General features: G+C 44.4%; 40 protein-coding genes (2 of these 40 cut by a window edge). 14 read left to right on the top strand and 26 right to left on the bottom strand.

The features are described from left to right. Positions 1-1,576, bottom strand: partial view of a gliding motility-associated C-terminal domain-containing protein gene (locus C1N53_RS10930; protein ID WP_137759344.1) — the 5' end (the start) only. Its footprint begins 2,885 nt before the window's first position; only the first 1,576 of its 4,461 coding nucleotides appear in the window; its start codon is at positions 1,574-1,576; its stop codon lies beyond the left edge, outside the window. A gap of 1,012 nt (positions 1,577-2,588) precedes the next feature. Between C1N53_RS10930 and C1N53_RS10925 the strand changes: the two genes are divergently transcribed. The 8 genes from C1N53_RS10925 to C1N53_RS10890 all read left to right on the top strand — a co-directional run bounded on the left by C1N53_RS10925 (position 2,589) and on the right by C1N53_RS10890 (position 11,156). After that, positions 2,589-3,983 carry an undecaprenyl-phosphate glucose phosphotransferase gene (locus C1N53_RS10925; RefSeq protein WP_240773192.1) on the top strand — a complete coding sequence of 465 codons (1,395 nt, stop codon included), beginning with the start codon at positions 2,589-2,591 and terminating at the stop codon, positions 3,981-3,983. After that, positions 3,973-4,797, top strand: coding sequence for a WecB/TagA/CpsF family glycosyltransferase (locus C1N53_RS10920; RefSeq protein WP_137759343.1), 825 nt, complete (start codon positions 3,973-3,975; stop codon positions 4,795-4,797). The genes C1N53_RS10925 and C1N53_RS10920 overlap by 11 nt, the downstream gene beginning before the upstream one ends. Before the next feature lie 300 nt (positions 4,798-5,097). Continuing rightward, complete coding sequence (gene rfbF / locus C1N53_RS10915) at positions 5,098-5,901, top strand: glucose-1-phosphate cytidylyltransferase (protein WP_137759342.1); 804 nt, start codon at positions 5,098-5,100, stop codon at positions 5,899-5,901. A gap of 52 nt (positions 5,902-5,953) precedes the next feature. Beyond that, on the top strand, positions 5,954-7,051 hold the full coding sequence (locus tag C1N53_RS10910; protein WP_137759341.1) for an NAD(P)-dependent oxidoreductase: 1,098 nt from the start codon (positions 5,954-5,956) through the stop codon (positions 7,049-7,051). Between the two features lie 14 nt (positions 7,052-7,065). Beyond that, entirely contained in the window at positions 7,066-7,632 is a 567-nt protein-coding gene (rfbC, locus tag C1N53_RS10905; protein WP_137759340.1) for a dTDP-4-dehydrorhamnose 3,5-epimerase, read from the top strand. A gap of 49 nt (positions 7,633-7,681) precedes the next feature. Continuing rightward, positions 7,682-9,043, top strand: a complete 1,362-nt coding sequence (locus C1N53_RS10900; RefSeq protein WP_137759339.1) for an NAD(P)H-dependent oxidoreductase — start codon at positions 7,682-7,684, stop codon at positions 9,041-9,043. An 89-nt stretch (positions 9,044-9,132) separates the two neighbouring features. Continuing rightward, complete coding sequence (locus tag C1N53_RS10895; protein ID WP_137759338.1) at positions 9,133-9,918, top strand: sugar phosphate nucleotidyltransferase; 786 nt, start codon at positions 9,133-9,135, stop codon at positions 9,916-9,918. 20 nt (positions 9,919-9,938) lie between these two features. Beyond that, positions 9,939-11,156: a glycosyltransferase family 4 protein gene (locus C1N53_RS10890; protein WP_137759337.1), complete on the top strand. Its 1,218-nt coding sequence runs from the start codon at positions 9,939-9,941 to the stop codon at positions 11,154-11,156. Between the two features lie 15 nt (positions 11,157-11,171). On the opposite strand, the gene C1N53_RS10885 is transcribed toward C1N53_RS10890, so the two are convergent. From C1N53_RS10885 to C1N53_RS10875, 3 genes are read right to left on the bottom strand one after another with little or no spacing between them, the layout of a single operon-like run. Continuing rightward, on the bottom strand, positions 11,172-12,437 hold the full coding sequence (locus C1N53_RS10885; RefSeq protein ID WP_137759336.1) for a DUF563 domain-containing protein: 1,266 nt from the start codon (positions 12,435-12,437) through the stop codon (positions 11,172-11,174). A 60-nt stretch (positions 12,438-12,497) separates the two neighbouring features. Then, complete coding sequence (locus C1N53_RS10880; RefSeq protein WP_168194013.1) at positions 12,498-13,562, bottom strand: hypothetical protein; 1,065 nt, start codon at positions 13,560-13,562, stop codon at positions 12,498-12,500. 60 nt (positions 13,563-13,622) lie between these two features. Continuing rightward, a complete protein-coding gene (locus tag C1N53_RS10875) occupies positions 13,623-14,984 on the bottom strand; it encodes an MBOAT family protein (protein ID WP_240773191.1) in 1,362 nt (453 codons plus the stop codon). 691 nt (positions 14,985-15,675) lie between these two features. Between C1N53_RS10875 and C1N53_RS10870 the strand changes: the two genes are divergently transcribed. The 4 genes from C1N53_RS10870 to C1N53_RS10855 all read left to right on the top strand — a co-directional run bounded on the left by C1N53_RS10870 (position 15,676) and on the right by C1N53_RS10855 (position 24,709). After that, complete coding sequence (locus C1N53_RS10870) at positions 15,676-18,081, top strand: LamG-like jellyroll fold domain-containing protein (protein ID WP_137759333.1); 2,406 nt, start codon at positions 15,676-15,678, stop codon at positions 18,079-18,081. Between the two features lie 255 nt (positions 18,082-18,336). Further along, positions 18,337-21,909, top strand: a complete 3,573-nt coding sequence (locus tag C1N53_RS10865; RefSeq protein WP_137759332.1) for a PQQ-dependent sugar dehydrogenase — start codon at positions 18,337-18,339, stop codon at positions 21,907-21,909. A 179-nt stretch (positions 21,910-22,088) separates the two neighbouring features. Continuing rightward, a complete protein-coding gene (locus C1N53_RS10860; RefSeq protein WP_137759331.1) occupies positions 22,089-22,970 on the top strand; it encodes an aldo/keto reductase in 882 nt (293 codons plus the stop codon). Further along, positions 22,967-24,709, top strand: coding sequence for an FAD-dependent oxidoreductase (locus C1N53_RS10855; protein ID WP_137759330.1), 1,743 nt, complete (start codon positions 22,967-22,969; stop codon positions 24,707-24,709). Before C1N53_RS10860 ends, C1N53_RS10855 begins: the two co-directional genes overlap by 4 nt. Positions 24,710-24,790: 81 nt before the next feature. Here C1N53_RS10855 and C1N53_RS10850 read toward each other — a convergent pair whose 3' ends face one another. From C1N53_RS10850 to C1N53_RS10765, 18 genes are all read right to left on the bottom strand, one after another. Beyond that, positions 24,791-27,424, bottom strand: a complete 2,634-nt coding sequence (locus tag C1N53_RS10850) for a PA14 domain-containing protein (RefSeq protein WP_137759329.1) — start codon at positions 27,422-27,424, stop codon at positions 24,791-24,793. Between the two features lie 797 nt (positions 27,425-28,221). Then, a complete protein-coding gene (locus C1N53_RS10845; protein ID WP_240773190.1) occupies positions 28,222-29,448 on the bottom strand; it encodes a glycosyl hydrolase in 1,227 nt (408 codons plus the stop codon). A gap of 32 nt (positions 29,449-29,480) precedes the next feature. Next, a complete protein-coding gene (locus C1N53_RS10840; RefSeq protein ID WP_137759328.1) occupies positions 29,481-30,320 on the bottom strand; it encodes a glycosyltransferase family 2 protein in 840 nt (279 codons plus the stop codon). 11 nt (positions 30,321-30,331) lie between these two features. After that, positions 30,332-31,582, bottom strand: coding sequence for a glycosyltransferase family 4 protein (locus tag C1N53_RS10835; RefSeq protein WP_137759327.1), 1,251 nt, complete (start codon positions 31,580-31,582; stop codon positions 30,332-30,334). 9 nt (positions 31,583-31,591) lie between these two features. Beyond that, entirely contained in the window at positions 31,592-32,521 is a 930-nt protein-coding gene (locus C1N53_RS10830) for a nucleotide-diphospho-sugar transferase (protein ID WP_137759326.1), read from the bottom strand. A gap of 55 nt (positions 32,522-32,576) precedes the next feature. Next, positions 32,577-33,878 (bottom strand): O-antigen ligase, encoded by a 1,302-nt coding sequence (locus C1N53_RS10825; RefSeq protein ID WP_137759325.1) that lies wholly within the window; start codon positions 33,876-33,878, stop codon positions 32,577-32,579. Between the two features lie 15 nt (positions 33,879-33,893). Then, on the bottom strand, positions 33,894-35,111 hold the full coding sequence (locus C1N53_RS10820; RefSeq protein ID WP_137759324.1) for a glycosyltransferase family 4 protein: 1,218 nt from the start codon (positions 35,109-35,111) through the stop codon (positions 33,894-33,896). Between the two features lie 32 nt (positions 35,112-35,143). Further along, positions 35,144-36,670 carry a lipopolysaccharide biosynthesis protein gene (locus C1N53_RS10815; protein WP_137759323.1) on the bottom strand — a complete coding sequence of 509 codons (1,527 nt, stop codon included), beginning with the start codon at positions 36,668-36,670 and terminating at the stop codon, positions 35,144-35,146. Positions 36,671-36,779: 109 nt separating this feature from the next. Then, positions 36,780-39,152 carry a polysaccharide biosynthesis tyrosine autokinase gene (locus tag C1N53_RS10810; protein WP_137759322.1) on the bottom strand — a complete coding sequence of 791 codons (2,373 nt, stop codon included), beginning with the start codon at positions 39,150-39,152 and terminating at the stop codon, positions 36,780-36,782. A 4-nt stretch (positions 39,153-39,156) separates the two neighbouring features. Then, positions 39,157-39,870, bottom strand: a complete 714-nt coding sequence (locus C1N53_RS10805; RefSeq protein ID WP_240773189.1) for a polysaccharide biosynthesis/export family protein — start codon at positions 39,868-39,870, stop codon at positions 39,157-39,159. 744 nt (positions 39,871-40,614) lie between these two features. After that, the gene (locus tag C1N53_RS10800) at positions 40,615-40,827 is read right to left on the bottom strand and encodes a hypothetical protein (protein ID WP_137759320.1); all 213 of its coding nucleotides are present in this window, start codon (positions 40,825-40,827) and stop codon (positions 40,615-40,617) included. 205 nt (positions 40,828-41,032) lie between these two features. Further along, complete coding sequence (locus C1N53_RS10795) at positions 41,033-42,340, bottom strand: PAS domain-containing sensor histidine kinase (RefSeq protein WP_137759319.1); 1,308 nt, start codon at positions 42,338-42,340, stop codon at positions 41,033-41,035. Next, entirely contained in the window at positions 42,324-43,703 is a 1,380-nt protein-coding gene (locus C1N53_RS10790; RefSeq protein WP_137759318.1) for a sigma-54 dependent transcriptional regulator, read from the bottom strand. Before C1N53_RS10790 ends, C1N53_RS10795 begins: the two co-directional genes overlap by 17 nt. 76 nt (positions 43,704-43,779) lie before the next feature. Then, on the bottom strand, positions 43,780-44,958 hold the full coding sequence (locus tag C1N53_RS10785; protein ID WP_137759317.1) for an ABC transporter permease: 1,179 nt from the start codon (positions 44,956-44,958) through the stop codon (positions 43,780-43,782). Continuing rightward, positions 44,955-46,196 (bottom strand): ABC transporter permease, encoded by a 1,242-nt coding sequence (locus tag C1N53_RS10780; protein WP_137759316.1) that lies wholly within the window; start codon positions 46,194-46,196, stop codon positions 44,955-44,957. The genes C1N53_RS10785 and C1N53_RS10780 overlap by 4 nt, the downstream gene beginning before the upstream one ends. Before the next feature lie 4 nt (positions 46,197-46,200). Then, a complete protein-coding gene (locus C1N53_RS10775) occupies positions 46,201-46,899 on the bottom strand; it encodes an ABC transporter ATP-binding protein (RefSeq protein WP_137759315.1) in 699 nt (232 codons plus the stop codon). 36 nt (positions 46,900-46,935) lie between these two features. Continuing rightward, on the bottom strand, positions 46,936-48,414 hold the full coding sequence (locus tag C1N53_RS10770) for a TolC family protein (RefSeq protein WP_240773188.1): 1,479 nt from the start codon (positions 48,412-48,414) through the stop codon (positions 46,936-46,938). 153 nt (positions 48,415-48,567) lie between these two features. Beyond that, positions 48,568-49,815 (bottom strand): efflux RND transporter periplasmic adaptor subunit, encoded by a 1,248-nt coding sequence (locus tag C1N53_RS10765; protein WP_137759314.1) that lies wholly within the window; start codon positions 49,813-49,815, stop codon positions 48,568-48,570. A 345-nt stretch (positions 49,816-50,160) separates the two neighbouring features. Between C1N53_RS10765 and ppk1 the strand changes: the two genes are divergently transcribed. Further along, on the top strand, positions 50,161-52,269 hold the full coding sequence (gene ppk1 / locus C1N53_RS10760) for a polyphosphate kinase 1 (protein WP_137759313.1): 2,109 nt from the start codon (positions 50,161-50,163) through the stop codon (positions 52,267-52,269). Positions 52,270-52,319: 50 nt separating this feature from the next. On the opposite strand, the gene C1N53_RS10755 is transcribed toward ppk1, so the two are convergent. Both C1N53_RS10755 and C1N53_RS10750 read right to left on the bottom strand, forming a co-directional pair. Beyond that, positions 52,320-53,222 (bottom strand): Ppx/GppA phosphatase family protein, encoded by a 903-nt coding sequence (locus C1N53_RS10755; protein WP_137759312.1) that lies wholly within the window; start codon positions 53,220-53,222, stop codon positions 52,320-52,322. 232 nt (positions 53,223-53,454) lie between these two features. Beyond that, entirely contained in the window at positions 53,455-54,810 is a 1,356-nt protein-coding gene (locus C1N53_RS10750; protein WP_137759311.1) for a peptidoglycan DD-metalloendopeptidase family protein, read from the bottom strand. A 166-nt stretch (positions 54,811-54,976) separates the two neighbouring features. Between C1N53_RS10750 and C1N53_RS10745 the strand changes: the two genes are divergently transcribed. Further along, positions 54,977-55,870, top strand: coding sequence for a murein L,D-transpeptidase catalytic domain family protein (locus C1N53_RS10745; RefSeq protein ID WP_137759310.1), 894 nt, complete (start codon positions 54,977-54,979; stop codon positions 55,868-55,870). A gap of 63 nt (positions 55,871-55,933) precedes the next feature. On the opposite strand, the gene malQ is transcribed toward C1N53_RS10745, so the two are convergent. Next, positions 55,934-57,448 (bottom strand): 4-alpha-glucanotransferase, encoded by a 1,515-nt coding sequence (malQ, locus tag C1N53_RS10740; RefSeq protein ID WP_137759309.1) that lies wholly within the window; start codon positions 57,446-57,448, stop codon positions 55,934-55,936. Further along, positions 57,445-57,671: the 3' end of a malto-oligosyltrehalose synthase gene (gene treY / locus C1N53_RS10735; protein WP_137759308.1), read on the bottom strand. 2,503 nt of this gene lie beyond the right edge of the window; the window shows 227 of its 2,730 coding nt (coding positions 2,504-2,730); its start codon lies beyond the right edge, outside the window; it ends in the stop codon at positions 57,445-57,447. The genes malQ and treY overlap by 4 nt, the downstream gene beginning before the upstream one ends.

Below are 57,671 nucleotides of genomic sequence, written 5' to 3'. Positions count from 1 at the left end.
TAAAAAGTAAGGTAGATCTGTCTTCTGAGCTATACCAGTTAAAGGCATCTGCATTTCCTGTTGCTACCAGCGTAGCAGAATTGCCGACACCGCATAAGGTAACTGGCTCTACGGATGGTGCCGTAGTCTCTGGTAGCACTGTTACGGTAACAGCGGTTCTGGGGCTGGGGCAGCCGCCATCGATGCTGGTTTCCACATAATAGGTGGTGTTCTGCTTCAGGTCAGGTGTCTGGTACTCATTGCCGGTATGGAAAGCGAGGCCGCCGGTTTTCTGAGTATACCAGGAATGTACTCCCTGCGGAGCTTTTACAGAAATCGTGCGGCTGCTATTATAGCAAATAGTCTGGTTGTCGATTTTAGGGGCAGCTGGTAAAGGGTCAACTTCAACCGTAAATGTAGTAGTGGCGGCGCATCCGGAGCCGCTGCTGCCTGTTACCGTATAGGTAGTTGTTCTGGTAGGGTTTACAACAACTGTGCTTCCCGTTGTTGTCTGCAGGCCGTCTGCAGGCTTCCAGGTAAAGGTGTCGGTGCCTGTAGCCTCCAGTGTTGTGCTTTCGCCATAGCATATCCGGGCTTTAGGCGATGTTATACTAACTTCTGGTAACTCTCCAATGGTAATGGTTTGCTCCTTTGAGCTGCTTTGGCATTTGGAGGTAGGGTCGATTGGGCTGGCCTCAATGGTTATTTTGTATACGCCTGCCGTGTTAAACTTAACATCCACGGCTGCTGACTCCAGACCACCTGACACTATCTCCCAGCCGGTGGCAGGGCTGATGGTCCAGCTGCGATTATGTTTGTCAGATTTTGAAGTGGCATCGTATCCGCTTTTAGAAGCATCCTGGAGTTTAACCACCTGGCCAATACATCCGGAGGTGCTCGCTTTGATGTCTGCAACCGGTCCGGTGGAAACTCTTATACCTGTGAATGTAGCGAATGAGGTGTTGCAACGGTTCGAAGCTGTTCCTGAAAGCGTAAATCCGTTTGGTTTAGATTTGGAAGATTCGCTGAACGTATGGCTGATAACGGAATCTTTGGGAAAGTTTGCGTGTGTGAATTTGATAGGAGGGGTGCCGTCATCAAATTGAAAGGTATATTCTGTCTGAGGCGAATTACCCTTTACACCTGAGATTTTAAACTGGTAGGTAACAGGAGAACAATCAGTGTTATTGCCCAGGCTGGTTATGCCCAACCCTGGATTGCTGCCTATAAACAGGCGTTCCGTTTTGCTGCTTTTGCACCCGTTTGCACCCGTAACAGTAACTGTAATGTCGTAAGTACCTGCTTCTTTATAGATATGAGAGGCTGTTGTAAAGTTGCTTCCTATTGCTTCTTCCGGTGTTTTATCGCCCCAGTTTATGCTATAGCCTGTGTTAGTGGCTTTTGTCTTTGAGGTATTTTCAATTGTAAATTTAAAAGATGATGCGGAGCTTGTATTGGTACAGAAATTAAAGTTGGAATAGATCGGATCAGTAAAGCTTGCATCAGCTGTACACTGTTGTGCCAATACACTATTGGTCTTATAACAGCACAGGAACAGAAGCAGAACAACTACTGTAGCTCTTGTAAACGGTTGCATGTCTTTTGTAAAAGTTTGTTATGATAGTTGCTGTGGTCGTGTTGTAATATGTCGGTAGTCAGCGTGGCGGTATATAGCAGTCAGGTTAGTTCCTGGATGTGGTTAGCAGGTGTGTAATTATGTTTTCATATGGAGGCCTCTTGATTAATTTATATTTAATTATGTGGTTTATGTAAAATTTATCGCCTTACAAACAGGCTTTATACTATCGATTTATTTTGTGTTTTTATATTTTAAGTAGAAATGAATTGCAGCAGTAATTAGTTCATTGATTTCTTAAAAAAGAGAGTAAATAATATGTATGCTGATTATTAAGTGTTTTGGAAATGTTTTTAGATATACAATGCATTGGGATGAGAACAGTTTATCAGTCTGTTTGAGTTAATTAATTGTATTATATTTATTTTAATATGATAGATTTTATAGAGGGTGTTAAATTGTTTGCTTAAAGTTGCTTGTATATAAAGTTATATTATAATAGTTCGGAAGAATAGCGGAAAAGGCTCCTGCAACATGGAAAAGACATTGATGCATACAAGGAGCAGAGGCTTTGTGGAGCGAATTAGATTTATTGTAGAATTAGAAAAATAAAGCCTAAAAAAAGCAGAAACAAAATTATTTTATATATATCTTTAAATTTAGATGTTTATTATAAAATTCATATATATTCTTTTTTAAATCTTTTTGTGAGTTCAATAAGTAAATATACGGATACAGAAGAGCCGGAATATAGGGTTTTTAAATATTTTACATTAATATAAATAAATTAACAAACCTTACACATGGTAAGCCGTAATTAAGCCTGAAGTTTCAGTGAAGGAAGACAGCAGAATGAAGATAATATATTAATAGTCTGATTTTTATAGGAAAATATAGCCAAATTCTGTTAAAGCTCTGTTATGCGGCCTCACTAAAAACAGAAAGCAGTGAGTAAGTCTTTAGTTAAAATACACAAGCCGTGCTAAAGGAGCAGCAAAAAAAATAATGATGATTAAATAAGTACATAAATACTATGAATAGGTCCCTGCAACATAATAGTGTTAACAGAGTAATGCTGTTGATACTGGATATTACCCTTATTGCTTTTGCATTCAATGTTTCTAACTATATACGATACGGAAGTTTAGATCTGCAACATCAATACAATGTATTCTTTGTCCTCTTTACATTGGTATGGTGGATCGTGTCAGGTTTTAAAAACTTTATTATCAGAATCGACAGCGTTATAGCATGTGATAAGCGATTCGCAAATGTTGTTAATGCCTTTATCATGCATGCCTTTATTTTGGCAAGTTGCATTGTGATCTTTAACCTGGAGGCCCTGTCCCGTTTGCTGCTGCTGTATACGTATTTATCAACAGCTCTGCTTATCGGCTTTAGCCGTCTTATTCTGCAGCTCATTAACAAGTACTTCTCTAATTCGGAAAATGCTTCTACTAAATTTGTGATAGTTGGTACCGGGCCTGCTGCCATGTCGCTTCACCAGACCTTCAGTAACGATGAGAATCCTGGTGCAAGATTTATGGGCTTCTTTGATGATGCCCCGGACAGAAACAGCCCCTACGCCAGCCAAGTGAGAGGCGGAGTAGCTGATCTAAAAGAGTATTGCCTGGAAAATGGTATTGATGAGATTTATTATGCAATGCCTCTAACCAGCAAAGAGCAGATAGACGATTTGAGTGATTTTGCCGACAATAACTTCATGTACTTCAGAATAGTGCCTGATTTCAGTGCGATTGTGAAGCGAGATGTTAATATGTATCTCTATAACAATGTTCCGATGATCAGTATACGTAAAGAGCCGCTTGAGCTGATCTCGAACAGAATTATTAAACGAGCATTTGATATTGCTTTCTCACTGACTGTTATCATGTTCCTGTTCCCGATCATACTGCCTTTAATTGCACTGGCAATCAGGTTAGATTCTAAAGGGCCAATTTTCTTTAAGCAGTTGCGCCCGGGTAAGAAAAACAGGCTGTTTGTTTGCTATAAATTCAGAACGATGCATGTAAACAACCAGACAGAGGTACAAGCTACCAAACATGACCCACGTGTGACCCGAGTTGGCCGTTTCCTTCGAAAAACCAACCTGGATGAGATTCCGCAATTCTTCAATGTATTGTTAGGAGATATGTCGGTTGTAGGACCACGTCCGAACTTGGTGTCTCAGCTGGATCATTATTCTAAAGTGATCACAAAATATAAGATGCGTCATTTTGTTACCCCTGGTATAACTGGTTATGCGCAGGTAAGTGGTTACAGAGGTGAAACAAAAGAGCTACACCTGATGGAGAAGCGTGTGGAGTATGATGTGCAGTACATGGAGAACTGGAGCTTTATGATGGATATGAAGATAATTTTCCTGACTGTTTGGAATATGATTAAAGGAGAAAAAAATGCATACTGATTTTACCCCTGATACCCTGGCTGCTCCAGTGCAGCCGCCTTTAAAAGAGAAGCGCCAGCTGTTCTCTTCTAATATATCAGCAGGCTCATTCAATGATTTTGTAAACCATATTTTTTGGTTAACCGATAATAAAAAGTCTTCTTACGTATGCTTCGCTAATGTGCACATGCTGGTAGAGGCGTATAAAAATAAAGCCTTTAACCAGGTGTTGAATAATGCGGATGTGGCTACGCCGGACGGAGGACCGCTTTCCAAACTAATGTACATGCTTTATGGAAAGCAGCAGGACAGAGTAGCCGGAATGGATTTAGTGCCACGTTTATTACAGGAAGCCGCAGCTAAAGGAAAGTCTGTTTATTTTTACGGCTCAACAGATGAGGTGCTTGAGAAAGTGGTGGCAAGAGCAAAAAGCGAGTTGCCGGAGCTGAAAGTGGCGGGTTACTATTCGCCTCCATTCAGAAAGCTGACAGATATCGAAGATACAGCCATCACCAATATGATTAATGAGGCAAATCCGGATATGGTGTTTGTAGCACTGGGCTGTCCTAAGCAGGAGAACTGGATGGCCGATCATAAAGATAAAGTAAATGCTTGTATGTTGGGCGTGGGACAGGCTTTTATGACTTATGCCGGACTGGAGAAACGCCTGCCCAAATGGGCAAGAGATCTATCGCTGGAATGGACTTACCGGCTGTACCTGGAGCCGAAACGTCTCTGGAAGCGTTACCTGTTTACAAATACAACTTTTATGTTTTTAACACTTAAGTTACTGTTACAACGTAAGCTGCAAGGCAGTAAAGTGGCCGCTAATTAGTACCATTACTGCTGCACTGGCAACCCTTTTCAGGAATAAATTTAAGCTGTGAAATGCACCTGTTGCGTTTCACAGCTTTTTTATTTTAAGCTGATTGTGCCCGGCAGCATTCGTTATGGTGCCAAAAGAGCACATTTGGGCGCCGCATTAAAATTTAATTAAAAAAATATGACAAAAATTTTCTCTTAACAACATCTAAATATAGAGTTTACCGTATCAATCAACAATTGAATAAATCAACTAAGCCCGTGATTTCTATTCAAATATGATCCAATTTTTAAACTCTAACCCTTATAATAAATGAAAGCTGTTATACTTGCAGGTGGCTACGGAACAAGAATAAGTGAAGAAAGCGGCGTGAGGCCAAAGCCAATGGTAGAAATTGGTGGTAAGCCTATTCTGTGGCACATCATGAAGATATACTCTTCCCACAACATCAACGAATTTGTGATCTGCTGTGGCTACAAAGGCCATATGATTAAAGAATACTTCGCAAATTACTGCCTTTATAACTCAGATGTAACCTTCGATATGCGCAAAAACAGCATGGAGGTACATCAGAATAATACAGAATCCTGGAAAGTAACACTGGTTGATACCGGCGAAGGCACTTTAACAGGTGGCCGTTTAAAGCGCGTAAAAGACTATATAGGCGACGAAACGTTCTGCATGACCTACGGTGATGGTGTAAGCGACGTGAATATAACAGAGTCTATCCGTTTCCATAAAGAGCAGGGAACACAGGCTACTTTAACCGCTGTTCAGCAACCTGGCCGTTTCGGTGCTTTTAACTTAAGCGGAGATACAACACAAATCAACCAGTTTCAGGAGAAGCCGGAAGGTGGTGACATGCCTTGGATAAACGGAGGTTTCTTTGTGCTGGAGCCAAGCGTGCTGGATTATATAGAAGGAGACCAGACAATCTGGGAGCGTGGCCCGATGGAGCAGCTGGCTAAAGAAGGTGAGTTGTCGGCTTACCGCCATACAGGCTTCTGGCAGCCAATGGATACCCTGCGCGATAAGCACTTACTGGAGGAGTTATGGCAGAAAGGCAAAGCTCCCTGGAACGTATGGCAGAAAATGTTATCTGAAGCAATCAACTAATTAATACACAAATCTCTTAAGACCTCTCTTAAATCAAATAATACATTTCTCTATGAAAATCCTTATTACTGGAAATATGGGTTATGTTGGGCCGGGTGTTGTTAGCCGCCTGCGCAAAACATTCCCGCAAGCTACTATTGTAGGCTACGATATGGCCTATTTTGCACCATGTTTAACAAATGCTGCTGTGCTGCCGGAAAGTAAACTGGATGTGCAGCTATACGGCGATGTGCGTACTATGCCGGCAGAAGTGCTGGAAGGCGTAGATGCTGTTGTGCACCTGGCCGCCATTTCGAACGATCCTATGGGAAAGAAGTTCGAAGATATAACAATGGATGTAAACTACCAATCAAGTATCCGGATTGCTGAAATGGCGAAGGCAGCCGGAGTAAGTTCTTATGTTTTTGCTTCCAGCTGCAGCATGTATGGTGCTTCTGAAGGAGTAGCTAAAACAGAAGATTCGACACTTAACCCGCTTACAGCTTATGCGCGTTCTAAAGTGGCTACCGAAAAAGATTTGCAGCCACTGGCTGGAGACGGCTTTAAAGTTACGTGCCTTCGCTTTGCTACTGCCTGTGGTATGAGTGACAGACTTCGCCTTGACCTGGTACTGAATGATTTCGTGGCAGGCGCTATTGCAACAGGTAAGATCAATATCCTGAGCGATGGTACACCTTGGCGTCCGCTGATCCACGTGAGAGACATGGCCCGTGCTATCGAGTGGGCTATTATCAGAGACAAAGAGCAGGGAGGCGAGTTCCTGGCTGTGAATGCCGGCTGCAACGAGTGGAATTATCAGGTAAATGAACTGGCTGAGGCTGTAGCCGAAGTAATACCAGGTACTACCGTTACAGTTAATCCTGATGCAGTGCCTGATAAGCGCTCTTACAAAGTAAACTTCGACTTATTTAAATCGTTGGCTCCGGAACATCAGCCCCAGGTATCGCTCAAAGAGGCTATTGAGGAATTGCGCGACGGACTGAGTAACATGGAGTTTAAAGACGGAGATTTCAGAAACTCCTTGCTGATGCGCCTGATGGTGCTGAACAGCCTGCAGGAGAAAGGTTTGATAGATGAGCAGCTACAGTGGGAGCATACGAAATCTAAGTTGCCAAGAACTGAAACAAAAGCAGAATTAGAAACAGCCTAAGTTCATACAACAAGATGATATTTACAGAAACAAAATTAAAAGGCGCGTTTATTATTGATGTAAAGAGGCTTGAGGATGAGCGTGGCTTCTTTGGCCGTTCCTGGTGCCAGCGCGAGTTTGAAGAGCATGGCCTTACAGCTAACGTAGTGCAGGCGAACGTGTCCTACAATAAGAAGAAAGGCACGTTGCGTGGAATGCACTACCAGTTATCTCCTTACGAAGAAACAAAACTGGTTCGTTGTACCCGTGGTGCTATTTACGATGTTATTATAGACCTTCGCCCCGATTCACCAACCTACAAGCAGTGGATAGGAGTAGAGCTTACGGCTGATAGCTACCGCATGCTGTTTGTGCCGGAGCAGTTCGGCCATGGCTTTATCACGCTGGAAGACAATACAGATGTTACATACCAGGTAACACAATTCTACACTCCTGGAGCTGAAAGAGGAATCCGTTACAACGATCCTGCTTTCAACATCGAATGGCCTATTGAACCACAGATCATTTCTGAAAAAGACAAAGCGCACCCAGACTTTGTGAATGAATTTGTGAAATCGAACAACGGACAGCTACTGGTATAACCAGTAGCTGTTTTTACGTATCAAAAGCAAAAAACCTTAATAAGAGATCATGATTATAGTAGATACTGCCCTGGCTAAACGCCATGCAGAACAAAATCCGGTGAGAGTAGCCCTGGTGGGAGCAGGTTTTATGGGACGTGGTATTGCCCTTCAGATCTGCCAGTATGTGCAGGGAATGGAACTGGTAGCTATCTCGAACCGAGATACAACAAAAGCAAAGCGTGCCTATACAGAGGCAGGAGTACTGGAGGTAGAAGAGGTGTCTTCTGTTTCTAAACTGGAAGAAAACATCCGCCAGGGGAAATACAGCATTACGGACGATGCCATGCTGCTTTGCGAAGCAGGAGGTATCGATGCCATTATAGAAGTAACCGGTGCCATTGAATTCGGTACGAATGTGGCTCTGCGTGCCATCCAGAATGGCAAGCACATCATTATGATGAATGCTGAAGTTGACGGTACAGTTGGGCCAATCTTAAAAGTTTACGCCGACAAGGCAGGCGTAGTATTCACCAATGCCGATGGCGATCAGCCTGGCGTTCAGATGAACCTGTACCGTTTTGTGAAATCATTAGGCGTAAAGCCAGTAGTTTGTGGCAACATTAAAGGCTTGCACGACCCATACCGCAACCCAACTACGCAAAAAGGCTTTGCAGAGAAGTGGGGGCAAAACCCTGCCATGGTAACATCTTTTGCGGATGGTACTAAAATATCGTACGAGCAGGCGATAGTAGCTAACGGTACGGGAATGCGTGTGGCTAAGCGCGGGATGCACGGGCCTACAGTACCAACCGGAACACCATTAAAAGAGGTGGTGCAAACGCTTTATCCGCTGGAAGATGTGTTGGAAGGACCTGGCATTGTAGACTATGTGGTGGGTGCTGAGCCCGGACCAGGTGTGTTTGTGCTGGGTACGCACGATCATCCGACACAGCAGCATTACCTGAACCTGTACAAGCTGGGCGAAGGACCGCTGTACCTGTTCTATACACCATACCACCTGTGCCATTTCGAAGTGCCGTCTACTGTTGCGCGTGCTGTGCTGTTTAACGATGCAGCCTTAACACCAATTGCTGGTCCTGTAGTAGAGGTAGTGGCAGCTGCTAAAATAGACCTGAAAGCTGGCCAGGTAGTGGATGGTTTAGGACATTATATGACCTATGGCTTGTGCGAAAACGCAGATACGACGCAACTGGAAAACCTGTTGCCAATCGGTGTGGCAGAAGGTTGTGTGCTGAAGCACGATATTCCGAAAGACAAAGTGCTGACGTACGATGATGTTATTTTGCCTGAAGGCAGATTAGTAGATAAACTCAGAAAAGAGCAGGCTGCTTACTTTGCTTCAACAGAAGCTAACCGTGACCATTTGCTGTCTCAGCTTCAAAATAAAGCGGAAACGTCTGTAGCTTAAATTTTTCTAACCATATATGATAAATGCCAGGCGTCCGTTGCAGGAGCCTGGCATTTCTTATGATACCTGTTTAAGATGTTTAGTTCAGTATGCGTAAAGATGTAATAGGTTTGGTTCCGGCAGCCGGTATGGGTACACGGCTGTCTCCGTTGCCATTCAGCAAGGAGCTTTACCCGATTGGTTTTGAAAGAAGCCGGGAAGATAGTACAAAGGAATACCCCAAAGTGGTTTCTGCTTACCTGCTGGAACAAATGCGTGCGGCCGGAGCTGAGAATATTTATTTTATCATACGTAAAGGCAAATGGGACATACCTAATTACTTTGGCGACGGAAGCCGGCTGAACCTGAACCTGGCTTACCTGATTATGCAACAACCTTATGGTGCACCCTTCTCTCTTGATCAGGCTTATAATTTCGTGCGCGGCAAAACAGTAGTCTTTGGCTTTCCCGATATTCTGATAGAACCCCAGGACGCTTTTACGCAACTACTGGCGCATCAACATCAAACAAATGCAGATGTCGTGCTGGGTGTACACCAGGTAGAGCATCCGCATAAGTGGGATATGGTAGCCCTGACAGAGACAGGTGAGGTGACTACCATCCTGCCAAAGCCTGAAAAGTCGGATCTAAGCCATGCTTGGGCCTTTGCCTGCTGGGGAGAGCTGTTTACCGATTTTATGCACCAGTACCTGTACGAGTTACTGGCCAGGCAAAGAAACACCGAAGCTTCTTTTGAAGTAAGTGTAGGAGAAGTTATTCAGGCTGCTATCGACAACGGGTTGCGGGTGCAATCCGTATGCTTTCACGGATACAGCTGCCTGGATGTAGGCACACCCGAAGACCTTAAAAAAGCCATACAGGCACATACACATTAGTACATTCATACCCTTATATAATGCGCATTCTTTTAGTTCATAACCACTACAAAATATCAGCAGGAGAAGATACCGTTTTCTATGCCGAAGCAGCTTTAATGGAAGAGCACGGGCACCAGGTCGAAATGCTCACGCTCAGCAACAACGATGTGAATACGATATCGGAGAAACTGGGAGCAGCCCTGGGAGTGGTGTACAATACCAAAAGTGCCAAGCTGGTGGAAGAGAAGCTGCTGACTTATAAGCCGGATGTAGTGCATGTGCATAATTTTTTTCCGCTTATTTCTCCGGCGGTTTTTTATGTTGTCCAAAAGCATCAGGTGCCGGTTGTAATGACTTTGCACAACTTCCGGCTGATTTGCCCAAGCTCCTATCTGCACTACAACGGGCAGGTGCATATGGAGAATATTCATAAGGTTTTCCCCTGGAAAGCGATACGGGATAAAGCCTACCGGAATTCTTTTACAGAAACAGCTTCTGTTGTGCTTGCCACAGGGGTGCATAAACTGCTGGGCACCTGGCGGGAGAGGGTAGATCGTTTTATTGCGCTCACACCAGGGGCGTCTGAGCTGTTCCTGAACTCATCGCTGAAGCTAAGCCCGCAGCAGTTGGTTGTAAAGCCTAATTTTACTGCTGATTTAGGCTTAGGTGCAGGTAGCAGAGCGCCTTACTTTCTGTATGTTGGCCGTTTATCACCGGAAAAGGGCGTAGAAACACTGTTGAGAGCAGCTGCTGATTATCCATTTAAACTGAAGATTATCGGCGACGGATCCTTAAAGTATATGGTAGAAGAATATGCCGGGAGGTTTGCCAATATTGAGTATCTGGGGTATCAGAAGCGGGATAGGGTAGTGCAGGAATTAAAGCTTTCTACGGCTCTGATCTTTCCTTCGGAGTGGCCTGAAATGTTTGGAATGTCTGTGATAGAAGCTTTTTCTACCGGCACGCCTGTTATAGCTTCTAAAATAGGCGGAGGGGAGCAACTGGTGCAGGATGGTGTGAATGGCTTCCATTATAGCCCGGGAAAGGCAGAAGAATTGGTTGCCAAAGTTAAGCTGTTAGAGCAGGATAATACTTTATGGAACCAGTTTAGCAAGAATGCCCGGAACAGTTACGAAGATAACTACACAGCTGAAGTAAACTACCAGCTGTTACTGCGTATTTACGAAGATGTGATCAGAAACAGGAAAACACGTGTGCAGTCGCAGACAGCTGTAGGGGAACCTTTAAGCACTTGAAAATTGCTTCTCCGATTACATGGAGGAAGACAGCGTATTAGCTTTAGTAGATGCCTCCACTTCAGTTCTTTTGCCATTTAACATCTGAAGCAGATCCGTTACCTTTTCGATGTCTACGTGCAGGTGCTCATGCTGGCCCTGCGAAGCATTTTTTACCTTGTTATTGCCTCTGCATATAATATACTCATAGTCGAGATCTATTTTGGTAGCAATGTCAAAAAAAGGCTCGACTACAAATCCTTCATGAAAAATTTCGATCAGCTTGGTGCCCGGCTGGCAAAACAGCATGCTAATGAGCCCGGCTCCGGTTGGAGAAATTACAGCTTTGGCTTTGGAGAAGAGTTTTACCTTTTCTTTGATAGAGAATTTACTGGACACCAGGCATTGAAAACCATAAGGCTCCAGCTCCTGTAGTAGTTCCTGCTCGTTTAAAACTCTGCGTATAGCCGAATCACTCCGGCTGATGTAAATGCTATCGAAATCCAGCTTTTCTTCATTCTCCAGCTCCTCATTGGCAAAAGGTAAAAACGCACTTCGTATATACTCGCATAACCAGATTGGAACCAGCGTATAGTTGCCTCTTGGCGCTGTAGACGCTATAATACAATCAGCTGTGATATGTGTATAGGCGTCGCCTGTAATCAGTTTTTCTTTTGGTATATGAAGCATCTCCAGCGTTTCCGTCTGGTAGCTGTAGCGGAGGCTTGGTACCAAAAACCAGTCTACCTTATCGAACAAGCCGCTTTCTTTGAGCAGGTGCAGCCGGGGCAGTACATCCAGGAACCAATGACTTACGTTGTTGATGCCCGCACCTCCCGTTAACATAGAAAAGACCACACCTTCCAGATGAACCGGCTCAGAGAAGTACTGCTGTTCAAAAATATTATTTAAGTTATGATCGGTTACTTTGCCGTTCTTCAGGCTTAACGATACATTATCTACAATACGATTCTGCTTGGTGATAATAGCCACACTGCTTTCGTTGTCGGTGTATAGCCGCCCGTGCGGTACTTCCGCAACAATGTAATCTGTAGCCACCCGGCGTTGTGATCTCCAGTAGGGGGAGCTGGCCTCATAGAGGTCTTCGCTGATATCGAGCGTTGTAATGTATTGGGGGTAAATAGAATGTACCTTTATTTCACGCTTATCAAGAGAAGGAATAGCATCAGAGTTAATTTTACAAACTCCGGAAGGCCTGTAACTTGAATTGTGAGGAATAATACGTCCTAATACCTTAATAAGCCGTTTTGATCCTTTTGTAATATAAGTTTGTAGTTTCATAAGGTACAACTGAGGCCTTACAAGCAGGCCTTTGCAGTGCTATGTTCTATTTAAACGTTTCTAGTGATTTTGTTTTTTGGTATAATTAACAATATACTTCTCTTCTGATTTCGGGTTCTGCAGATGCCGCGCCACTATAGACGCTGCTGCCTCTACTGCTACATTGTTCCAGTGAGCATCATCTACCGGATATAAAGCAATTCGTTCTTTTTGATACATATCTTCGAAGGTGCTTTGGATATCGAGTACGTCTACTTCGCGTTTACGAAGTTCTGCAAGTAAGCGTGGTAAAAAATCGGGTTTCTTTTGAGAAGGTAATAACTGGTAGTAGATGTTCTCTTTATTAGGTATAGGCAGGAACAGGAACCGGATGCCTTTTTCCTGTAAAACGGTTTTATAATTTTCCAAAGTGGTGGCTATCTGGGAAATTTCTTCATCAGAAAAATCACGATTCGCTACTTCTCCTTCAATAAAGAATTCGTTGTTGTAGGATACGTATTCTTTTCTGCCGAAACTGCGCTCAATGCTGGCAAGGGTGCGGTTATAGAGCCCCAGCTTAGAAATACGATCAGCTGTAACAGCAAGCCAGGTAAGGGCAGAGGAGGAGTTGATAACATTGCCGGTGAAGTTTCTTATTTTAGAGCCCACTCCGGTAGCACCGATAGGTTGTAATTCAGGAATACGCCTTTCTATACTCGATACAATAACAACTTCGGGCGGTGTTTCATGAAACCTGTCTGTGGCCAGAAACCGGTTCATGGTTGCAGGTGCAAAGGAATATACATCTTTGTGCAGCTGTCTTTCCAGTACTTCAGCAATCGTTTCTTCCTGGGTTAGTTTAGCGCCGGTAATGTTAGAGTCGCCAATCAGCAGCACATCACACTTGGAATCACGGTTGCGGTAGCCGTATTCATCGGTATACCACTCCACCATTCTTTTTTCGGCAAAAGGAGTATGTGGTGCTAATTCTCCTTCTTCCACCATTTTCAGGTGCATGTTCGGGTAGAACGGGCCCGACATAACCCGCATTTTATTGACAGATATTGTTTCCCAGATCCTAAAGGTGAAAAGGTTCATCGGGAGAATGGTAGCCTCCAAAACAGGCCACAGGAGAAAGGGTAGCATGAGTAAGGTTAATTTTACCAGCAGCCTTTTTACGCCATTGTTTTGCATAACCTTAAAGTATTAAAATTGAAAATAGATAAATTCCTGGTTGCCATACTGCCCGAACAAGAGAACAGCTATGATGGCTACATAATAAAAGCTCCAGCGGACCCATACCGGCCTTTGCAGTATTACACGAGAAGCACTGCCATTTCGTTCTATCAGATGAACCGTTTCCATGATCAAAACAGAGACAACCGAAACAGAAAAAATTTTAAGGCCCTGGTCCATAAATAACAGGTGGTTCAGGTTAGTACCGGCTAAAAGTTCGCCAACATTGCCTATACCTGTTACACTGCTTCTGATAATGTAGAAGGCATCCCCGATATTGTTGGCCCGAAAGAAGATCCAGGCAAAGCAGACAAGGAAGAAAACGGTTAACACTTGTACCCATTTATATAGCACAGGGTATTGTGTAAGCCCGATTTTATCTACAAAGGCGTTGCGCTGGTTTTTGGTTATGATGCCGAAAACCTGGTAAATGCCATGCAAGGCTCCCCATACGAGAAAGGTCCAGTTGGCACCATGCCAGAGGCCGCTTACCATAAACACAATAAACAAATTGTAGTACCAGCGCCACTTTACCACCCGGTTACCTCCGAGCGGAATGTACAGGTAATCTCTAAACCAGGTAGATAAGGATATATGCCACCGGCTCCAGAATTCCGGTATCGATTTAGAGAAATAAGGGCGGCGGAAGTTTTCCATTAAATTAAAGCCCATTACCTGTGCCGCACCAATGGCGATGTCGGAGTAACCTGAAAAGTCGCAGTAGATCTGAAAGGCAAAGAATATAGTGGCAATCACAAAAGATATTCCTTCAAATTCTCCCGGGTTGTTATAAACCTGGTTTACCATCAGGGCCAGGTTATCTGCAATCATTAATTTCTTAAAAAAGCCCCAGCCCATTCTTCTAAGGCCGGTTACTACTCTGTTATAGTCAAAGCTGTGGTGCTCGTGAAGCTGCCCGATCAGGTTGCCGGCTCTTTCTATCGGCCCTGCTACCAGCTGCGGGAAGAACGATACGAATAAGGCAAAATATCCTAGATGTTTCTCAGGCTTAATTATACCGTTGTACACGTCAATCGAGTAGCTCATGGTCTGGAAGGTATAAAAGGATATGCCCATTGGAAGAAGCAACTCAAAGGCAGGCATTGCATAGGTCATGTTTAATGATTGGGCAATGTCCTGTGCACTCTCGTTGAAGAAATTGTAATACTTAAAGAGCAGGAGCACTCCCAGGTTCGAAAAAAGGCTGATGTACAGAAATGGCTTTCTCTTGTCCTTTTGTTCCTCATCGAACCTGCCCATGGCTTTGCTGCAGAAATAATCTACTATGGTAGAAGCAACCAGTATGATAGTATAAGCCGGTTTCCAGGACATGTAAAAGTAGTAACTCGCTAGCAGCAGAATTATCCATCTGCGGTTAAAAGGCGTTAAAAAATATAGTGTTACTACTACTGGAAAGAAAATAAAGAATTCAGTAGAGTTAAAGAGCATAGAACTGAAATTAAGGGTATTTTCTGTATAAGGGTATCACTCAAAAAATATGACCACCTTCTGAATTCTAACTGAAAATTAGTGCAAAAAAAGAGTAGTCTATATTTTCTATATTATATAGAAGTTTGAGGAAAAGGTTTGGGTAAAGCGGATTTATTTTTTTTATGAGAATAGAAGGGTAAAATAAAGTCATAAACGGTGCCTAAAACGTTACAAAAAAAAGCATACATTCTCTGTTAATGAAGCGGCTGATGGCTTAATAAATTTGGGAGTGAAAAGCGCCTGTTACTTTTAAAGACAATTAACATCTTCCTGATGCATCGGAGCAGTTTTCTGTTGCATTAAGCTTATATTCTGATAATGAGCTATTTCTCATCTATAGTTGTTTGCGGGATATAAAACAGCTTCTTCTTCTAAACTTAGTCATTGGATTGGCGTAATATAAAAAGTTTCTAATAGATGAACTTGCTAATAAACATTTAGAAGCTATCAGGTGCGTTTCATGCTTTTGCTGATACAGTAGAAATTCGCATATATAAGATCTGAATGTTTGCAGCGCATTACACCCGCTCAAATGATAAAAACAATGTACACTTGGTGCAGACTGGCAAAGAGCAGGAAAAGATTAGAGAAAAAAGAAGAAGTAACAGGTGCCATTTCCCCATATAGAAGTTCTCACATATTTCTTTCTCTGCTTTTAACACTTATTTGCTATAGTACCCCCAAAGCCAATGCAGCTAATGTTGGCTCAAGCTTTAACAAACTGGTTACAGAACCTGAGGTGTCTGTAGAAGAAGCCATGCTCCTGGCTGAAACTCCCTGCCCCGATAATTTAGTCCATCATTTTGGTTTAGACGAGAAGGAAAGTGGTGCTTATCTGGACTACAAAGGTGCAGCCAACCCCTCCTGTACCAACTGCCCTACACCTGTTGAAGGCCTTTTTGATGGGGCGCAGCAATTCAATGGAAAGGGCAACAGTATTACCATCAACGAAATCCAAAATTTTGAATGGGGACCTAACTCTAATTTTACGATTGAGTTCTGGGTTAAAACAACCGGAACCTCTTCCGAAGAGCAGGTGATTATTGGCCGTAGTGCCTCAGACTCCCAGTTCAGGTGGTGGGTGGGTATTGATGCTGCCGGTAATACTGTTTTCGAAATGTACGATGCCATGGGCATAGGTTTCAGGATGCTGGAGCGAGACGTAAAAATAAACGATGGCAGGTGGCACCATGTAGCCGTTGTGCGCGACGGTATAAACCTGATGAACAAGCTATACATCGATGGGTATAAAGTAGAAGAATCCAAATTTACCTATAAAGGCAACTTCGAGAGCAACTCACCTGTCTCGATTGGTAGTATGAGCCTGCTGAACCGGTACTTTTTTTCAGGTACTCTGGATGAGGTGATGGTATACAAAAGGGCTCTTGGAGAAAATGAGATGAGAGCGCGCTATAACAACGGAGCCGGTAGTTATTGTGGCCCTCAGAATGTAAAGCCGGTTATAATGTCGGCACCCATTTTGTTCGGAGTGGAGGGGCAACCTTATATATACGATGTACAGGCGGTGGGTACACCAGCTGTACAGCATGAACTCGTAGCAGCTCCTGCCGGAATGACCATAAACGCTGGAACAGGAGAAATAAACTGGACGCCAACCACAGCCGGCTCTTTTGATGTGGTGGTAAGGGTGCGCAATGCTGTTGGCCAGGCCGAACAGGCATTCAAAATAGAGGTAAAAGCGGGAATGGGAGAGAAGGCCGGGTTAACGCACCACTGGATGCTGCACGAAATCATGGGCACCCGTTATAAAGATTTTTATACTCCTTACGATGCCATCTGTGATGAGCCAGCCAAACCAACTCCCATTACAGGTGTTGTTTCTGGTGGCCAGCGATTTAATGGCACAGATCAGGGATTGGATGTTTCGAACAGCAGCAATTTCAACTGGCAATCGAACGATAGCTTTACTATTGAGCTCTGGATGCGTTCCAGCTCCGATGAAGGAGAGAACAGGGTAATAATAGGCAGAGATGCATCTGATTCAGAAATGCACTGGTGGTTAGGAATGGATGATAAAGGCTTTGCACGATTTGTTTTGTTAGATATTGGCTGGCAGGGTAATTATATAGGTGACACCGGGCCTCTTTTAACAGACGGGAGATGGCACCAGCTTGTAGCGGTAAGAGATGCCGGTGCCAGTGCTACCAGGCTTTATGTGGACGGTCAGAAAATCAAAGAAGGTAACTTTACCTACCCGAATAGCTTTGCTTCCATGTCTCCTGTAAATATCGGATATCTTAATTTGCCGGGAGGTTATCACTATGAAGGCGATCTGGATGAAGTAAAGCTTTTCGGGCGTGCATTATCCGATGCCGAGATTGCGGAACGCTTTGAAACCGTTTATAACAACATTGTTGAACTGATCCGTTTTGAAGGTTCATATGGCAATAAAGTAGTTACACTGGAGTGGGAAACGCAAACCGAGCTGGATATTGCCCACTTTGTGGTAGAGCGATCAGAAGATGGGGTAACGTTCACTGAAATTGGTACTGTTGAGTCGCTCGGACCAAGTAATAGTAACCTCAACTACAAATTCACAGATACAGAGCCTGTTCAGGGAGATGGCTTCTACAGGTTGAAGATTGTAAAGGAGAGCGGCTATGCTACTTACTCCAACATTATACTGGTAAGCTTTAAAGGACTTATTTCTTCTACTTTCTACCTGTACCCTAATCCTATTATGGCAGGAGGGGAGGTAAAGATAGAGGTCGATAACCTGGAGCCTGATGCAAAAGCAATATTGCTCGTTTCTGACCTCGCCGGTAAGAGGTTATTGCAAGAAGACATTACGATAGGAGCCGATGGAACGCTAAATCTGCTTTTACCGCTACCTACAACTATAAGGCCCGGTATTTACAACATATCGGTTATGACAGATGTTAAAACAATAAGCAGGCGGTTGATCGTAGCTCAGTAAAACAGAAAAGGGGGGTAGTTAACTACCCCCCTTTTCTGTTTTACTGAGCTATTAATAATGGCTTAAAAGATATAGATTATATAAAGTATAAAGTATAGGTAGATTTTAATTAAACCATTCAATTAAGTCTGCGTAATCAGACACGAAAGATGTGCTAATGGTGCATAACTAGTCCAGCCTCGTTGCCTTTTCTCAGGCAAGTATGGAACAACAGGTACATAAAATTCGAATTTCTTTATTTAATACTTTTTTGCTATGGTAAAACTTTACTTTAAGAATTTAAATTTCTCTCCGGTGCGGGTTTTCTCCTGGTGGGGTAATTTAAATGGCTTAACATCCTTCTTCAGTACCAGAACCTCATCCCTGAAATTATTGCTTTTCTTTATAGCGCTGTTTACCGGTTTTGTAGCAAATGCACAGGCCGTTACAAATTTGCCGGCGGGCTTTGTGGAAGAGAAAATTGCAGATGGCTGGGAAATGGCAGTCGGGCTAAAGTTCTCGAAAGACGGGGACAGGATGTATGTATGGGAAAAAGCTGGTAAAGTCTGGATTGTAGAAAATGGCGTGAAGCTACCTAACCCGCTTATCGATATTAGCGAAGAGGTTGGTGATTGGGGCGACCATGGTTTGCTTGGATTTGCCCTGGATCCGAATTTTAACAGCAATGGGTATATCTATCTGCTTTATGTAGTAGACAGGCATCACCTGCTCCACTATGGTACTGCCAACTATAATCCTCGTGCAGATACTTATAACCAGGCCACCATCGGCAGGTTAACCCGTTATACCGTTTCTCCAGGCAATAATCGCACAATAGTAGATATGAACAGCCGTAAGGTGCTGATTGGCGAGACCATCTCATCTGGCATTCCTGTACTTTATGTTTCGCATGGGGTAGGATCGTTGGTGTTTGGCGAAGACGGCTCTCTGTTAGTTTCCACAGGGGATGGTGCATCGGCTGGTGGTGCAGACTATGGTCATATTGAAGGAAATACTGATCCTAATATCGCTAAAGACACCTATGCTAAACAAGCTTTGGCCGATGGAATAATAAAGGACATAGAAAATGTGGGAGCTTACAAGTCTCAGTTGGTAGAATCTTTAAACGGTAAAATATTACGTATAGATCCGGCTACCGGCAATGGCTTGCCTTCCAACCCGTTTTACAACGCTGCAAATCCTTCTTCGCCTGGTTCTAAAGTATGGGCACTTGGTTTCAGAAATCCCTTTCGTTTTTCGATCAAGCCAGGTACCGGAAGTGCGACTTCACCCGGTGTGATTTATACTTCAGACACAGGCTGGAACGATCATGAAGAAATTAATGTGGTGACCGGGCCTGGAATGAATTTCGGCTGGCCCATGTATGAAGGCCTGAGTGGCGTGACCACTTATTTAAGTAGAAGCATAGCCAATAAAACGGCCCCAAATCCATTGTACGGGCAGGGCAACTGTGGCATAGAATTTTTTACTTTCCCCCAGTTGCTGCAGCAAGTAAGAAAAACAGAAAGCCCTGTATTCAGAAATCCCTGCAATGCCAACCAGACTATTCCTGCCAATGTACCAACGTTTGTCAACTCCCGTCCTTCGATAGATTGGGGCAACGGATTTGTGCAGACAAGAACAGGTGGCTTTGACGGAGAGCAGGCAGTGGCCGTCGAAATAAACAGTCCGGGCTCATCTGTCGTTGGAGTGCCGTTTTCCGGTGGTTCTCCTACAGGCGGGGTTTGGTATACCGGAACAGATTTCCCGGAAGAATACAGGAACACCTACTTCTTCGGCGACTATGTCGGTGCCTGGATCAGAACTTCTGTATTCGACGCATCAAATACTTTGAAGGAAATTAAAGAGTTTAAAGGCAGAAACTCTGTAGTGGTGTGCATTGATACAAACCCTGTAACCGGCGGTTTATATTATGTAGATTATGGCAGAGGCGTGTATAAAATCACCTACTATGGCGATAATTTGCCTCCTACAGCTGTAGCCACTGCCGATAAACTATACGGTATGGCGCCCCTGGCAGTACAATTTACCGGCAGCGCGTCTTCTGATCCGGAAAATGGTGAACTTACTTTTGAATGGAACTTCGGCGACGGCACCACTTCTAATGAAGTAAATCCTTTACATACGTTTAGAGCAACAGGCGTATCTTCTTTTAAAGTTACCCTGAAAGTTACCGATGCAAAGGGACTGGTTGCAACAACCAGCCTGACCGTTGCTGTAAACAATACTCCTCCGGTTGTTTCCATTACAAGCCCAGAGGATGGAACTTTATATCCGCTTGGAGAGCAATCTACTTACCAGCTAAGAGCCAATGTAACGGATGCAGAGCATGGCGCCGGACAACTTAGTTACAGGTGGCAGACTGTTTTGCACCATAACACACACACCCACCCGGAACCTGTAGATACAAAACCTGAAACGGAAGCAATTATAGAGCCGATGGGCTGTGACGGTGAAACTTATTTTTATAGAATACATCTTACTGTAACAGATGCAGGTGGCCTTTCAGCAGAAGATTATGTAGATGTTTACCCAAATTGTTCGGAGGGAGTCGTATTACCTGTTGTAATCGCTTCTCCTGAAAACAACGCTACCTATGCAGCCGGTGAGCAAATTAATTTTAATGTGCAGTTTACAACAACAAACCGTAGATGGGTTAAAGTTGAGTATCTGCGTGGAAATACACTGATAGGCGAATCTACCACTGAGCCTTTTAGTTTCACGTGGGCTGATGCTCCAAATGGCATCTATACCATAACGGCTAGGGCAACCGATGATGAAAACCATACCTCTACCTCTGCAGCCATACAGGTTGTGGTAGGCAACGGTGGCAAATTAGAGTTGCCGGACTGTATAAGCAGCATTACGCACTACTTTGGCTTCGATGAATCTGAAACTGGTATACATAGCGACTATGCCACAACCACCACGAAAGCTGTTTGCAACGAATGCCCGACTTTGGTGCCAGGTAAATTTGATGGAGCGCTTCGGTTCAATGGCTCTTCTACAAGAGTACAGTTAGATAATTCGGAGAGCTTCGACTGGAGCAATGACGCCAGTTTTACAATGGAACTATGGATCAGGACTACCGCAACTGCTTCAGCCTCTGCTGGTAACCAGGTAATCGTAGGCCGTAACTCTACTGATGCCAGATTGCATTGGTGGATTGGGCTAAATGAGGCAAAGCAGTTCACATCAGTCATTTATGATAGAACGCATGATGGTAAACAAATGGGAAAGGTTGGACCGGCGCTGAATGACGGCGAGTGGCACCATCTGGCTGTCGTACGAAACGGAGTTGATAAAATGAACAGGTTGTTCCTGGATGGCGAGATGGTACAGGAGATAGAGCATGATTACACCAGTGGCTTCTCTACTATTTCGCCTGTAACACTTGGCTACATGCCTCTGGATGGAAGGTATCATTATGATGGGGACCTGGATGAATTCAAATACTACAGCAGAGCTCTGACAGCAGAAGAAATTGCTTCTTCTTACAACCAGGGCGAAGGTTATTTCTGTGGCGGCACTACCTTGTCGGCCAAACCTAATAAAAGTTTTGCGGGTACTTTTGAGGTGTTCCCTAACCCGGCACCGGGTGCGAAAGCAAACATTGTGGTTGCTGGGCTTAAAGCAAAAGTAAATGCTACTTTATTAATGACGGATATAACAGGCAAGAAGATACTGCAACAGGATGTTGTTACGAGCCTGGATGGTTCTTTAAATTTAAAATTAGAACCAAACAAGCGGCTTCAGCCAGGTTTGTATAACCTCACCATTACTTCAGAAGGACTAAGCATCAGTCGGAAAGTAGCTGTGCTGGAGTAGAAGAATAGCCTCAAAAAAGCCAAACAGTATAGTCGAGGGCGGTACAGTTTTTTAATTTTAATGCTGTGCCGCCCTCGCATTTTACCTGATCATAACCCTTCCTTATTCATTTTCTGAGATAGCGCAGGAAGGCCATACTCAAAATAAATTCCAGGATATCAGCTAACAAAAGAATAGTGATGGCTTTAGCAAGCAATTTTTCGCCCATAGGACTCGGAACCAGTCTGATTGCATCGTTGGGAAATAGTATAACACAGAAAGAGGCCGGTCTTCTTTTTGCAAAAGCGCTGGAACGAGGAGTAAGCGTAGTCGATACTGCTGATACCTACGGATCTGGTGATGCCGAAAGAATGATAGGTCGCGCTATCAGCGGAAAACGGGATAATTATTTCCTGATAACCAAAGCAGGCTTCCCTTACATGTCCCTGCCCGGCAGTTTATCTCCTTTGAATCAGATAGGAAAGAAGCTTTACCAGAAAGTAGGCTTCAAGAAAAATTACTCTAAGCGCTATTTATTACAAGCAGCTCAGAAGAGCTTGCAGAGGTTACAGACTTCCACGCTGGATGCTTTTCTGTTGCATGAACCGGAAGGAACTGAACTTAATAGCTTTCCGGATTTCGGGGAAGGACTGGCTGAGATAAAGAAATCAGGCTTGGCTCGAAATATAGGTATTTCTACCAATGATTTAGGAACTTTAAAATTTGCTTTAAGTAAAACTTCTATTGATATTGTGCAAACATCTGTGCCCTATTCGCCCGAAGATAATACTGTATTCGATTATTGTAAGAAGAATAAGATACCTGTAATTGCTAACCAGGTATTGCGTGCAAGTAAGAAGTTCTCAGAAAGTATATCTCAAAACTCAAAATTAGATTCATTAGGAATAACAAAGAGCGACATACCACCTTTACTAATTTCTTACACGCTTCAATATAGAAATGCTGATTGTGTTTTAATTGGCACCAGAAGCCCGCAACACCTCCTGGAGAATACGTCCGGTATTCGTTTTAATGATAATCTTGATCTTATTTTCTCTGAAATTTCAAAAATTAGCTTATGATAATTTATGCTAATCAGTTAGATGAAAGTGCTTTCTTAGAAGCTGATGTATGTATTATTGGTGGCGGACCTGCCGGTATCAGCGTGGCATTGGAACTGCAGCCTACAAATAAAAAAATTATACTTCTTGCCGGAGGCACAGAGCGGGAGACAGTAGCGAACCAGGATCTGAACAAAGGGTATGTTACCCCAAAAGGTTCGCATGAGCCTTTAGAGGAAAACAGGAGAAGAGCTTTTGGTGGAGCCAGCACTGTTTGGGGTGGAAGGTGTATTCCTTTTGATCCCATAGATTTTGAGGCCAGGGATTGGATTCCCTATAGTGGCTGGCCTTTTTCTTACCACGAGCTTGAGCCTTATTATTCCAGGGCTATGGAATTATGTAAGGCTGGGGCCAACAATTTTAATGCGCTGGAACAGTTTCCTAACCATGCCAAAGAAATTTTCCAGGGTTTCGATACAGAAGCGATTGTTTCGCATAAACTGGAGCGCTGGAGCACGCCTGTAAATTTTGCCAGAGATTATGCGGAGGTGCTGGGCAATTCTGAAAACATCACCGTTCTTCTGGGTGCTCATGTCACCAAGATCAATACTGAAACAGACAAAGAGAATGTTTCTTCCGTTTCTGTTGTTACACGCGATAAGTCTTTCACAATCAAAGCCGGGCAATATGTTTTAGCCTGTGGCGGTATCGAAAACCCTAGAATTCTCCTGGCTTCGAAAAACCAATTTCATCCTCAGGGTATTGGCAACGACCATGATGTGGTTGGCAGGTACTACATGGCTCATTTAAACGGCACTTTTGCTGAAGTGGCTCCCAGTAACAGAAAACGTATATTATTTGATTTTGAAACCGATAACGAAGGGGTTTACTGCAGGCGTAGGTGGTGGATAACTGATAAAGCACAGGAAGCTAAAAAAATAGGGAACGGGATTTTCTTTCTGCAGCAGGCAAAGAATCAGGATGGGCACAGAGATCCGCTTTTCTCAACCGTTTTCGTTGCCAAGTTTGTGATTTCTGTTTTGAAAGAAAAATCATTCAGAAAAACGAAATCGAGGTGGCTCGAAGAAAAAGACAAAATAGTTGACCATACTAAAGTTATTCTGAAGCATGGTTGGAAGCAGGTGCCGGTTATATACGAAATAGCTAAAAAGAGATTTAGTGACAGGCGCTTACCTTTTGTTTTGCCTTCTGTTAAAAGTAAAACGCTTGGGCTTTATTTTCAGACGGAGCATTTCCCTAATCCTAAAAGCCGGATCACGATTTCAGATAATCAGACAGATGAGTTTGGGATGCCGCGCGCTGTTGCAAGCATAACCTTCTCTGATTTAGATGTAACAACCGTTGTGGAGGCGCACAAGATTTTTGCAGAAAGATACTCCGAAGCAAATATTGGCAAGATTAAGTTTAATGCCTCAGAATTGTTAAAGTTTGTAGAAAAGAATATAACCAGCTTTAATACATCGGCACACCACCTTGGGACTACAAGAATTTCAAACGATCCGAAATTGGGCGTTGTTGATGCCGATTGTAAAGTGCATGGCATGAATAATTTATATGTAGCAGGAAGCTCGGTTTTTCCAACTGGTGGCCATGCGAACCCGACGCTTACGTTAGTTGCGCTTTCGGTGCGGCTTGCAGAACATCTGAAAAAAGCGGCAGCTACAGTAAATGCAGAAAATACGAACTTGCACGTTCTCGATCAGGAAGAACTTCTGAACAAGGTAGCGGTGAGCCATTAGCTGTAATATTGTCATTTATTCCTAAAAGCGAAGAGGCTGCCCGGTTTACCGGGCAGCCTCTTCGCTTTTAGGAATATTAACTTATTGCTTCATGATCTTCTGGCTGCTGCTATGGCCTGCTGCGTCTGTATACTTTAAAATGTACAGGCCGGCAGGTAAGTTTGTATTAGCCAGGTTAAGCTCTACTTTGTTGTTTTCGAAGCTGAAGTTGTTGTCTTGTTTGTAAACAACTTTACCAGTCTGGTCCATGATAACAATTGATGTTAATTTAACCTCTGTTGCACCAAAGTCTACTGTCACAACATCTTTGAATGGATTTGGATAAGCTGTTACCTCAGAGAAATAAGGGTCAAATTCTTCAGATTCGATCACTGATTTAGAAGCTACAGTAGCAGTAAGAGAACCTACAGGAGACAATCTGTTACCAGCTATTGGTCTTTCCTGCGCTCCGTTTGGCAGCTGCCATCCCACGGCCAGGTTGTCACCGCCACCTCTCTCCAGGTGTACCGCCTCTATGTAGTAGCGCTTGCCGGCCTCGAGTCTGATCTTGGCAGACTGCTGTCCTGCGTGCTTTGTCCACTCGCGGGAGTTGGTCCAGTCGGAAGCGTGGGCGATTCTCTTTTTCTTGGCAGGGTCCTCAGAGCTGCTCAGGTAAAGCTCGGCCATGTCGTCGGCCGCTATCCAGAAGATGTAGTCGCCGGTGGTAGGGGCAGTTACGTAGCCTCTGATGCGCTGGCCGTAGTTGTCGCCTACGTTGGTCGGAGCCTCGAACAGGGTCAGCTCAGATGTGTTGCTAGGGTTGCTTGATGGCACTACGTTGATAGAGTTTCCGTGTACGTTTGACCAGTATTCACGGGTAACCTTGCCTGTTGCAGTTGCGCTGCTTCCTGTAGTTGTTGCAGGAGTTGCAGGTTGAGTAGCAGTAGCTGTTGAAGGGGCTGCTGTAGAACCCATTGGAGAAAGTCTGCTAGATGCTATTGGTCTTTCCTGCGCTCCGTTTGGCAGCTGCCATCCCACGGCCAGGTTGTCACCGCCACCTCTCTCCAGGTGTACCGCCTCTATGTAGTAGCGCTTGCCGGCCTCGAGTCTGATCTTGGCAGACTGCTGTCCTGCGTGCTTTGTCCACTCGCGGGAGTTGGTCCAGTCGGAAGCGTGGGCGATTCTCTTTTTCTTGGCAGGGTCCTCAGAGCTGCTCAGGTAAAGCTCGGCCATGTCGTCGGCCGCTATCCAGAAGATGTAGTCGCCGGTGGTAGGGGCAGTTACGTAGCCTCTGATGCGCTGGCCGTAGTTGTCGCCTACGTTGGTCGGAGCTTCGAACAGGGTCAGCTCAGAAGTGTTGCTAGGGTTGCTTGACGGCACTACGTTGATAGAGTTTCCGTGTACGTTTGACCAGTACTCACGGGTGATCTTACCTGTTGCAGTTGTGCTTCCAGTGGCAGCGGTTCCGCCAGAAGTTGGGTTTTTGACTTCAGCTACAGGAGCAGGAGTTGGTGTTGGCTGTGGAGCTGGTGTAGTAGCTACCGGAGCAGAACCGTTAGGACCAAGAACAACATTGTTACTTCTCAGTTTATTTGTCCAGCGAGAATACTCATCAGCTTCCATTTGGCGGGTAATTGTTCCGGTGATATATGTATTATCTACTAGTTTGGCATTACCTGTGTTGTAAATGGTGTTGTTGTTCCAGGTACCTGTCTGGCCTGTTACGCCAATTACGTTATAAGCCATGGTGTTATTGAACGTGGTGCCCTTCTTGTAATAGTCAGTACAAGCAAAAGAAGTGGTGTAGTTCATGTATCTGGTGCCATCAGCAAACATAGCTGCATTTATGGCTCTGTTGTGGTGGAAATTAATATTGTTGCCACCAGCAATTTGCATGTTGTAGTTACCCAGGCCTACCAGTATGTTTTCGTAGCCTTCGATATGGGCAGGTGCAGAATCTAAACCTCCGTCACCATCTGTGATAATACCACCGCCAGAGTATTTTACTGCGTTTGCAGGGAAAGGATAAGCACCCTGGATATAGTTGTTATGGATTTTAATTGGAGAACCGGCAACACCTTGTGTGTTATACATGTTGATATTGTCTTCTACAAGAGAGGAGTTTGGTTCGTTTATTACTTCATTCCATGAAATCTCAGCGTGTCTGATAGCATTTCTGAAGTTAAACTGCACAAACTGAGAATGTTCTCTGGCGCCATTAAAGACACGCCCGTCTATGTTTTTTACTTTGTTGAAGCGGATTTTGATGGTTTCAGAAGTGCTGCCGTTACCTTCGTAACGAGTACCGATATAGATACCTGAAGTTCCTTCTAAGTAGCAGTTTTCTACAACAACATTTTTAAAGTTGTTTACTGTTAAGAAACGTCTGGTTTTGATGTAACCTTTATAGGCTGTAGGAGTACCGCCGTAACCTTTTGTGTTGCGAACTGTAATATTTGCCGCATAACCCCAGCTTTTAATCAAATAGCCGGCACCACGGATATTTGAATTAGTAATGATAACTGGCTCGCTAGTACGAATCTCAACAGCTGGAACTTCAGTGTCTTTAGATTCCCAGTTTCCTGAATAGGTTCCTCCTTTAGTAATTACGAGTGGACCTGAATAAGATTGTGCATTAACAGTGAAAGGATTTACTACACAATTTAGTAGGGTAATCAAAAGAACAAGCATAGAAAGGCTTGTCCTCTTTTTTTGATAAGAGGTTACTAATTTCATCTTCTTTGGCTAAAAGTTGAAAGTTTAAAATAATTTAGTTTGCTTCTTTTTAAGTTTAGTTTCTACAAGTAGTAACTAGTGTTAAGGTGTAAGCTTTTAAAAATTACATTGATCTTTTGCTGTGAAGTATCTGCTAGATCATGTATTAATTGTTACAAATGTAGAGAGAAAATTTTCAAAAAAAATAACATATCTGATAAATTTCTTTGTTAATTTATATAGACTGCAAAAAGTGCTATGCTTTTTTAGTTAAAAAAACATTGTTTAAAGCATTATAAGCGTTATTTTTGTTATTTTCATATCTTTAAAAAAGTTTTATTTATAAAATTAGTTATATTTTTTTAATGTAATTAATTGCTAAATTAAATTGTACTTTTTATGGCAAAAAATTATTGTTTCTGAATATTAAATAGTTTATATGTATAGAAAACGCACAATTTTATTATTAATATTTATATATATTAATAATCTAATATTTAATATATTTAAGATTGTGCTTTAACGGGAACAAAAGCATTTAAAATAACCTTAAGTATTTGTATAATGGAATATTTCTATAAATAGAAGAAGTGTGGAAGAGACTTAATATAGCTGAATTTTCAGGCTTAAGTTTTAACTGTTCAGCGCCAGGTTTGAAGGTAATCCAGAATAAAGGGAGCTTGTACGCGGCTGATTTTAAATAAGACTAATAGGATTAATGCGCTTGAGCAGCTGTTTATGTAGTGAATAACTTAGGAAGTGGAGGCAGGCTATAGTAAGATGCACTGTATAAGAAGCGTAGGCGATCAAGCAGCAGGCTAATTTGGAGCAGCCAGGGTCTCAGGACCTAAGGTAATATGTTGGCTGTTGACTTTGTCTTGCCACAGCTCAAATTCTTTTCGTTCAAGATCTTTGGTGACTTCTGATTGAAGTATGTTATTATCGTATACCTGTGCTACAGCGGAAGTGCTATCAGCTATTTCGTTGCGCCAGGTTCTTTTTTGACCTGCAACGGCTAATATGTTTTTGTAGAACTTATTTTTAAAGGTAGCCTTTCTCTTATAATAATCTTTAGCCCATATACCGCTTGTCCAGGAACTATAGGCTGTACCATCATCAAACATAGCTGATACAATGGCTCTGTTGTTATACACCGAAATGTTGTTGCCACCTGCAATGCCAATGCAATAATTACTAAGCGCTACAAGCTGGTTGTCGTGTATGTGTACAAAGGCCGTTGAAGAAGTGGAGTCTGCGTCGGGAGAGTCGGTAATAATACCGCCGCCAGAATACTCTTTACTAGTAGCAGGCAAAGGATATGCTCCTTCTATATAATTATTATGGATCTGTATCGGAGACGAAGGCAGGCCACGGGTATTATAAATGTTAATGTTATCTTCAACACGAGACCTGTCAGGCTCATTGGTAATTTCATTCCAGGAAATTTCGGCGTGAGGCAAGGCATTTCGGAAATTAAACTGCACAAACTGCACTCTGTACCATCCGCCGTGAATGCGCCCATCAATATTCTTAACCTTATTGAACCTGATTTTGACTGTTTGCTCTTCTGTGCCGTTTCCTTTGTAGCTGTCTCCTACATAAATGCCTGCCGTGTTTTCCATATAACAGTTTTCCACAACTACATTTTTAAAGTCATTCACAATCAGGAAGCGGCGGGGCTTTTCATATTCTTTCCAGGGGGTAGGGGGTAGGCCATAGCCTCTCGTCTGCCGTACGGTTACGTCGGCATCATAGCCCCAGCACTTTATCAGGTAACCAGCGCCTTTTATAGTAGCATTCTCTATAATTACTTTTTCAAAGGTGCGGATTTCCACCGCCGGTATTTCAGAATCTGTGGATTCCCAGTTACCCGAGTAAGTGCCTCCTTTTGAAATAACGATAGAGCCAGGCTGTGTCGATTTGCCAATAGGTGGAGCGGAAGCTGTGTCTGGCTTGTTGTTCTTTTGTACAATTACCCAGAAAGCAAGTACTGTTAATACTATAAAAGAGATAAAGATGCTTGCTTTCCAGGTAGTTTTTTTCAATGGAATTAGCGGTATTTGAATTTGTTGGTACACTACTTCATCAGGTAGCCGAATATTCTGCGGGCGTAGCCGTTAGCCAGGTAATAAGGTATATAAGGCTTCGGGCAGTTCTTTAACGTAAACCTGGTAAAGTCGCGTAAGTTACCGCCTCCCTTAATATCGAACAGGTGGTTGTAGAAGTTTTTCAGGTTTTTGCTTTTCCTGTTTTTGCGCTCACCGCTTTCTTCCGGATAAGTATAAAGCTTAGCATCGTAGTTGCAGTATAGCTCAAAGCCATGGCGGGCCGCAGTATGCGTATAGTCGTAGTCGGCCACGTAATGCGGAAACTGCTCCTGGTCAAATACCCCGATTTTATCGATTACGGTGCGAGGAATTAACAAACCACGGCCAGGCAGTTGTGATACCAGGTGTATACCAACCTGCTTTTCTTTCGGCAGTTCCTGTATCAGGTGGCGTACACTGTTTAATTTAAAATCGATTATTTCTCCACCAAAAATAGGCTCACGGGTTTCAGCATCCATTTCAAGTGCTCCGATGACAGCATTAGGCTTAACTTTAGCCCACTTATATGTGTTTTCTATAAAGTCAGGAGCAACTTCCACATCATTGTTCATGGTCATGACATAATCTGCACCCTGCTCCAGGGCATGATGAATGCCCATGTTCACACTGGCCGTCCAGAACAAATTGCCATCGCCAAATAAGACGGTTACCTCCGGAAACTCTTCTTTTAGCATGTCTGCTGTTCCATCGGTAGAGCCATCGTCTACAACTATTACTTTATAGTTAGGGTCTGTTTGTTTACGAAGCGACAATAAGCAGTCGCGGGTAAAATCTTTTCTGTTAAAAACGGGGATAACTATATAAATCATGATCTTAAAGGCTACTGTTCTAGCGATATAGGTTGTTCTATTGCCGATTTGGTATATTTACTATATAAGCTGGCAATGTGTTTTGTTTTTAATGTCCAAGTTTGTGTTTTCGAAAAAGCATAGCCGTTGCGGCCCATTTCTTCACGCAAATCCGGGTTGTAGTATAAGTGTTCTACGGCTTTGGCAAGTGCTTTAGCGGTAGTGTCAGGGGTAGTTACTTTTACTTTAATGCCTGCATGATCAGGTACCAGGTTTTTAGCGCCGTGCAGATCTAGTGTGATAACAGGTAAACCATAAGCCATCGACTCCAGGAACTGAGCTGCTGAAGAATCACGTAGGCTGCAGAACATGAACACATCACTTTCTGTATACGCCCTTTTTACTTCCTCCCAGGGCACCTGGCCTTTCCAGTCTACTTTGCCTTGCAGTTTATACGCTTCTATCCATTGCGGTACAAGATCGTGCATATGTCCGTCTCCCAGGATAGTGAGTTTAAACGGCACAGCTGCGTTCACATGGCTTAATGCCTCCAGTACGAGCGGTAGCCCCTTGCGGGCAAATAACCGACCTACCCATAAAATCTTCAGCTCTTTCGATGGTGCCCTTTCCGGGTAAGCTGCCGGATAGAAATCCTCTGGTAAGCTGGTATCTAAAAACATCTGAGGGTTTAAAGTCCCGCAGTTTTTAGCCATTTGGTAGGTGTCTTCGTTTGTTGTAAGTACCAGCGAGGCATGGCGCATGGCTTTACGTACATCAGGATTCGTTTTTAAAAGTATTTTGCTGATCCAGGAGCGCACCACTTCCATTTTCCACCAGCGGTAAAAGTACTTTTTAAAAGCCTTTGGAGCTTCTTGTCCACCTCCTGCCGGCCCGAAGATAAGGGGCTTGTTTAAGCGCCAGAGCGCTGTGCCTAGCTGCAGGCTGCCGATTGTGGCATGGTGTACCAGGTCAAAGTTTATCTCCTTATCCAGTTCTTTCGCTTTCTTATACGCCTGCTGTTGCCAGGCGATATAATGAAAGTAGAATCCTAAATGGTATTCAAAGGCTTTGTCTATCCAGGCGGGAAGTTCTACAAATACAATGTGCAGATTCGGCAAGGCCAGTTTTTCAACTTCTTTTATAATATTCTCTTTTCCTTCCACCGTGGTGAGACACCAGACCTCATAACCCATTTTAGCGGTATTCAAAGCCCAGTTCCAGCCGTTGCCCAGCTCTGTGCCACGATTCGGTTCACAGGCATATGCAGATAAAAGTAATTTCATAGTTCACTGTTAAAGGCTGAAAATGCTCTTGAGCTTCGCACTTACTTTGTTCTTGATAAGGTAATTGAAGTTGCGCCTGTCGGATTCAACGGAGCGTATAACAAATTTCGGATGCCGTAAAGGGAATTGTATTTCCTGCTCCGAAATATAGGCATTCTTGTCGTGCAGGTTAAACGTATGGGTAGCATCTTCGCCAAAACCTATATTTTTAACCAGGTTCACTTCCGGAATGATACACAAGCCTGAATTACTGTATACGGTAAATTCCCACTGGTAATCCCATACATCGCCTTTTTTAAGGTTAGCATAGGTTTTGTCGAGCTGGTTCAGGCGGTAGGTCGCTTCAATCTTGTTTAAGAAGATGTCATTCAAGTATCCTTTTTCCTTTAGCTCAGGATAAGTAGGAATGTTGAAGTCGAACAGCTGCCATGCGCGGCGCCAGGTTGCCCAGCCCCAGGCGTTTACTTTGTCAGAAAAATAATAAGAGTAATCACAGTCGTGGCGCCAGCCGTTCAGATAGTTGTTACCGCTTACGTGCATAATGCGCGTATCGTACTTGTATTTCTCCAGTACTTCCTGGCAAAACCAGAAAAAGCTTTTAGAAGGAACACAGTCGTCTTCTAATATAATACCTGTTTCTTCGTTTTCGAACAGCCACGAAATAGCCCTGGCCGGAGCCACACCGCATCGCAGGTTCTGCTCCTGGAAAAGGGTCTTCACTTCACAGTCCCAGTCTACCTGCTCAATAATCCGGCGCGTTTCGGCACAGCGTTCCGGATCTGTGTCTACATGCGGGCGAGGCCCATCGGCGGCTACATACAACTTAGTTGGCTTCACTTGCCTGATGCGATCAAAAACTTTTTGGGTAGTATGTGGTCTGTTAAATATAATAAGGAGCACAGGAGTGTGCAGAATATCAGTAGTGTTAGGAGTACTCATATAAGGGTAAATTGTACAGTTGATATATAGTACTGTAAATCTTGTTCAGGGGTTACTACGATGAAATTAACTTTTCTTTTAAAGCGATTAAATTTGCTTTCCGGCGTTGGGCAAAGGCTTTCAGATAAGTAACATGCTCTATACGTTCTTCTTCGACAGTGGCAATTGCCCAGCCTAGGAAGGCATAGTAAAAGGCCGGTAAAACATAAGAGATGCCGAAAACAAAGCCTGTACTCACAAACGAAACAAGTATAATTTCTTTGTCGGTAATTGATCTCTTTGTCAGGCTCTTCCAGATAACGTAAAGGGCAGCCAGGCAGAACAGGAGCAGGCCTGCAAAACCAATGTAGAACAAAATATCCACATAAAAACTATGGAAGTGGTGTCCGTTTCCATCTTCAAAAACAGGCTGGTCTATATCGTCCCGGTAGAACTGAATAGGTAATTCAAAGCCTTCGTTACGCATCCCGAACATAAAGTTCTCTTCAATAAATGGCAGGTATGAAAGCCACTGTTGGTAACGCCAGCCGCCTGTGCCCTGAGAATCCATGTTCTCGATATCGGAAATGCTTTCCTGTACTTTGTCTATAATTTCGGGATGTTCCGAGAATAAAAAGGCACTGCTGGCAATACCTAGTATAACCATTACAGTAGCCACGGGCATTAGCCTGCCTACAAAGTTGATCGGTTCGTTGCCTTTAAACCTGATAAGCAGGTAATACACCACCAGTACCATAGCTGTTGATACCCAAACGGTACGATGCTGGAAAAAGAAGATGTTCAGGAGCACAAAAAGCGACATGAACAGATCAAAGAAGCCTCCTTTGTAAAGGTAGCGGCTCAGGAAATACAAGAAAGGGACCACCAGCATGTATACGGAGGTGGAGTGTACGCCCCTGTTATGATTCGTAAAGGAAGATATACTTAGCGTATGCGGATTCACAATGATGACGTTGAGCCAGAACGCAGCCAGGATGAACCATACCACATGCGAGAACTTCAGATGATAATTTCCTTTATAAAAGGTATAAACAAAATAAATGTAGTACAGGAAAAGTATCCGCTGAAACACGTGCGGGTAAATCATGATGGAGTTGTAGTAATAATACGACTCAAACATCATAGCCAGTAAATACAGGGTGGTAAGGCCAAAGGCAAAGCGCATGAATGGCGACATCCGCTTAAAGTAAAATGTACTGTAAAGAAATGCTAATGCCGACGATCCTTTAATGATCAGGTTTAAGAGCGAGGCTTGCGTGTTCAGGTTTTTAGGTGCAGCCAGCTCTGTAAACATATTATCAGAGGCACAAATAAGGGCCAGCGGAATAATAAATAAGAAGGAGTAATTCAGTTTCATAAATGTCTTCTGTTATCAGGTCTGTAGCGAATTGCTGATCAGGTTCCTGCGTTCTGAAGAAGAAGCGCTTTTGGTAAGGGGCACTATTGGTTTTCCCATCACCTCACTTAAGTAAGCCAGGTGTTTGTTAATGATCACATCTTCAGAAAAATTTCCCTCGGCAAATTTATAGCCTTCCCGAACCAGCTCTTTATACAGTGTTTCATTCGATAGCACCTTGCTTACTTCAGCTGCAATAGATTCAGGAGACTCTACATCACAGAGAAGGCCAGCCTTGCCATAGTCGAGCAGGTGAGGGATATACCCGCTCTTTTTGCCGCCCACAACCGGTGTCTGAGCAACCATGGCTTCTAAAAGCACCATGCCGAAAGATTCCTCACGTGAAGGATGTAAAAGTAACTGCGCTTTCTGTATCAGCTCAAAAACTTCGCCGTACGGCAAGGGACCGATAAACCGAATTCCGTCGGTCAGGTTATGGGCTTGGGCATACTGTTCCGCCAAACCACCTTTTTCTGAGTCTACACCTACCAGGTAATATTCCAGTTCGGGATACTGTTTACGCAGAATCGAAAAAGCATGTATGGCTGTTTCAATGTTTTTACGTTTGGTAAAGCCTTGCGCTACTGTAATAATATAGTTTCCTTTTATAGCAGAAGCAGATAAGCGCTGCTTCAGGTTGTAAGGGTAAAAGTTGTCGATAACTCTTGTCTTTTTCCTGGTTCTTCGGCCAAGCTGGTTAAATGTATAAACAGAATTGGCTACCAGGTGAGTAGCTTTATGAACAACAATGTAGTTAATCATCCACCTGACCAGGCGAAACATATCCGGGATTTTTAGAAGGATCTGGAAAGCTACATCGTGCAGATGCACAATAGTTGGTATCTTGGTTTTAAGTGGTGCCCAGGCATACTCATAAGACCATAAAGCACAAATAACATCAGCAGGATTGGCTTCTATGGTTTTACGCAAATCTTCCACTTCAAACTTAAAGAACCTTCTGCCGGGTTGAGGTTTATGTCTGCTTATACAAATAGTCAGGTTACCGCTACTGATAACCCTCGGTTCGTCTATTTCTCCTGAACTTGTATAGCCTATAACTTTGAAGCCACGTCTGAGTAATCCATTTATAAAATGAGATGTAAGCGGGAAAGCATTCGTAGTGGGCAGGTCGTTGCTATTCACGTCCCACTCAAGTAACTTTAAATCAATCGGTCCGCTAACTCCTATCGTCATATTCTGTTTGTTTTAACCTGAGGCAATAAAATTTATGCTCCCTTTAAAATATAGTTTCTGTACTTGTGTATTATCTTGCTGTAATACGTGTCTGTTTTGTCTGCGATGCCAAATCTGGTAAGAATGGCCTGAATCTCAGAGCGGAGTAGCTTATGCGGGAACAGCAAGGTAAGTGTTCCGAGAAGTATACCTCCGATTGCAATCTGAGCTCCTAAGATTAACCATAAAGGCAGGTCAGCTCCACGCATCATAGTACTTACCAGGTACATGGCTACTGCTATCACAATGCCATTTATCAATCCCGGCATATAAATTGAAATCTGTTGCCTGTACGAAATCTCGAGCACGCGGTTCATCAAGCGTTGATATAATATTATACGTACGAGTTCACCTAAAAATATAGCCGCTGCAAATCCTACCAAACCATACCCTCTGAGCAGATAAAAAAAGAAGCAGATCATTACTATAAAAATTACGGTTAAAACGATCTTTGGATTTAATACTGCTTTGGCATCGCATACAATACCTGCAAACATGGTAATAAAGCTTAAGGGTATAGCCAGACTCAGTACCTGCATCACGGGCACAGCTTCCATCCACTGGTCGCCGAGCATAATGGCAATGATTTCCGGAGAAGCTACCAAGATGCCTAAACACATTGGGATTATAATAGCGGCCAATAAGGTAATACTGGATAAATATACTTTGGCAAGCTTTTTTGTATCAGCCTGTAACTTGCTGAAAGACGGAAAGGTTACCTTCATTAGTATACGGGTAAGCTGGTACATTGGCAGGTTTACCAGCATATACGAGCGATTGTAAATACCTAGCCTGTGTGTGCCTAGTGTCCGGCCTATTAATATGGTGCCAATTTCCTGGTTCAGGAACTCTAAAAAACTGATGACAGACATCCTGCTGCCATAGCCAAACAGAGCCTTGTAATGCTCCCACACAAAAAGCAGCACTACATTGTGCCTGATAACAGCGTAAGCACCTATGGCTACAATACCAACCTGTAAAAGCGAGGCACAGACAAGGCTCCAGACGCCAAAGCCCAGGTAGCCCATTGTAAGGCCTACGCCTAAATAAGATATAATATAAGATACTGTTTCCAGTATGCTCAGCGTTTTAAAATGCATGTCCCGCTCAAGCAGGCTGACAGCAGTTGTTGAAACACCGCTGATCAGGAAAGAAAGCGCCATTACCTTTACTAACGGGATCACGTCAGGATTGTCAACTATAAGCGTAGCAAAGGGTGCTAAAAGATAGCTTATAACGGTAAACACTAATCCCAGCAGGAAAGAGGAAGTAAATGCCGCCCTTACGTTTTCTTCCGTAAGGTGCTCTTTCTGTATAATTGCCTTGGTTAAGCCGAAATTTGCAAAGTAGCTTCCAAACCGAAGTACAACCTGTGCACCGGCAATCAGACCAAATGCACCCGGATCGAGCAGCCTGGCCATGACAGCATTGCACCCAATCTGCATAACGGCATTAGCTACGGTTGATGCCGTTCCCCACTTAAGTCCATTTACAGCCTTGGAGGCCAGATTTTTACTCATTGTTACTGCCCAGCATTAAGGGTATAATACAGGAGTGAAAGATGTTGTCATCTATCACTCCTGCCAGATTATTTGTATAGGTTAAATAGCTTTAAGCGGTAGGTTCCTGCTAAACATAGTAGTAAGTGGCTTTTTTCTTATAGCCATACTCGTATGTGTTGCTGTAATCCAGGTCGTTGATAACTGTGTAAATGTTCTTTACGCGCTTAGAAGCATAAAGCTCATTTATCTGCTCCAGCATGTCTTTGTTGGTATACTTATGCTTGACCACATAAAGGTTAGTATCCATGTGCTTCATCAGGATAAAGTACTCAGAAACAAACCCTATAGGAGGCGTATCAATAACAATATAATCGTAATTCATTCTCAGCTTTTCAATCAGTTCGCGCATTCTTGGAAGTTCGAGTAGCTGGATAGCATTATCCGGTATAGGGCCTGCTGATATGATATCCAGGTTTTCAACTTCGGTTTTTTGCAGTACCTCCTCCAAGGGTAAGCCTTTGGTGAGGTAAGAAGAAAGCCCGGCTTCGTTGCTTGTATTAAAGTATTTGCTGAAAGTTGGCTTTCGCATATCAGATTCAATCAGCACGGTTCTTTTGCCCGACATAGCCATCTCGCAGCTAAGGTTAACCGAAGTAAAGGTTTTGCCTTCACCGGATACAGAAGAGGTAATGCCCACTACTTTAAAATCAGTTTCAGCTAATACATACTGCAGGTTTATGCGGAGCGACCTGAATGATTCTGCAATAGCTGAGCGTGGCGTATTTTTTACAGCCAGTTTATCAGTTTTGGAACCGTGCGCAATAACTCCTAAGAAAGGAATGTTGGTAACTTTAAGCAAGTCATTCTTTCCCTGTATAGTGTTATCCACATTGTCGATCAGTACAATCATGGCTGCAGGTATAATCAGGCCGATAACGAGAGCCAGCATATAAATCATTTTTGGCTTCACGTTTATAGGGCCTGCGCTGCTTAAGGTAGCCTGATCCACAATCTTTTTATCAGTGGTGTTGGTAGCAAGGGAAATAGCAGCCTCAGCACGTTTCTCTAGCAAGAATTCATACTTCTTGCTTATAAAATCAGCCTGTCCCTGCAAGTCCATTAACTTACGCTCATTTTCAGGTACTCTTGCCAATCTTGTTTCCAGATCGCCTATCCTGCGGTTAATATCCTTGATGGAAAGATCAGCCGTACTGATCAGGTTTTTAAGGTTGGCAATAATTGTATTGCGTGTGCTTCTGATCTCACCGTTGATCTTCTGTAGTCTTGGGTTATCTTCTGTAGCACTTACGCTGAAACCTGCTTTCTGCTGGTTCAGGTCTGCCAACCGCTGAAAAAGGTTCACAAGGTGCGAGTTGGTAATACCGGCAACGTTAGGCGAAACAGCCTCATAAGCATCATCGTTTCGCTGAATATCTTTGAGTATAGCAACATAAAGTTCTTTGTCGGTGCTTACTCTCGATTTTTCTACTTCCAGCTGCGATAGCTTTTCATAGCTGATGTTCGATTGTGTGCTGATGTTGGTAATTCTTTCAGAAGACCGGAAAGAAGATAAAGCCTGCTTGCTTTGTCTCAGAGAATCTTCTAAATGTGTAAGCTGGCTCTCGATAAAGGCGAGTGTTTTTTTACCGTTCTGGTTCTTCTCGTACAAATCGTTCGCTACATATTCTTCCATCAATGTATTCAGGAAAAGAATTTCTTTTTCAGGTATACTGCCTTTGCTGCTAAGTTCCAGCACGCGAGACTCGCGCTCTATGGGCTTTACAACCAGGTTTGCCTGAAACTGACCAACCAGGCTCTCAAGGCTGTTTACCACAAAAAGATACTTCTTAGCAGGCGTGTTATCTGCCAGGTCGGCTTTGTTCAGGGTAAAGCTCATGTACTGGTCTTTGTAAGGTTTCCCAAACTCCAATACCCTTGTAAATTCAACTTCCGGAATAAATTCTACGGCAGCATGCTTTCTGAAGCTGTATTTCGATACATTCTTCGCTTTCATGGTAAGCTCGTATTCTTTGTCGGAAAGAATCTTAACTTCAAACGGCGCATCTACTAACTGGTAAGAGGATGTATCCAGTTGTACTTCGTATGGAGCAGATTCATACTGTTCGCTTTTAATTAAGTCAAAAGCTGAGTTAAGCCAGTGATCTGCCACCTGGAAATAAGATACATTATAATCAAGCTTTTTTACAGCTTTCTTTACCATGTCGGCTGACGTGATTAAGCCGATCTCGTCTTCCACTTTAATACCTTTATCCTGTACTGCCAGTATTTCCAGCAGTTCCTGGGCCTTTTTAGAGCCGGTATGCTGATCCCCTAACAGGAGTGTAGCCTTAAACTCGTATAAACGGTTAGAGCTTTGCACAAATACATAAGCGGCTGCCAGCGATACCAGAGCAAATGCAACAAATAAATACCACTTGGTCTTGAATTTGAAAAACCAGCTTTTTAGATCTATCTCATGCTCTTTCTTATTCTTTTTCATTGGTTTATTTAAAGTAATTAAGTAATAAAACTGCTGCCGATATAGCTGTAAATACAACGTTTAGCACGATAATGTTGTCGCGATCAACCTGAGTTTTGCTTGGCTCTATATATAATGCATCGTTGGGCATTAAATGATAGTAAGGTGATTTTGTTAGATTAGGATCTGTTAAGTCCAGCAAAATAGTCTCGGAGCCATTCGGCGTTTGGCGGATGAGTTTTATATTACGTCGATTTGCTACTTGTGTTAGGTCTCCGGCTTTAGCCAGGCCTTCCAAAATACTTGCGCGATCGTTGTAGATGTAGTAGTAGCCTGGCTGACGAACCTCGCCAAGCACGCTTACCTTAAAGCTTATAAGTTTAACTATTACCGTAGCATCCAGAATATAACGGACAACATTCTTCTGTATAAGATCCTGGGCCTCTTTGGTGGTAAGCCCAGCAACCGGCAGTTTGCCAACACTTGGCAACGTAATATTCCCATCCTGATCAATAGAATAACCTGTAATGTACATACTGCCAGGTTCACCGAAACCGAATGAACTGGAAGGGTCTACGATGTTAAAGATGCTGGAAAGCTCTGGCTGGTCGCTCTGAACTTTCACAGAGAGTACATCGTGTGGTTGAAGTTTATAAGGGGTATAAGGGTTTGGTGTATTCACAGGCACCTGCTCTTTCAGATTGTCATTCTGCATATACACAAGTTGGCGTTTTGTCATGCATGAAGTAAAGCAAATCAAAAGAGCAATGAAGTATCCAAATCTTCTCATGGTTGTTTTTTAGTGCTATAAAGGGTGTAAGTGTTGAAAACAGCGGTAAATGGTATTATTCTAATTATAATCTTTAATATTTATTATATTATAGGAATACTGCTTTATTTTGTCAGCCTTATATACTTGCAAAGCCAGAAAAAGATGCTGTTTTAATAGATATTCTGTTTAATTTCTGAAAATCAGTCTTGGTGGCCATGTGTAAGTGTATGGCTAACAATTATTTGTAGGGTTATATTCGCGCCTCAAAGCTGAGACTGAGTGAGCCTTTAATGCATGCACATGTTGCCCAACAAGCAAGGCTTAGCTGTAGAAAAGGAGGAGAAGAAAATAGGCCTTCTGGAAGGGTGCAAGTTTAAACTTTAAAAGCAAAGCTTTTATAATTGTCTATTACCTAGACAGGCGTGTTTTAATTACTGCTGGTGTAAGCAGCTTATATTCAGAAAAGTGGTGGTTGTTCTATGCAGTTTTAAACAGCTGTTTGAGGTAGTGTAAATGTTGTTTTTGTTTCTTAGAATGAGCTTTGGAAATGCTTAGAAACAAGAAGAACTAACAGAGAGGCAATTGCATTAAGTGGCTCTTAAACGCGCTCAGGCTGCTATGGCAATACTCATTTAAAAAGAAACACACCCAAAACTTACTGCAGGCAGTAGTTATGGGTGTGAATCACCTTTGGCTAAAAAATAAAGTCTTTTACTCAATCCATTTCATGCGGCGATGCTGCTTCGGAGCGGCCTCCTTTCGGGCAGGCCTTATTCTGTCAGAGGGGTTTCGCACAAGCTGCTGTGCGTATCCTTTGTTGTGCTCTAAAATTCCTCCTTTTAATTTCCATCCCTGCGGAAGGAATGCAGCAACTTCGGTTGCTAACAATTCTAAACTGGGTGCTGTAACTATATTGTACTCCATATCCATCTAAACTATAAGTCCAATATAGAAAATAATTTTATAAGTTGTACAGGTGCGGCTACGAAAAAAATGAAAAAATGTTTGAGGTAGTCTTATTTATTGCCTTTTTGATAAAATTATGCTATTTCTTCTTCTGAAAAGGAAAATTAAAAAAATGCGTTGTTTAGGATAGTTTTCAAGGTAAAATAATATTGTGCATCATGCATTAGTAGCTGCTCAGGTTAATTATAAACGCAGTAATACCAGCTTCATCAGAGGTCAGGCTGAAGGTAAAACCATGATTTAAAAGTATTTCCCGTATCATCGTGAGTCCAATGCCCTGACCTGTTTCCTTGGTGCTGAAAAAGGGTGTGAAAAGCAAAGGCCGGATATGCTCAGGTATACCTCCACCATTATCGGTAATGGTAATGCGTGGTGGCGAGGTTTCAGTCCTGATATGTATTTCTCCTTCATTTCCAATGGCTTCTGCCGCATTTTTAAGAATATTAATCAGTGCCTGTTCTATCTGCTGCTCATCCAGCGAAACCAGCAGAGGAGAACCTGCGGGTGTAAATGTATAGCAGATATGGCGCCTGTTGAACTCCTGTTGCATGAGGCGGGACAGGCGGTATACTATTGCGTGTACATCGGTTGTTATCTTAGTCGGCTGCGGAAGGCGTACCACATCGGCAAAATTACTCATAAACCTGCTCAGGTTCTTGTTCCGGTCTATGGCAACCTGCAGCGCATTTTCAAAATCCGGCTGGTCTTCCGGGGCAAGCTGCGGCGCATAATACTTTATAGAGTCCAGAATAGAGTTAATAGCGCCTGTTGAGTTATTTATTTCGTGCGACATCATCCGGATAATCTTTTCATAAGCCTGCCTTTCGTTCTTAACCATAGCCTCCGTAAGTTCTTCCATCAAAACAAAAGCATGCTGAAAGCCCCTGTCAATAAAATGGCCTCTGTGGCAACGGAAAATGCGTATTCCGTCTATCCTGAATGTTTTAGCTTCTCCATCTTTAATAGAAGCCAGCTCTGTTGCCCACGCTTTAGGCAACTCATGCAGGTGCTTTTGCAGAAGTTCCTGCTTCTGCACCTGTAAAAAGCGTTCTGCAGCCGGATTAACAGCTTCTACATAATTATCAAACCCAAGCAGAATAATACCTGCCGGCGATGCCTGTGTCAGTTTTTCCAGTAGAAAATGTTTCTCAGCCTGTGTTATACGCTCCTGTCGTAGCTGGTCAATCATTCTGTTATACACACTTACCAAGTCGTCCAGCTCCCGTTGGCCAACAGGTGCAAATTTAGTCGAGAAGTCTTTGTCACGGATGGACTCGATGCCGGATCGCAGGATGCGGAGGGGTTTGAAAAAAGCCTGGTAGAGTTGCGCTGTAATAACGACAGATACAAGCACCAGAACTTCCATACCTATAAAAAGATAAGGACTTTCCTGCAACAAAAGATAAGCTGAGGCTGCCAGAAGGCTATGCACCACAACCGCGAATAAAATGAACTTAATCTGTAATGTCATACGGGATGCCAAATTTTTCGAGGCGACGGTATAAAGCAGCACGGCTTAACCCCAGTGCTCTGGCTACTTTGCTAATGTTGTTGTGGTAAAACAGCATAGATTTCCGGATCATGGAAGCCTCCATTTCATCTAAGGTCATAGTGCCCACTGCTGGCAATGCTTTATCGCCTGCTTTGGCAGGCCCTTGCTGTGCCTGGGCCTGAAAGTCTTCGGCCTCTAAAATTTCGCTTTCCGATACCAGCACGGTCCGCTCTACCAGGTTTTTAAGCTCGCGGATGTTGCCGGGCAAGGGTAGCTCCTTTAGCCAGTAAAGGGCTCTCTGACTTATCTCCAGCTCCGGACGGTTGTATGTCCTTTTCAGGTTGCTTATAAAGAACTGCACCAGCAGGGGAATATCATCCGGCCGTTCCCGCAGCGAGGGCAGCTTTACTTTTATGAGGTTGATACGATAAAACAGGTCTTCTCTGAACTTCCCTTCCTCTACCAGTTGCTCCAGGTTGCGGTTGGTTGCGCATACCACACGAATATCCAGCTTGCGGGAGCGGCTGTCACCAAGTACTTCATAGGTCCTGTCCTGCAACACCCGCAGCAGCTTTACCTGGCTGTTCAGGTCCAGCTCACCGATTTCATCCAGGAAAATAGTGCCTTTGTTAGCCATTTCGAAACGGCCCGTACGGTCGGCTTTGGCATCGGTAAAGGCTCCGCGCTTATGCCCGAACATCTCGCTTTCGAACAGGCTGGAGGATATACCTCCCAGGTTCACTTTTACAAATGGCTGATTTTTGCGGAGGCTGTTCCGGTGCACCGCTTCCGCAATCAGCTCTTTGCCCGTGCCGCTTTCGCCTTCAATCAGCACAGAGGCATCAGTAGGAGCTATCTGCCCGATTTTTTTTAGGATCTGCAGCAGGCGAGGGTCCTGGCCTACAATGTTGCGCAAATCGTATTGCTGGTCGAGCTTTTTTCTGGTAAGGCTTTCGTCATTACCTGCTTTATGGCTGGATAAGCTCAGGGCCGTTTGCACCGACTGCAGCAGGTACTCGTTGCTCCAGGGTTTGGTAATAAAGTCGGCTGCGCCTGCACGCATGCCTTCTACTGCCAACCCAATAGATCCCCAGCCTGTTATAAGGATTACAGGTATCTGTGGCAGGAGCTTTTTAAACTGGCCAAGCAGCTGAAGCCCATCGTGGCCGGTAGTCTCTATGGAGAAGTTCATATCCATGAGAATAAGCTCAAACGGATACTGCTCCGCCAGCTGGAGGGCTTCATTCGCTGAGGCAGCCTCTTTACTCCTGAACCCTTTTTGTTTAAGCAGCAGGCTCAGCGAGACACGTACAGCAACATCGTCGTCTATAATCAGGATCATGTGTGGCTAAAATTGGGGTATAAAGATAAGACTTAAAGGTAAAAGCAGCAGGCTTAATACCTGCTGCTTTTAAAGGCTATTCTTCGTGCAAGGCAATAGCCGGGTGTATGGCTGCGGCTTGCTTGCTGGGGTAAAAGGCGCAGCTGATAGCCAACAGGTATATAATTCCAACAGAGATAAGCAGCGCATCCATATAAACCTCTGTCTCTACCTGGAACACCTGTAGTAGCGGTATCTGAACGGCAAAAGCTATTCCTAGCAGTAGCCCAAACGTTGCCAGTACCAGCACCTCCCCAATAAACTGATGATATACCTGTCTGGCGGAAGCACCCAATGCCCTGCGTAGGCCAATCTCGCTGTTACGGCTGTTAATGTTATACCAGAGCACGCCAAACAAGCCCAATGCCACGTTAAAAATCAGAAAACCACAGATTACTCCTAAAGCGATCAGGGGAACCATTGCCAGTTTCGCTTTATTCTGCCGCATTTTCTCCAGGGTAGTTACTTCCAAGGTCCAGTTTTTGGTTATGCCTGAGAACTCTTTCACCATGGTTTCTTCAAAGGTTACTCCTGTGCCGGCCTTTACCCGTATCAGAAGCTCTCCGTGAAAAGCATCTTTATTTTTAGGCAAGTTGATTCGTGTGAGCATACCGGGCTCCTCGGCTGTATACTCGCTGCCAGGTCTGAAATGCTCGACCACGCCTACCACCTGGTAATTAACAGAATCGTTTTTAGGAATAAGCTTTCCTAAAGGGTCTTCTTCTAAAAACAGCCGTTGCTGCAGTTCTTTGTTTATAACAACGGGTTCGTGATGAGAGGCATCGTCTGGGGCTCCAAACCAGCGGCCCCGGCTTACCTGCAGTTGCATTACCTTGTCAAAATCGTCCTGCACCTCATAAAAATTTGGCGTTACCTCTTTATCCTTATACTTCACTACATTCATCATCTGGCTGAATGAGAAAGGGGAGTTGCTGGAGGAAAGGGAAATGTTTTCTACTTCCTGAAAGGCCTTTGCCCGCTGTAGTAACTGCTCCAGTTGCTGTCGGTTTAAAGCGGTGGAGTCTGTGGCGGGCCGCATGCTCAGCAGCCAGACATTCTCATGAGAAAAGCCAAGCGGTTTGTTATAGTTGCGCACGTTGTACACCACCAGGCTGAGCACAGCAAAGAGTACCAAAAAGCAAAAGAAGATTTCGGTCATCAGCAAGAAGTTGCTCTTTTTCCGGTTCCAGATCAGTTTAAATAGATGGCGTATCATTTTATACCTCCTTTCAGTGCCTCAACGGCATGTAATCGTGACATTTTATAAGCCGGGTACACTCCCGAAAGTAGCCCGAACAGCAGGCAGAGCAGCAGCCCTATAGCGAACACACGCAGGTTCAGAGCCAGATGGGCGTATGCAATCAGGTTGCTGTCGTTAATAAGCCATAAAGCCACTGCCGACAACGCAAAGCCGACCAGCCCTCCCAACAGCGTCAGGAAGATGTTTTCGATAATAAACTGACTGATAACGTTAGAGGAGGTGGCGCCGAAAGCCTTGCGCACGCCTATCTCCGAAGAACGCTCCATAATACGGCTGATGTTAATATTTACCAGATTGATGGCTGGCAGCAGCATGAACAGCAATGCTACCCCTGCCAGCAGCGCATATAACTTCAGGAGGCCGGACTCGCGGCCATTGCCCAGAAAAGTGCGAGCAAAGCTTTCTACCACTGAGTCGGGGGAGGAGTGAACTTCAGTTCCTTTTTCCGGTTGCTGTCGCTCCACTTCGGCCAGCATGGTAGCATATTCTGCCTTTATGCTGGAAACATCGGCAGGTTTATGTGCTTTAATTGTGGCAAAATACACCCCGTGCAGTCCGGGCTTATTAAAATCCTGGCTCCGGAGACTGATAGGAACCCAAACATCAGCATAGGAGTGGAGGCGCAGCACGGGGACATCTTCCACCACACCCACCACACGGTATTTTACCTGGTCAGCCTCAATGGTTTTTCCTACTGCCTCCATATCACCAAAGTATTGCTCACGGGTTGTCTTGTTTATCACAGCTACCCGGTTGGCACTCTGCACATCCTGTTGGCTAAAAGGACCACCTTCCACAAAGTTAAAGTCCAGCAACTGCCAGAATTCGCTGTCGGTGTGCTTCAGGTCCAGAGCCAGCTTACGGTTGTTGATGTAGCTGTTAACAGTATGGAATACAGAATTGATGGAAACCTGCTCTGGAGTGTGCATTGTGCGCACGTGGCGGTTCAGGAAATGGTAGCTGGGCGGGCTGCTGTTCATATAGCCGCCATCCCTGCTAACACGTATCATGTTCACAAAAAGCAGGCGGTCCATGTCGTGTTCTGGCATCTGAGGGCCAAAGGCATGGTCGTATAAGGCGGTGGCCACCATCAGCACCATTAACGTAAAGCTGATACCGAAGAGGCTGATGAAGGTAAAGAACTTGCGCCGCAAGAGCACCTTCCAGGCTATTTTAAGGTAGTTTTTCAGCATGGCTTTATACTTTCTGGAATTCGAAAACTTTAGAATCAGACACCTGCTGCCCGTCGAAGAAGCGGATAAGGCGCTCTGTTTTATGCGCCATATTCTCGTCGTGTGTTACCATTACAATGGTCGTGTTGTCCTGGCGGTTCAGGTCAAGCAGAATATTCATCACCTCTTCTCCCATTACCGAGTCCAGATTACCTGTCGGTTCGTCGGCCAGTATAATTTCCGGCTGCCCCACCAGTGCCCTGGCAATAGCCACCCGCTGGCGCTGGCCGCCGGAAAGCTGGCTTGGGTAATGCTTGGTGCGGGCGCTCAGGCCAACTTTCTCTAAAGCTGCTTTGGCACGCCTGGTTCGTTCTGCAGCTGAAATGCTGCTGCGGTAGAGTAGCGGCAGTTCCACATTATCCATCACGCTCAGGTCATTTATCAGGTGGAAACTCTGAAAAATGAACCCGATCTTTTCGTTTCTGATGTGTGCCAGTTGTTTGTCTTTGTAAGAGGCTATGGTCTGGCCATCTATGGCAATGGTGCCGTTTGTAGGTGCATCTAGCAGGCCGATAATATTAAGCAACGTACTTTTGCCGCAGCCGGAAGGCCCCATAATGGAAGCGAACTCACCTTTGGGTATGGTAAGGTTCACGTTCTGCAGGGCCACCGTTTCAATAGATTTGGTCTGGTAAACCTTTTCGATGTTTGATAGGGAAATCATAGTTTTAGAATATGTTTTTAAGTTAATGATTTTATGTCAGTTTTTGTTGGTCGCCTCCGCCCTTAGCGCTTCATTGCGTTCGAAATCGAACAGCGTGAGCTGACGCAGGTTATAGTAGGCTTTCCAGAACTCGCTAAGCGAAATAATGTAGGCACGCCTGGCCTGGTCTTTTTCTGATAAGGCGATGTTTAAATCTGTAATGCTGATGCGGCCTATCACAAAGGTGCTTTTGGTGATATCATACCGCTCCTGGGCAATGGCATCTGCTTCGGCAGTAGTGGCAATCCTGGATTTCAGCGTGTTGTATTGGTTTACCTGTGTAAGTACCTCTTGTTCGAAAGTGGCCTCTTCCTGTTCTACTGTATACTGCACCAACTGCCGGTTCAGCTCTGTTACCTTAATGTCGGAGCGTTGCCTGCCCCAATCTAATATGGGCATACTGAAGCCTATGCGTGCGCTTTGTTGGTTGCCGGGCCGAGTATAAATATCTGTAAAATTGCCGCCGCTGTTGGTTAGGCCGAATGTTGCAAAAAGGCTGGCATTTAGCCCGTTATCTCCTTTCGCCTTGGCTACTTTACTTTCAGCTTCCAGCAGCCTCCTTCGGAAATTAGTGCTCTCTTTCCTGTTCTTCCTTGCTTCTGCCAATGCAAATCCTGCTTTAACAGTGGTAGCGGGCACCTGTTCCGGAGTCAGCAATTGTAAGAGTAAACTGTCTTTTAATCCTACAAAAGTTTTCAGGGCCAGCGTGGCTGTTTGCTCATCCAGGGTAGCCTGAGCCTGGGCCAGGTCTGCATTCAGTACGGCCAGGCGCAACTGCAGGAGGTCGTTTTTGGATAAGCGGCCCAGTTTGTATTTCTCGCTTGCTATATGGTAAAGAGTATCGTTATTCGCCAGGTTTTTAGTGGCAATTGTTCTGTTTGTCTGCGCCAGGAGCAGGTCGAAGTATAGTTCTGTAGCCTTAACGGCAATTTTTTCCTTTTCTTCAAGAAATTGTCGTTGCGACTCCTGGTAGCGTAAGGGCTCAATCCGTTTGTCCCAGGCTAATTTATTAAAAGCAAACAACGGCTGTTCAATTCCTATAATGGCCGGATTGCCATTGTAGCGCTTCTGATCACGATCAAAATCATCGAAGCGCTGCATCAGAGAAGTTACAAACACACGCCCTCCGGTAGCTCCGATAACCTGTTCAAGGTTTAGCGAAAGCTCAGAGTAGTTATTTGCAACAGGTCTGAAATCAATGGTGCCATCCGGTTGTGTAACAGGTGTTATGGTACGGCTGAAATCAGGCAGGTTAGCACTCATGCTCAGTTGTGGCAGGTACTGCGATTTGTAGTTACGCCACAGCCAATAGCTGTTTTCCCGGCTGGTTTGTGCTTGCCTGGCTGCCGCCGACTGCTCTTGCGCCAGTTCTACCACCTCCTGCAGGCTCATGGTGCGCTGGGCAGGTTGTGCAAAACAATTGGTGCAGAGCAGCTGCAGTACAAACAGCATAAAAAGGATGATGAGGTTTTTCATAGTTTTTTTGGGGATGCACAAGTCACAGGACATAAGACGAATGACTTTCTTCTTGTTATTTCGAGTGGTAGCGAAAAACCTGTTATAGTTGCAGTCATCTAAAGTCAATATAGCAGAGGAGAATAATGAGTCTTGTGTCTTACATCTTGTGTCTTATTTTTTCAATCTTATCTTGTTCATATGCTGGTAGTCCTGCATGTCTGTGATGATCACTTCGTCGCCGGGTTGCACGCCGCCTTCCAGTTCTACAAAATCTGCATTGCTAACCCCGATTCTGGTCGCTTGCCTGATTGCTTCATCATCCCGGATGATGAAAACCTGCTGAGCAGATGCACGCTGGAAGTAAGGGCCATTCTTTACCCTGAGCACATTGTCTTTCGAGGCAGTGGTTACATAAACATCCACGCGGAGGTTGGGGCGTAGCAACTGGTGCGACTTTTCATCCAGCGCAATAAAGAAAGTGACGATGCCATTTTCTACAGATGGTTTTACAGATGCGATAGTACCCCTTAAGTCGGTATCGTTTACCCGCACCGTTACGCTGCCACCTGTTTTCAGCTGCCCGGCATATGTATCGGAGATGGTGGCCTGTACTTTAAAACTGCTGAGGTCGGCGAGGCGGGCAACTATATCACCGGCATTTACGGTACTGCCTATTTCGTTTTTTACCCAGGTAATAACGCCCGGCTTGGCAGTGCGAACCTCCGCCTGCTCCATTTTGCGTTGTAGCTCTTCTATAGATCTGCCCTGCATAGCCAGTGTAAACCCAAGCTCCTGCTCATCGGCTATCAGCAATTCCCGCTCGCTGGCTATTTCATGGTTGAGCTGGTTGAGCTCCTGTTGAGCAATTTTTAGGTTTAACTCGGCCTGCTTTACTTTTTCCTGGGTGCCGCCGCCAATCTGCAGCAGGTATTTTTCATCTTCCAGCTCTGCCTCCAGGCTTTTTACCCGCATCTGTTTAATGCTTAACTGCGACTGCAACGTGTTTAGCGTCTTTTGTAAGTTGAGGCGCATCTGCACTTTCTTATGCTGGTTTAGTTGCTGCTCGTCTTTTAGTTTATCATAGGCAAGTTGCGTATAGGCTTTGTCCAGCAGCAGGATCTGATCGCCTGGTAACACCTGTTCGCCGATATTGTGCACCACCTGTTCTATGCGGGCTTGTATGGGACTGGTGATAACCTGCTCGTGCTCTGGCACCACCACGCCACTGGCCGAAAGTGTTGCCACTACAGCGCCACGTTCGACCACAGCTGTTCTTACTTTTTCACGGCTAAGGCTGGGGCTTATCAGAGTCCTGAATCCAAGAACAGCTACCACTACCAGGGCAGCAGCTAATCCTATTTGCCAGATGCGCTTCCGCGTACGGGCTTGCTTGGCAGAGGCTGAAAGTTCACGATCCATAGTTTTATATACACATTGTCAGAGCTATATAGCCAATAGATGTGCCAAATGTATAACTATCTTGCTTTCAGCATTTTAAATGTAAAAATACCAAATTTTGCTATTGTGCAGGTGTTCGGAATTGAACAGAATGTGCGGTTTTAAGGAAGCTCCAGAAACCGAAACAGGGGCCTAAAATTAAATGCTATTGGCAGGCAGCATTTCCGGTATATTACGCCTTTCTAAAATTTATCAGATGAAATACAACAAATAAATATCTTTCTCCCTATCTTAAAGCACCAGATATAAATATTTGCTGGCTTTTATCGTTTAAGTACATCGCCAGTTTGTAATACCCAGGAAAACATGCTTGTTAATAAGGTTTCTGACCAGATAAAGAAAAGTAAATTTATTAGCCGCGATCTAAGTTGGCTGCGTTTTAACTACCGTGTGTTAGATCAGGCAAGAGATACCAACAAAACTTTTTTTGATAGGTTAAAGTTTTTAGCGATCACGGCTTCTAACCTCGATGAGTTTTTTATGATTCGGGTAGGCAGCTTGTATAACTACATAGACTATGGCAAAGAGAGGCTCGATTATTCGGGACTACGGGAGCTGCCATTCCGCAAAAAGCTGCTCGATTATGCCCACCGCTTTGTAAACGACCAGTACTTAACCTATAATAACGAGCTGAAGCCTCTTTTTGAGAAGCAGGGATTTGATATTTTAAAAGTAGGAGAGCTGACGGAAGTCGAACAGAAGAAAGTAGACAGCTACTTTAAAAACACGATCTATCCCATGCTTACGCCCATGGTATACGATACCTACCACGGTTTCCCGCTGCTCATGAACCAACTGCTTACGTTTGGGGTGGTTACCCGAACCATAGACGACCAGAAAGCGCAGGATAGGGTAACTTTTGTGCAGATACCACAGAACCTGGCCCGTTTCTATGAGATTAACCGAAAGGATAAAATTGTTTTTGTTCCTATTGAGGAAATTATCCGCTGGAAAATAAAGAAGCTTTTCAGGAACATAGAAATAGTTTCGGTTAACCTGTTCAGGATTACCCGTAACGGCGATTTTACGCTGGAGGAATCCGATGACCTGGAAGCAGACTTTGTGCAGGAAATTAAGGTAAAACTACGGACCCGGAAGAAAGGCCGTGTAGTGCGCTTAGAAATTGAGCGGAACCCTTCGCAGTTCATGCTCAAGATTCTGAAAGAACGCTGGACAATCGACAACGCAAACATATTTACCATCAATAGCCTGATCGATTTAAAGGCGCTTTGGCAAGTTGTGAAACACCGGCAATTTCAGTCTAAGTGTTTTAAACAGCCTGCCTCTGTTACTCCCCTCAGTGTGCCTTCTGATGGAATTGATCTGTTTGAGTACCTGAAGGACCACGATGTGCTGCTGCATCACCCATACAACAGCATGGAGCCGGTGGTAAACCTGCTTGAGCGTGCTGCCGAAGATCCCTCTGTACTGGGTATCAAACAAACGATTTACCGTATTGCCGATCAATCGAGGGTAACAGCGGCTTTATTAAAGGCGGCTGAGAACGGAAAGCACGTTTCGGTGCTTTTTGAAGTTAAAGCCCGGTTCGATGAAGAACGCAACATTAAAGAGGGAGAGCGATTGGAAAAAGCCGGTTGCTTTGTGATTTATGGTATAGGCAAGTATAAAACCCATACCAAAATGATGATGATCATCCGGAAGGAAGGGGAGAAGGTAACGCGCTATGTGCACATAGGCAGTGGTAATTACAACGAGCAAACAGCCAGGCAATATACCGATGTGAGCATGCTCACCACCAACGAAGTATATGCACACGATGTGTCGGAGTTCTTTAATGTAATTACAGGGCATTCGCGGCCAAACGAATACAAATACCTGCTTACTTCGCCCAAGAGCCTGCGGGCACAGCTTATTGAGCTGATTCGCAATGAAGCCCGAAATGCCAAAAAAGGGTTGAAAAGCGGCATCGTAATCAAGATCAATTCGCTCGAAGACAAAGAAGTAATTGAGGAGTTTTACAAAGCATCTAAAGCTGGTGTGCCAATAAAGTTAATTGTGCGGGGTATCTGCTGTCTTCGTCCAGGCCGCGAAGATTTAAGCGAGAACATTTTTGTGAAGTCGATTGTAGGGGAGTACCTGGAGCATAGCCGTATTTACTATTTCCATAACAATGGCGCCCCTAAGGTATACGGTGGAAGTGCCGATATTATGGTGCGAAGCTTCGACAGGCGTATAGAAGCTCTTTTCCTGATTGTGAACGAAGAGCTGAAGCGGGAGGCTGTGAATATACTGTATTATAACCTGCTCGATAACCAGAATTCTTACATCATGCGCGAAGATGGTACGTATGTGAAAAAGCGTACCTCGGCAAACGAAGAGGTTGTAGATATTCACAAGCTGTTCTATGCCAAATCGTATTGCGAAGTGCAGCAGGAAGAAGTAGAGCTGATCTAAAGCATAGCAGATAAACAGCAAAGGCGGCCTGAGAGGGCCGCCTTTGCTGTTTATCTGCTGATCTTGTCAATAATGAATTTTTCCGGGTGATGCTGTTCATAAAGGGCATGAATCATACCGTCTTTCAGGCCTACTGCCGGCACAAGCATACATTCCAGCTTGGCCCACTTCATGGCCGAAAGATAAATTTCTGCGGCAGGCAGAATAACATCTGCACGATCCGGGTTCAGTAAAAGCTCGGTCAGGCGTTCCTGCATACTCATTCCGGCAATTCTGCCGGCAATCTCTTCTATTTGTTTCCGGTAGATCGGTTTTCCCTGTAGCTTACCGGAAAGGTCGTAGATTTTATTGATGTTACCGCCTGTGCCAATGGCACGGCTCAGGTTATACTTGCGTGCATTCTCCTCTATCCATACCCGCATTTTGTTCCACAACTCCTGAGAGTCTACTCCATGCATGTGTCGGATAGAGCCCTGCTCGAACGATTGGGAAGCCATTTTTTCGCGGTTTACATAGATGTTGAACTCGGTACTGCCGCCGCCAACATCTATGTGCAGGTAATTGCGGTCGTCTAAGAAATTACGGATTACTTTATTAATAAGATCGGCTTCAGACTCTCCGCCTATTACCTGTATATCCATGCCAACTGCTTCGCGAATGCGCTGTATAATTTCAGGGGCATTGGAAGCAGAGCGCATAGCTGAGGTTGCACAAATCATGAAATGATCTACATCGTGCACATCAATAAGAAGTTTAAAAGCCTGCATCAGCTTGATGAACTTCTGTATTTTTTCTTCGCTGATAAAGCCGGTGTTAAATACATCTTCGCCGAAACGAATGGCATACCGGATGTACTCTACCCGTTTAAAGATTACTTTTCCGTTCTGGTTCAGAACATTGGATATCTGGCACCTGGCAGCATTAGAACCAATGTCGATAGCAGCTAATTTCAAACTGTATTCTCCGTTGTTTTAAATAAATAGATTAGGTTTATATATGTAAATATAATAGAAATGCCGACCATCGCCTCAGTTTTTCTGCTATAATGGCCCCACGTACACCTGATTAAACGCATGCAGATGGATTACCTAGCTTAGGTGCTTTGCCAAAAGGTTGAAAAACAGAAAGAACAGCCTGAAGCTGTTCTTTCTGTCGTGTTGCCGGGATTCGAAGCTTCACCAGGTTTTAACGGGTGGAGAGCTGTGAGTCTTCGTGTATCCATCCTGTTTCTCCGGCCTCGTTTCTGACAAGTCTGAAATCGTTAAAAGTAGCAAGAACTGCCACACTGGAACCAGAAGACAAGCTATCTTTGGGTGCAGCCAGCGGATGAGCTTCATCCAGCAAATCTGTTTCCTTTGCCAGCTTTTCGTACCGGACAGGCTTGGAAATGCTTTCTACCACACTATTGGCAATGTAGGCTTCTGTGCCGTCAGGCAAGCTCACTCTATACCAGTTGCCCGTGCCCCCGATTACCTGCAAAGGGGTGTGTTGAGGCAGGCTTCTGTACACATTGCTTTTAGTGGATGGCAGCAACCTGGTATTTGCTGATCTGGTAGAAACACGCAGCCAGCCTCCCAGATTTTTTAAGTCAGCTGTAATAGCCGGAGGTGTTTGCGATGGCATGTGCAGGTATGGGTAAGGATTGGTAGCACCCGTGCCCGAACGGTAAATGCCAAAGTGAAGGTGAGGCGTGGTGCCTCTGGCATTGCCGGTATTTCCAACTAAACCTAAGGTGTCGCCTATATTTACACGCTGCCCGGCAGTAACCAGCTGCTTGTCGAGGTGAGCATAATACAGGTTCTGGCGCCGGTTTGCATCGGACAGCCATACCACATTACCACCTAATTTGTTGGTGCCAACGCGCGTAACAATACCGGGCACCGAAGCTACGACAGGAGTTCCACGTGGTGCCACAATGTCTACGCCTTCGTGGTTGCGTGTGCCTGCATCTCTCGGGTCGCCCCAAAAGCTGTCGATGCCCCTGTTCTTTTTGCTGGGTACCGGAAAAGCCAGCGTAGGCTGCGATATAATGCTGATAGTGTACTGACCGCTACGCAGCAGTTCCGGCTGCACCCGCAACAGGTGAGTCAGGTCGTCTTCAATCTCATATTCTATGGCTACTGCAGCTGTATCGGCGTAAGACACGTGTTTTGCCACAGGCTGCAGCTTATACAGGTCCATAAATACTTTCATCTCTTCTTTCGACCTGGTTTCCAGGTTTACAACAATTTTCTGGCCTCTCTTTGCCTCAAAGCGGTAACTGGTAGCCATGGGTGTTTCTGCGGCAAAATACCCGGTCTCCTTAAACGGCAGGGTAACTGTAAGTGAGTCCTGTAATGCTTTTTCACCGGCCTCTGCCCATGCTTTCCCTAAAGCTGTCTGATCCAGTTTTGCATCTTTCAGCGAGGATGCATAGCGCTCGTAGGGAGTTTGTTTTGTGAAAACCTGGCGCAGTGCCTGCGGGCCTCCACAACCCGTGATCAGCAGCACCAGTACTAAAAAATTGATGAGTGGTAAATACTTTATCGTTGTTTTCTGCATGTTATTCAATACGGCTCATTTTTGTTGTATAACACCAACAAGACCAAAAATGATGCCTTAATACTGTAATTGTTTTAGATTTATTTATATATATGATTGATAATCATGCGCTAATAAACAACAGCGGCGGCTGGTCGTAAACTAGAGAGAATCAGCAGGAGAATATATGAAAAGGATCAGATGGAAAGCGAGAACAAAAAAGGTGGCTAAAGGCTTCATTCCGCTTTTTGCACCTCTCATTATATCGCCTGTAGCTTCTCCGTTGGGAGTTTCGGCTACAAGCAAAGACATTAAGCGCTACAAGGCAAACATATCAGACTATAAAGTGATGCAGTTTGGAGAACTGACGCATGAGCTTTATAACGAAATGCATTTGCAGGAAGAGGGGCTGCGGTACGAAGTTTTCAATAATGCGCTGGCTGGTTATTATAATCTGAAGCACGAGGGCAGATTGTCTGAAAAGCCAGTAATCACGATAGTGGATTTTACAAAATCGTCCAGAGAGAAGAGGCTTTGGGTAGTGGACATTGAAAATAAGGAAATACTGCACCATACCTATGTAGCGCATGGACGAAATTCAGGCGAAGAGTTTGCAGAGACTTTTTCTAACGATAATAACTCATATATGAGCAGTGTAGGGTTTTATGTAACGCAGGACATCTACTATGGCAAACATGGCCTTTCTCTGAAGCTGGAAGGCCTGGATGAGGCATACAATTCTAATGCCCTGGATCGGTGTATTGTTATGCATGGGGCAGAGTACGCCAACGAAGAGTTTATTGAGCAGTACGGGCGTTTAGGAAGAAGCCTTGGCTGCCCGGCACTGCCTATGGAAGAACACCAGGGTATTATCAACTCCGTAAAAGGAAAAACTGCCATGTATGTACATGCTGCAGACAATGCCTATACCTCGCAGTACCTGGATTATGCCAATGCTATGGCTGAGCTGGTACACGAGAAGCACCTGGATGCTCCTTTAAGAACAGTCGATTTTGATCAGGAGCAGGATAGCACTGATACAAACACTCCTGACGATGCTATAGCAGGCACAGGGGATTAAGAATTTACTTTTAGCTTTCTTCACTATAAAAAGAGGCTGTCTTTTCAGACAGCCTCTTTTATTTTATTTCCGGCCATATATCTGCACCAGCTTCTTGAGCCGGTGAGCCTCTGTTTTGCGGAACAGCTTCGGTTGTAAGCGCCATTCCCAGTTGTGGGAGGCGGTGGAGGGTTTGTTCATAATGGCCTCAGCTCCTAAACCAAGTATATCCTGTATCGGAACAACAGCCAGTTGAGCTACCGACATATAGGCCATGCGGCTCATTATCTCGTGCACATTTTCTTCATTGAACTCATGGCCACTATACTCGCGCAGGCGCTTGATGTCTGCCGCTTTTGCTTCTTCCTGGTACCAGGCGCGTACCGTGCTGTTGTCGTGGGTGCCTGTATACACAATACAGTTATTAATATGATTGTGCGGCAGGAAGGAACTGTCAAAGGCGAGATCGTCGCCGAAGGCAAAAATAAGCAGGCGCATGCCCGGCAAATCGAACTGCTGCATGAGGTCGCGCACCGGCTGGTCTATTTCACCCAGGTCTTCCGCTATAATCGGCATTTCAGGTTTGCGCTCGCGCAGGATGCTTAATATTTCGGCACCCGGAGATTTCTCCCACTTCCCGTTAATAGCGGTTTCCTCTCCAGCTGGTACTTCCCAATAGGCAGAAAAGGCCCGGAAGTGGTCGAGACGCAGCAAGCCAAACAAAGCCAGGTTGTGTTCGATGCGCAGAATCCACCAGTCGTAGTTGTGCCTGGCCAGCTCCTGCCAGTCGAACACAGGGGTGCCCCACAACTGGCCTGTTTCGCTGAAGAAATCTGGCGGCACCCCGGAAACGGCTGTAGGCATTCCGCCTTCATCCAGTTTAAAGTTTTGCGGGTGCGACCACACATCAGCGCTGTCATGGCTCACATAAAAAGGCATATCGCCAATAAACGTGATGTCGCGGCCGGTGCAGTAGTACTTCAGCCTGTTCCACTGCTGGTAGAACAGGAACTGTAAAAACTGCTCGCGCTCTATTTCGTCTGCCAATTCGCTGGCCAGTTGCTGTACGGCCTCCGGTTCACGCTTTTTTATGGCTTCGTCCCATTCTACCCAGCTTTTCTGGCCAAAGTGGCTTTTAAAAACTACAAAGTAACTATAGTCCTGTAGCCAGGCGCTATGATCCTGTTTAAATACCTGGAAATCGCGCTGCTGCTTTTCAGTGCCACGGCTTTTAAAGTTCTCATAGGCCTTCAGCCAAATGGTTCTTTTATATGCAGTGGCTTTCTGATAATCTACTCTGTCATCTTCAAAGTTCTCACTTGTCTTAAGATCAGTTTTCTCCAGCAAGCCTTCCTCTATCAGCAAATCAGGGCTTATCATGAGCGGGTTGCCTGCAAAGGCGGAGTGGCTGCTGTAAGGAGAGTTTCCTGATCCCTCTTCTGTTGGGTTAAGCGGCAGAATCTGCCAGTACCGTTGCCCGGCTTCCCATAGCAGGTCCGCAAACTGATAAGCCTCTGGTCCTAAATCTCCAATGCCATATTTAGATGGAAGAGAGGTGATGTGCAATAAAACGCCGCTGCTTCTCCTGTGTACTATCATGCTTCTGTTGCTATTAAAAGTGCTACCGGATAGGTGTCAAATATCAGGGCAAGAGCTAAAGAGTCTTGTCCTGTTAGGTCTCCTTGTCCGAACAAATTTTTCCAATTTTTAGGGGCGCTTTCCGGTAATTTGATTCCTGTGTCTTCCCATACCTGCTCCCCAAGCGGAAGTTCGTTTTCTGAAACTATACCAGCCAGTAAACGGGGTACGGCTACAATCAGCC

The organism is Pontibacter sp. SGAir0037 (genome assembly GCF_005491705.1).
Lineage (GTDB): Bacteria > Bacteroidota > Bacteroidia > Cytophagales > Hymenobacteraceae > Pontibacter.
This window is presented reverse-complemented; position numbering and strand designations above follow the sequence as displayed.

Excerpts from the sequence above, each read along its gene's own strand:
- C1N53_RS10925 (WP_240773192.1), top strand. The coding sequence starts at position 2,589 with ATGAATAGGTCCCTGCAACATAATAGTGTTAACAGAGTAATGCTGTTG.
- C1N53_RS10920 (WP_137759343.1), top strand. The coding sequence starts at position 3,973 with ATGCATACTGATTTTACCCCTGATACCCTGGCTGCTCCAGTGCAGCCG.
- rfbF (WP_137759342.1), top strand. The coding sequence starts at position 5,098 with ATGAAAGCTGTTATACTTGCAGGTGGCTACGGAACAAGAATAAGTGAA.
- C1N53_RS10910 (WP_137759341.1), top strand. The coding sequence starts at position 5,954 with ATGAAAATCCTTATTACTGGAAATATGGGTTATGTTGGGCCGGGTGTT.
- rfbC (WP_137759340.1), top strand. The coding sequence starts at position 7,066 with ATGATATTTACAGAAACAAAATTAAAAGGCGCGTTTATTATTGATGTA.
- C1N53_RS10900 (WP_137759339.1), top strand. The coding sequence starts at position 7,682 with ATGATTATAGTAGATACTGCCCTGGCTAAACGCCATGCAGAACAAAAT.
- C1N53_RS10895 (WP_137759338.1), top strand. The coding sequence starts at position 9,133 with ATGCGTAAAGATGTAATAGGTTTGGTTCCGGCAGCCGGTATGGGTACA.
- C1N53_RS10890 (WP_137759337.1), top strand. The coding sequence starts at position 9,939 with ATGCGCATTCTTTTAGTTCATAACCACTACAAAATATCAGCAGGAGAA.
- C1N53_RS10885 (WP_137759336.1), bottom strand. The coding sequence starts at position 12,437 with ATGAAACTACAAACTTATATTACAAAAGGATCAAAACGGCTTATTAAG.
- C1N53_RS10880 (WP_168194013.1), bottom strand. The coding sequence starts at position 13,562 with ATGCTACCCTTTCTCCTGTGGCCTGTTTTGGAGGCTACCATTCTCCCG.
- C1N53_RS10875 (WP_240773191.1), bottom strand. The coding sequence starts at position 14,984 with ATGTCCTGGAAACCGGCTTATACTATCATACTGGTTGCTTCTACCATA.
- C1N53_RS10870 (WP_137759333.1), top strand. The coding sequence starts at position 15,676 with ATGATAAAAACAATGTACACTTGGTGCAGACTGGCAAAGAGCAGGAAA.
- C1N53_RS10865 (WP_137759332.1), top strand. The coding sequence starts at position 18,337 with ATGGTAAAACTTTACTTTAAGAATTTAAATTTCTCTCCGGTGCGGGTT.
- C1N53_RS10860 (WP_137759331.1), top strand. The coding sequence starts at position 22,089 with ATGGCTTTAGCAAGCAATTTTTCGCCCATAGGACTCGGAACCAGTCTG.
- C1N53_RS10855 (WP_137759330.1), top strand. The coding sequence starts at position 22,967 with ATGATAATTTATGCTAATCAGTTAGATGAAAGTGCTTTCTTAGAAGCT.
- C1N53_RS10850 (WP_137759329.1), bottom strand. The coding sequence starts at position 27,424 with ATGAAATTAGTAACCTCTTATCAAAAAAAGAGGACAAGCCTTTCTATG.
- C1N53_RS10840 (WP_137759328.1), bottom strand. The coding sequence starts at position 30,320 with ATGATTTATATAGTTATCCCCGTTTTTAACAGAAAAGATTTTACCCGC.
- C1N53_RS10835 (WP_137759327.1), bottom strand. The coding sequence starts at position 31,582 with ATGAAATTACTTTTATCTGCATATGCCTGTGAACCGAATCGTGGCACA.
- C1N53_RS10830 (WP_137759326.1), bottom strand. The coding sequence starts at position 32,521 with ATGAGTACTCCTAACACTACTGATATTCTGCACACTCCTGTGCTCCTT.
- C1N53_RS10825 (WP_137759325.1), bottom strand. The coding sequence starts at position 33,878 with ATGAAACTGAATTACTCCTTCTTATTTATTATTCCGCTGGCCCTTATT.
- C1N53_RS10820 (WP_137759324.1), bottom strand. The coding sequence starts at position 35,111 with ATGACGATAGGAGTTAGCGGACCGATTGATTTAAAGTTACTTGAGTGG.
- C1N53_RS10815 (WP_137759323.1), bottom strand. The coding sequence starts at position 36,670 with ATGAGTAAAAATCTGGCCTCCAAGGCTGTAAATGGACTTAAGTGGGGA.
- C1N53_RS10810 (WP_137759322.1), bottom strand. The coding sequence starts at position 39,152 with ATGAAAAAGAATAAGAAAGAGCATGAGATAGATCTAAAAAGCTGGTTT.
- C1N53_RS10805 (WP_240773189.1), bottom strand. The coding sequence starts at position 39,870 with ATGACAAAACGCCAACTTGTGTATATGCAGAATGACAATCTGAAAGAG.
- C1N53_RS10800 (WP_137759320.1), bottom strand. The coding sequence starts at position 40,827 with ATGGAGTACAATATAGTTACAGCACCCAGTTTAGAATTGTTAGCAACC.
- C1N53_RS10795 (WP_137759319.1), bottom strand. The coding sequence starts at position 42,340 with ATGACATTACAGATTAAGTTCATTTTATTCGCGGTTGTGGTGCATAGC.
- C1N53_RS10790 (WP_137759318.1), bottom strand. The coding sequence starts at position 43,703 with ATGATCCTGATTATAGACGACGATGTTGCTGTACGTGTCTCGCTGAGC.
- C1N53_RS10785 (WP_137759317.1), bottom strand. The coding sequence starts at position 44,958 with ATGATACGCCATCTATTTAAACTGATCTGGAACCGGAAAAAGAGCAAC.
- C1N53_RS10780 (WP_137759316.1), bottom strand. The coding sequence starts at position 46,196 with ATGCTGAAAAACTACCTTAAAATAGCCTGGAAGGTGCTCTTGCGGCGC.
- C1N53_RS10775 (WP_137759315.1), bottom strand. The coding sequence starts at position 46,899 with ATGATTTCCCTATCAAACATCGAAAAGGTTTACCAGACCAAATCTATT.
- C1N53_RS10770 (WP_240773188.1), bottom strand. The coding sequence starts at position 48,414 with ATGAAAAACCTCATCATCCTTTTTATGCTGTTTGTACTGCAGCTGCTC.
- C1N53_RS10765 (WP_137759314.1), bottom strand. The coding sequence starts at position 49,815 with ATGGATCGTGAACTTTCAGCCTCTGCCAAGCAAGCCCGTACGCGGAAG.
- ppk1 (WP_137759313.1), top strand. The coding sequence starts at position 50,161 with ATGCTTGTTAATAAGGTTTCTGACCAGATAAAGAAAAGTAAATTTATT.
- C1N53_RS10750 (WP_137759311.1), bottom strand. The coding sequence starts at position 54,810 with ATGCAGAAAACAACGATAAAGTATTTACCACTCATCAATTTTTTAGTA.
- C1N53_RS10745 (WP_137759310.1), top strand. The coding sequence starts at position 54,977 with ATGAAAAGGATCAGATGGAAAGCGAGAACAAAAAAGGTGGCTAAAGGC.
- malQ (WP_137759309.1), bottom strand. The coding sequence starts at position 57,448 with ATGATAGTACACAGGAGAAGCAGCGGCGTTTTATTGCACATCACCTCT.